Raw genomic sequence first — 57,671 nt, 5'->3', positions numbered from 1 at the left:
AACCGATTCTGGTTCTTCAATCGATGCATAATTCATAAAAAGAGCCAAATCCTTTTGTCTTGTATGCTTTGCCATAAACTCTTTTACTGGAGCACTAGCATTATCATAGGCTTCTTCCAGTGATATTTCTTCATTGAAAAGGGGCTGCAATGCTTGCTCATTAACCTCCTGAAAGGTTGGGGCCATAATAAAAAAAGTCATAAACAAGGCTAAACCAATCAAAATTTGATTTGGAGGCATTTGCTGAGTCGCCAATGATGTTCTCACAAAGGATAGTACGATAATGATTCTAGTAAAACAGGTCATTAAGATTAGAATGCTCGGTGCTAACGATAATACGGTAAGAAGCAAAAGCAATCTTACAGAAGTTGAAATATTTTGTGGATCCGTACCTGAGAAAACATCAATTAAACTAATTATCATGATGCTTCTTTATCTTTCTCATTTTTTGCAATATTTGCTTTCTTCCTTCTTTCATCGTAGTAAGCTCCTTCTTAAATAATTGACCAAATTCTTTACTAGCTTGACTCTCAACCCTGTTTTGCTTTACACTTTTGTCTTTTATCCATGGCATAAAATCCATCGATTTATTGCCTTCATTCTCATTCTTTTTTAATTGCTCCATTGTCTCCTCATCCGTAATTTCTAATAGTAACTCGATATTGTCGCCTACCCCTATGACATAATATCTATCTCCAATACGGATGGTTTGGAGGGATTTGTTTGCCCCGACAGAAATCCCACCATAGTTCTCTATAATACCTTGCTTTCCTAAATATTTATTTCTATTTTTTAAAAACTTTGAAATGAAGATTATTAAAGCAATGATGACACCAAGCGCTAATACTAGCCTTAATAAACTAATGATAAAATTTGGTGACTCTACTTCCGCTTGCTCGACTTCAGTAGACTCATTTGTCTTTGTTTCTTGTTTTTCCTTCTCTTGATTTTCCTTTTCTTGATTTTGATTAAAGTATTCCTCCACACTTTGTGAAGCATAGGTAGTGATGGAGGATGTTAAGAAAAGAGCACAGATCAAGATAGAGAGAATAACTCCTTTGCGGTTAATTGTCACCACCTCTTTAACCTATTACTTTCGAAATTGCCTCAATGACACGATCTGCTTGAAATGGCTTTACAATAAAATCTCGTGCACCAGCTTGAATAGCATCTATTACCATTGCTTGCTGTCCCATTGCTGAGCACATAATAATATTTGCCTCACTGTCTTTTCCCTTTATTTCCTTTAATGCCGCAATCCCATCCATCTCAGGCATCGTAATATCCATTGTCACTAAATCTGGTTTTAATTCATCATATTTTTCCACCGCTTCTACGCCATCTTGTGCTTCCCCAACAACTTCGTATCCGTTTTTCGTTAAAATATCTTTAACCATCATTCTCATGAAAGCAGCATCATCTACTATTAATACACGTTTTGACATCTCACTCAATCCTCTCTAAAATCAAATTATTTAAGTTGTTTAATTCGAGCTTCTTTACTCACAATATCTGTTACTCTAACTCCGAAATTCTCATCAATTACGACAACTTCCCCTTGAGCAATTAGTTTATGATTAACTAATATATCTACAGGTTCCCCTGCTAATTTATCTAATTCCAAAATAGACCCAGAGGTAAGTTCAAGTATTTCTTTGACGTTTCGCTTCGTTCTACCAAGCTCTACAGTGACCTGTAATGGTATATCCAGCAATAAATCTAAGTTTCTTCTCTCTTCCTTTGGTAACGGTAAATCTTCAAAATCTGAGAAGGAGGCTGATTGAACTTCTGCTTTACTATTACTATTTGTCCCCATTTTTCTTGGTTCAGTCGGTTGTTCTACTGTACCTACAGAACTATACGATTGACTATGATTCTCATTTTCTTTTACAGGTTCTTTTCCTTCATCTATCACTTGTTCCTCTTCGGATGCATTCAAAAGACTATCCACCAGCTCTTTACCGAACGAAATTGGCAATAACTGCATAATTTTCGAATCAATTAAATGACCAACCTTTAATTGGAAAGAGACTTTTATCACAACATCATTATCTTCTTTTAAATATTTGTTAGCTTCTTCCTCTGTGACATCCATAATTGATATGGTTGGAGGAGAAATATCTACTTTTTTATGGAAAATAGTGGACATACTCGTCGCCGATGTGCCCATCATTTGATTCATTGCTTCTTGGACTGCGCTTAAGTGTATATCATTTAACTCATTATCTGCGGCCTCTCCCGTACCTCCTAGCATCAAGTCAGCAATCACTGCTGCATCCTTTGATTCGAGCATAAATAAATTAGCTCCACTGAATCCCTCTGTATATCTTACCTCCACACCAACATAAGGCACAGGGAATTCTTCCTCTAATAATCCTTTTTCAATAACCGAAATGGTAGGTGTAGTAATTTCTACTTTCTGATTCAAAAGAGTAGATAATGCGGTAGCAGAGCTACCAAAGGATATATTCCCAATCTCACCTAAAGCATCCTTTTCTAATGAGGAAAGATATTCGTTAGAGGAAGGAGTATTAGTGTCATTAGTATGGTTTGTGTTCTCATCTTGATCATCACTACCATTTAATAGTGCATCGATTTCATCTTGTGATAACATTCCGTCATTCATCATTGAAATCCCCTCCCTTAATCTCTTCTAATATTTGAACAGCAAGTCTATTTTTCTTTTTCCCTGGCTGAACATAAAATTTAGGTACTTTATCTACTTGCAAGACCAGTGGCTGTTCAATGGATTGATTTAAAATGATGGTGTCCTTTGCACTTAAAAACATCAGCTCCTCTACAGATATTGAGCTTTTACCAAGTACGACAGATAGGTCCATTTTTGCCTTCTTAATATTTTTTGTAATTAATTCATATTCTTCTGGCTTTCTTTCCTTCGAACTCTCATTTTGCATCCAATAGTGTACGGATAGTTTAGGAATAATTGGCTCCAATACAACGTGTGGAATACAAATATTGATCATTCCACTACTATCACCAATGGTTGTATCTAATGAAACAACCACAACCGTTTCATTTGGTGATACTAATTGTAAAAATTGTGGATTCACCTCAAAATCCTCGAGGATCGGGTCAATTTCCGTAATTGAACTCCATGCTTCTTGTAAATTATCTAATGCTTTTACAAATAATTGAGACATTAAGGTTGTTTCAATTTCGGTTAAATTCTCTATGTTATTTACGCTTGTCCCTTTTCCACCTAGAATTCGATCAAGCATCGCATAGGCAATGTTTGGATTAAATTCAAAAATGATCCTTCCATCCAATGGGGCAACACTATAAACATTCAGAATCGTCATCGCTGGAATCGATCGAATAAATTCTTCATAAGGTATCTGATCAACTGAAGCAACCGATATATCTACATATGTACGTAATTGAGCTGAGAAATAAGTTGATAGTAATCTTGCAAAATTATCATGAATTCTTGAGATGTTTCGAATTTGATCCTTCGAAAACCGTAATGCTCTTTTAAAATCATATACCTTTACTTTTTTATCTTTTTCCTCTTCTTTTAATTGATTAGCATCCATTTCACCAGATGATAATGCAGACAAAAGTGCATCAATTTCACTCTGGGATAATACCTCATCTGCCATTCTTCCACCTCCATTCCGGAGCAATTATTACTGAATAACCTTGCTTGTTATTAAAACATCCGTTATTTTGCCTTCTGTCATCTTTTTACTCATTGCTGCTTGAATATTATCTTCTAATTGCGCAAGATTTTCTCTAAAGTCTTTTTCTGTTAGATCCACTGATTGTTTGATGAATTCATTCTTTACTTGAAATTCACGTTTTGCAATTTCTTCGGCACCAGCTTTACTATCAGTGATGAATTGAAACTGGATAAGAACAAAATTTCCGTCTTTTAAATCCGTTCGCATCTCCTCTGTGGTATAAGAGAACTCTACCATTTGATCAATGGTTAATTCACCACCGGTGTCTTTACTATTTAATAAGAAGTAAAGGGTAATACCACCACCAATAGTAATAAGAATTAATATGATAACTAATGATTTTACAAATTTAGGATTCATCTTCATCACCTATTTCTCTTTGAAGTTGATTCAAGCCAATTAATTGAAAATATTCGGTTACTAGTTTTTTTACTTCTTCCTCTGATTCCTTAACAAAGACTTTTTTTTGATTCACTAGAGTTATGGTGGTATCAGGGAATGATTCAATTCTCTCAATATATAGAGCATTCAATGTTAGTCGGTCATTATTTAATTTCGTTAATGTAATCATGCGTGTAAGAAGGTTAAGGGGTCATCACTTAACCTTCTTCCTCCCTTTTTATCGTTTTAAATTAACTAATTCTTGTAGAATCTCATCAGATGTTGTGATAATTCTAGTGTTTGCCTGGAAGCCACGCTGTGCTGTGATCATTTCCGTGAATTCTTCTGATAAATCAACGTTTGACATTTCCAGTGCTCCTGACACGATAGAGGCTGTTCCTTCACCCTCTGGAGCAAATAAATCCTCTAATCCATTAATATTACCTGTTCCATCATCAGTGAAGGCACCGTCATTGACCGTTGTACGATACATGTTGCCACCTACTTTTTCAAGACCACCAGGGTTAGAAAACTTGGCTAACATTATTTGACCTGCCTCCTGTGTTTGACCATTTTCGTCCACATAAGTCACCGTACCATCACTTTGAAAACTTAGACTTTCCGCATTTTTAGGTATTTGAATTTTAGAGGAAACCACATTTCCATTTTCGTCCGTTGATTGACCAACTAAATATTGACCATTTGCATTTACTAGATAATCGTTAGCATCAAAATACAAGTTACCCGCCCGAGAAAAATAAATATCCGAATCTCCTATATTAATAGTAGTAGCATCTTCCGCGACATCTTGTGCAAAGACAAACATTCCGTCACCTTCTAATTGTAAATCTAAAGGTCGACCTGTCGTTTGTCGGTAACCTTGCGTATGAACATTATCAATAGTTCCTAGTTGGACGCCTGTACCGACCTGAGATGGATTCATCCCCCCTCGAATATTTGTAGGTGCGCTCGCCCCGTTTATCGGTTGACTCATCATATCTTGGAAAACGGTACGTCCCTTTTTAAAACCGACAGTATTGACATTTGCAATGTTGTTCCCCACAACATCTAATTTTGTTTGAAAAGCCTTAAGTCCAGAAATTCCTGAATACATAGATCTTAACATCTCATTCAACTTCCTTTCAGATTAAAGTTTAGTAGCTACTTCATTCAGTCCATAGCTATAAGCCTCCCAGCAAGGGTCCAGCTTAATCAATAAGAATGGTTCCATTAATATTAGTGAAGATTTTATTTTTCATTTCTTCTGTTTCCATTGCAGTTATAACGGTTTGATTATCAGCATTCATGATAAAGGCTGTATTTTGTACTAGAACCAATGAGTCCTTGACTCCTTTTTGCTTTGCTTCTGCTAACTTAATGGTGATTTGATGCCATTGTTCTTCCGTAAGTTGTATTTTCCTTTCCTGCATTCTCTCCCTTGCATGCTTCGTTATCGTCAGTTCATTTGTTTGGTGTAAAAGGTCAGCAAACTTGACCGTTGACTTTTTTGATAAGGATGACTTTGTAGGGATAAGAGCATGATGTAGGGCATGAATTTTATTATCCATTGCTTTGCTCCCCTATTCAGAAGGATTAGTGTCTTCCGTCTTATCTGGTGCCGTATTAGAATGAACATCACTCGTAATACGAAGCACTTCATCTGTATAGATTTTTGTTCCATCTTCAAGTTCTAATACTGCGAAGCCTTGTTGCTCTGAAATGGCCTTAACCTTGCTACTAACAATTTCTTTTGGCTCTGCTATTTGTCCTGTTTCCTCATCAATTTTATAATAGTCAACTTCCTTACCGATTAGATGACTATATTGAATAACAGGAGAGATCGTTTGATTTGCGACTAGCTGTTCTATAGAATTTGACATATTCATCATTTGCTCGAGTGATGAAAATGTCGCCATTTGAGAAATAAATTCCTTATCGTCCATAGGGTTTAAAGGGTCTTGGTTTTGTAATTGTGTCATTAGGATTTTAAGAAATTCATCCTTCCCCAAGCTCGTATTGATCTCCCTCGTTTGTGACTGATTAGATAAATAGTAGCTAGGATCGATTGCACTCATTATATTCACCTACACTTTCGCGTCCATTAATAGTTGATGAAAATCTGTAGCTTCCTCATTTTCTCCACCATGTTCTTCAGAAAAACTGTTTTGCTCGTCCTGACTATTTTCCTCATCATATTGTTCGGCTAGATTCATTTCTTCCGAATGGGCTAATAGATTAGAGCTATCCTGCTTTTCAATCAAAACTTGGTGTGGTGAAAACATATGTCTAAGCTGTTGTAGATTCCCTTCAAGTAAATCCTTTGTTGCTTGTGATGATACGATCATTTTTACTGTCATTTCTCCATTAACTTGGGTTAGCTTTAATGTAATATCACCTAACTGCTCTGGCTGTAATCGTACCATTAGTTGGTTTATACCATTACCTCGTTGCAAAAAGTTACTTTTGACCATTATCTGCTGAAATTGATCTAATAACTGTTTCTGCACCATCTCATTATCGGTATTGGTTTGTTGCGTATAGATAATGTATTGCTGAATTTTTGAATGCACAGGACCTGTAGAGATAATAGGCGAAGTCTGTTTAAGTGAGTTACTTTCACTTTGTGATTCATAGCTTTGGATCGCATGCTTCATCCAGTTTACTAAATCCTGTTGGGTTACTTTTTTATTCCCTCCATAATGCTCCGTTAGAGAGGAACGACTCTGATAATTTTCTATAAGGGAACTCCATACCTTAGCTACTTTGCTCTCTTGTAAATCACTCATGATCGTCTGGATAGCTTGTGGGTTTTGCTTTTGAAAATTGCTCCACTGTTGCAAATAAAGAAACATCTGCTTTTGTTCACGCAAGGTAATAGAACCATTTTCCATTTTATTAAGGAGTTTCTGAATCCCTTCCCATGATGACTGAACTTCCTTTTTATCTAACGTTTGCGCCATAGGCACAAGTGCAGATGAACCTACCACTGTACTAGAATGGTTCGTTATCAGTAGATTTTGAAAAAACTTCTCAGGAGAACGAATATCTTCACTAGTTTCTAAGCTTTTTAAAAGACTTATTAGTTCTTCCAATGCTTCGATCTCTAATAATGGATTTGATGCTTGAATTTCATCAACGAGTTCTTTCACTCTTTTTTGCATTTCTTCATCCAATTCTAGTAGTTGGAATAGGTCTTCCATTAGGATATCTCCTGATTTAAGTACATTTACTAGGTCTTCACTCAATAATTTCTCTCTTATGGAATCCTCCTGGTTAACCACTATATCTGATGACATCTTATCTACACTCAAGTCAGATGTGCTATTCGCTAGTAGTATATTTTTAAATACCGATGCTTCCCCTTGATCTTGCTTCAGAGAAGGTTCCATTGACTTTGGTGCCATGATGGATACATTTGGTGTGATCATTGGTGTCACCTCCTTTCTAATGTGTGTTATTCAACTAGGAACGACTCTGTAAATGAAGCTGCTATTTCTGGATCCATTGCTGCAAGTATTTCACCGCGAACCTCTGCATCCACTTGTTTCAAGATAGAAATAACGATGCTTTTTTCCATTTTTTCTAAAATAGAGGCAGCATTTTTTGGTTTCATCTCACTATATGATGTAGCCACTTCTTTCCATTTCTCATCTGGCTCCTCTGTTGCTTCCTCTTCACTTTCTTTCATTTCTTTCGTTAGTCCTGCTACTTCTTCTTCTAATTCCGTAATCGTTTGTTCTTTTGATTCAACCTCTGCTTCTAATCCTTCCACCTGTTGTTGCAACATATTTAGTTCCTCATTCTTTTCGGAAAGCTGACGTTCGTGTAAGGCCTCAAGGTCTGTCGTTACCCTTTCTTCCAAGAAAGGGATTTTGTTTAAGGCTTCTTTTGTTTTTCCGACCACATCTACACCCATGATATTTAGAATGATTAGTGCAACAATTAGAGCAAATAATAATGGAACAATGATAACGATTAGCCACTGAAAAAACCCTGGTTTTTTTTCTTTTTTGTCACGATTGGGATTGGTAGCCATTTCTTCACCTACCCTTATTGATCAAATACTTTCTCATAGATATTTCATCCATTTGAATAGCTTCCTGTCTTTTCTCGCTTTCGACCCTTGTGATTTCTTTTTTATGGATCAATTTCTCAATCTTTTTCAGTTCTTGAAATTGGTTCGATAAATTCTGCTGAAAATATTGCATTTTATCCCTCGCGTTTGCAACTTGCTTTTGTAACTCAAGGATGGAAGGTGTTAAATAATTTAAATAATCATTATAGGACTGAAGCATTTCTGCACTTGTCCCTGTCGTTAGGGATTGTGTGTACTTGTCTTCAATGGTTTCTTTTCTTTTTAATAAATCAAAAAGTTTTTGAGCTTTTATTTCAAAGTCATTGACTGCTTGCTCATAAATCATTTGTGCTTGATTTTTTTCGTTGTCTCTTATTTTTCTTATTTTTTCAAGTCCAACTGTATTTCTCAAAAGCTATTCCCTCCTGAAGCTAAAGCCTTCAATTGCTTAAGGGCATCTTCCCTGTCAATATTTTCTTCCATCCGTTGTTTAAGAAACTCTACTATTTTGGGCTGTAATTGAATTGCTTCATCTACTAGTTGATTGGAGCCTTTTTTATAAGCACCGATCTGAATTAATTCTTCATTGTCCTCATAGGTAGCAAGCACTGATCGGATTTTTTGTACATGTTTTAACACATCAGGATCAATGATCTCATTCATCACACGACTTACAGACTGTAAAATGTTAATGGCCGGAAATTGTCCTTTTCCTGCTAGCTTCCGATCTAGGATAAAATGCCCATCCAAAATCCCTCTTGTCGTATCAGCAATTGGCTCATTGAAATCATCTCCGTCTACCAAAACTGTATAAAATGCTGTGATGGTACCTTTATCACTCGTGCCTGTTCGCTCTAGCAAAGAAGGAAGTAATGCAAAGACTGATGGTGTATATCCTTTCGTTGTCGGAGGCTCTCCAATAGCAAGCCCAATCTCTCTTTGGGCCATTGCTACCCTTGTCACAGAATCCATCATTAAGTTTACTTGATATCCTAAATCTCGGAAATACTCACTTATCGAAGTTGCTGTGTAAGCACCTTTTATTCGCATTAATGCAGATTGATCGGAAGTTGCCACAACAACAATGGATTTTTTCAATCCTTCCTCACCTAGATCCTTCTCAATAAATTCATTAACCTCTCGACCACGTTCACCAATTAATGCAATCACATTCAGATCGGCCTCACTATTACGTGCAATCATTCCCATTAAGGTACTTTTACCTACTCCACTTCCAGCAAAAATACCAATTCTCTGACCTTTACCAACCGTAAGCATTGTATCAATTGCCTTGACCCCTACTTCAATAGGCTCACTAATCCGGGGTCTACTCAAAGGGTTAGGTGGTGCTTGTTCTGTTGGATAATCGATGAGGCCTTTTGGTAATTTTGTCCCATCTAATTGATTTCCAGTCGAGTCAATTACCTTCCCAATTAAAGATCTTCCCACTTTAATGGAGAGAGATTGCTTTGTTGCTTCTACTAAGCAACCTGAAGAAATATTACTAACTGCCGAATATGGCATTAAAAGCACCTTTTCTTCATCAAATCCAATTACCTCTGCCGTAATTTTTTCTGAGCTTTTATCTGTATGAATGTAACAGACTTCGCCGATTCTTGCTTTAGGCCCGCGTGACTCAATTAGTAGTCCTACAACCCGTTCTACCTTTCCAAAACGTTTATAGGAATCAATTTGTTCAATTTCATCAAGGATTGCTTGGATGTTCACGGCTAATCTCCTCCACTACATTAAAAAGCCTATTTCTTATTTCATTTAATTGAGTCGTGATAGATGCATCAATCCTACCATAAGGTGTCTCTATGATTACTTGTCCTTTTTGAAGCTCTGGATCTGTGAAAATAATTAACTCTGCTTGTTGATTCGTAATCGCAACTAATTCATCCTTACTATCCAGAAGGAGTGAATAATCCTTATCGTGAACATAAACCTTTATAACCGGCTGTTCTTTCACCATCTCGATGACTTTATGTACAATATTCAGGAAAGAATGACTATTTTCTGTTAAGGTCTGATTCATTATTTTCTCTGCAACAGTCATCGAAATTTGTAATATTTTCTCATCACTTTGAGACAGTATATTATCGGCATCGATTTGTGCCTGCATAATGATTTGGTTCGCATGATCTATCAGATTACGATATTGTTGAATGCTATCTGTTTCCCCTTTTTCGAAGCCTTTTTTATAACCTTCCTGCTGTGCTTCTTCTATATAACGAGTTCTTAATTCCTTCCACTCTTCTTTTTGTCTAGCTATCTCTCGTTCAGTACTATCAAATTTATCGTTTATCTCTCTTTCTTTTTTTTCTATTTCTTCCATGCGGGATTGTAAATCTTTCTCTAATGTATCTGTGTTTGAAGTATCCTTCTTAACAGAAGTTTGGATTTTCTTAATATTAATTTTTTTTGTAGGGAGAGCTAGTTCGTCTTGATTAGACAATAATATCATCCCCTCCACCTCTTGCAATGACAATTTCTCCAACTTCTTCTAATCTTCTAACAACAGAAACAATACGGGATTGAGCTTCCTCCACATCACGTAGTCTAACTGGACCCATGAATTCCATCTCTTCTTTAAATGTTTCTGCCATCCTTGTAGACATATTGTGGAACATGATTTCTTTAACTTCATCACTAGATACTTTAAGTGAAAGACGCAAGTCATCATTGTCGACCTCACGAATAACACGTTGAATTGCTCGATTGTCCAAGGTAACAATGTCCTCAAATACAAACATACGTTTCTTGATTTCTTCTGCGAGTTCTGGATCGTCTATTTCTAAAGCATCGAGAATTGTTCGTTCCGTGCTCCTATCTACTCCATTTAGAACCTCCACAACAGCTTGAATCCCACCTGTTTGTGTATAATCTTGTGTCACAGTAGTAGACAATTTTCGTTCCAATATTTGTTCAACCTCGGAAATGATTTCAGGTGAAGTAGAATCCATAAGTGCAATCCTCTTCGCGATACTTGCCTGTAACTCTGTAGGCAAATCTGACAAAATTTGTGCTGCCTGCTCCGAATCTAAGTAAGATAGAACTAGGGCTATTGTTTGTGGGTGTTCATTTTGAATAAAATTGATGATTTGCGATGGTTCTGCCTTTCTCGCAAAATCAAATGGCTTCACCTGTAACGAGGAGGTTAGTCGATTTAGAATATCGGTTGCCTTCTCTTCACCTAATGCTTTTTCTAATACAGTTTTGGCATAGCCAATCCCACCCTGTGAAATATAATCTTGAGCCATAGCTATTTCTTGAAATTCTGCTAATATATCATCTTTTTGTGCTGTGTCTACCTTCTTGACGGAAGAAATCTCAAGAGTTAGTCTTTCAATTTCTTCAGGTGTTAAATATTTATATACTTGAGCTGAGACATCAGGTCCTAGAGAGATTAACAAAATAGCAGCTTTTTGTTTACCAGTAAGTGCTTGTTTTCGTTTCGCCATTTACATTAACCCCCTTCTTAATCCTCTGAAATCCAACTGCGAAGTAATTTAGCAAATTCCTCTGGTTTATCCTGAGCATATTTTTCTAATTGTTTTCTTCTTTTCGAGCTATCAGAATTATCCTCTTGCATAAGTGGAGGTAGCTCTTCATGGAACACTTCTTCTGTTTCGATTTCTTCAATTTCTTCTTCTGGTGTTGGTTTTCTTCTTAACAACCAAATTAGCAGGATAATCACCGCCAATAGTACACCACCAACGATATAGACCCAAATCGGAATAGATGGTACCGTAGTTTGTTCTAATGATTGATCTGTTCCACTAAATGGTTGGAATACGATAGAAACGGCTTCTTCTGGTGTTACTTCTTCATATGTTTGGTCTACCGTCGTGGAAATCATTGAGTTTAATATAGAAGCAACACTATCTTCTACTGCCTGTTGTTCGGTTGCACTTAACTGTTCTACTTCTCCATTTTCTCCGATCCTGGTGTTATCTATCGCTACTTGTATTCCTAAATCTCGAATTTTATAGGGACTTTCTACTATATCTCGTTGAATTCTATTAAACTCATTGTTAACAGATTCCTTTACCATTTCATAATCCCCAACTTGTCCTTCTGTACCCGCGGGGTAGTTGGCAATCTCCCCCTCTTCTACCCCAACTGCACCTTCCTCAGGCTGAGCACCAGTAAATGATTCTGTAATGGTCTCAATACTAACTGGAAGTGTATCGTTCTCCTCATCGACCGGTTCAACTAATTGCTCCACTCTTTTTTCTTGGGTAAAATCGATATCTGTTGTCACTGAAATGGCGACCTTATTCATACCGATCATCATCCCAAGCATTTTTTGTACCCTTTTTTCGATGTCTCGTTCGATATCATTTTTCATTTCCAGTTGATTAGTAAATGAGCTTCCTTCCGTTGCATAATTTTGACTATTTAGATCGTAATATTCAAAATTTTGATCCATGATGACAATATTCTCAGTTGGTAGATTTGGTACAGATTTAGAAACAAGGTGATACAGGGTATTAATTTGACTTGGTTCAAATTGATACCCCGGCTCTGACTGAATGACAATAGATGCGGATGCCTCTTGTTGCTGATCACTGACAAAAACAGGATCCTTCGGGACATTGATCATTACTTCTGCACTTTTAATTCCATTAACTTGTGAAATTAAATTCGCTATCTCTGTTTGCATGGCATCTAGTTTCATTACATCGAATTCATTATCTGTCACTCCCCATGAGCTGTTTTCAGCAAAAAAGGAATAATCGATACTACCACTATCAGGAATTCCCTGTGCGGCAAGATCAACGAGTAAAGATTCTGCCTGTTCCTCAGGTACTTCAATCGTTGTACCAGCTTCCGTTAGTTCGTAAGGAATAGATCTTGCATCTAACTCTTCCTTAATTTGACCTACTTCTTGAAGAGACAATTCATTATATAAAGGTACAAGCTTATCGGAAGTTGATAGAAAACTGATTACCAAAAGTAATATGATAATAAAACCGAGTCCACCAAAAAGCACACCTTTCTGCCACTTTGCCATGGACTTATAATATTCTTTGAATTTTAAACTATATTGCTTCAATTTCTCGTTCATTTTTTGCCCCCAGAAACTAGTTACTTACATCATTTATGTAGATTAAACCTGCATTCTCATTACTTCATTGTAGGCATCGATAACTTTCCTTTGGACTTCAACTCCTGTTTGCAGTACGATACTAGCTTTTTGAGCAGTAATCATAACATCATGCAAATCGTCAATTTGGCCTTTGGCTAATGCTTCTGTTTTTACATCTGATTCATTTTGAGCTTTATTGATTTGTTCAATGGCATTTTTTAAACTATTAGAAAATTGCTGCTGTGCTTCACCTACAGAAATGGAACTGCTCTGATTGGATTGATTAGTTTGATTCATATTTGAGACATGATTAATATTTAAAAAAGTGTTAGTTACCAAAACTTATCCCTCCCCTGCTATTACCTACCTATTTCCAATGCTTTCATCAGCATGGTTTTGGATGCATTTAATGCTGTGACATTAGCCTCATAAGATCTTGTGGCACTCATCATATCGACCATTTCTTTAAGTGGATCGACATTAGGCATTTCTACATAACCCTCTTCATTCGCATCAGGGTGATTCGGATTATAAACTAATTTAAAAGGCTCTGTTTCATCCTCCGTAATTTCCGTCACTCTAACACCACTTCCCCGGGTTGATTGACTGTTTCTAGCGGATTGGAGAAGTGTAGAGAATCCTTCCCCTCTTTGCTGAAATACGGTCATTTTTCTCTGGTATGGTTCATATTCACCATTTTCATTGACTGTTGCACGAGTAGTATCCATATTTGCAATATTTGAAGAAATGACATCCATTCTTAGTCTCTGTGCTGTCAAGCCACTCCCACTTGTATTAATAGAATGAAAGATCGACATAATTACCTTCCTCCCCTTATAACTGTTTGTAAACTATTAAACTTCCCATTCATACGGTCTACCAATGCCTGATAATAGATTTGATTTTTAGCTAATTCCGTCATTTCTTTATCTATATCAACATTATTGCCATTATGGTTATAAGTTGTGGAACGATTAGTTGTAATTGTATAAGGTTGTGCTTCTTCTGATCCAAAAGAAATATGTCGCTCGTTTGTTTGAGTGGGTGAAAAATCACCTTCTAAAGTCTTATTTAGGACATTTTTAAAATTCACATTTTTTGCTTTGTAGTTAGGTGTATCTGCATTAGAAATATTATTAGCTATTGTACTATTTTTCATAGAGGCATAATCTAAAGAATTTTCTAGGGAATTTATCGTATTTCCGAAAAAAGACATGCTAATTTCCTCCTTATTTCTCTAAAAACCGACATAAAAATAATGCGCCTATCGAATATTGTAAGATAAATATTACCTATTGTCTATGACAAATTGTAATATTTTTGTTAAAGTTTGATTTATTTTTACATTTTAGTCTTTAAGGCTTAATTTATATAGGTATATAATACCATTATTGTAGGCTTTTAATCAGGAATTTGTCAAAAAAAAAAGAAAACTGCCTAGGAGCAGATTTCTTTTTCTGTATGAAAGCGTGAAATTTTAACTAGAATATATTGAATCCTTAGATTTTTCTTATAATTTGAGTTCCTTTAGGAAATAATCATTTAGTACCTTAATGTAGGTCCCTTTCATCCCAAGAGACCTAGATTCGATGACACCAGCACTTTCAAGCTTTCTTAATGCATTTACGATAACAGATCTTGTAATGCCAACCCGATCTGCAATCTTGCTAGCTACTAACAATCCTTCCTTACCATCAAGCTCTCGAAATATATGTGAAATAGCTTCTGATTCACTATAGGAGAGCGAATTAATCGCCATTTGCACAATAGCAGTCCTTCTGGCTTCTAATTCTATTTGCTCTGTTTTCTCATGGAGAATCTCCATCCCAACTACTGTCGCGCCGTTTTCCGCTAAAATTAGATCATCCTCATTAAAGCTATCAGATAAACGACTAAGAATTAAAGTTCCTAGTCTTTCTCCACCACCTATAATTGGTACTATAGTCGTTAGCCCAGTTCTAAAAAGCTCTTTATTCTCAACAGGAAAAGCTGTATATTCACTGTTAATATCTAAATTAGTCGTGGTTGAAGTAATATGAAATAAATTTTCCGTATATTCTACTGGAAATTGTCTCTCCTCTAGCATTTTCTTCATACGTTCATTTTCGATTTGTTGATTAATGGAAAATCCTAAAAGCTTACCTTTACGACTAACGATAAATATGTTTGCATCAATTACGTCTCGTAATGTATTTGACATTTCTGTAAAATCAACTGATTTTCCCCTCGTCTTCTGAAGCATCGCATTTATTTCCCTTGTTTTATCTAATAATTTCATTTATTGCACCTTCCATCTATAAAATAAATTCGCTTAAGTCTTTATTTTTCGCAATAGATTTAAGTTTCTCATTGACATAATTTTCAGTAATTTGTATATTGCCAATCCCAATCTCTGAAGCTTCAAAAGATAGTTCTTCCAGTAATTTCTCTAGGATAGTATGCAACCTTCTTGCACCAATATTATCTGTCTCTTGATTCACCTCATATGCGATTTCTGCTATTCGAGTAATCGCCTTTTGGTCAAATTCTATGGTGATTCCTTCCGTTTCTAACAGTGCCTTATATTGCTTTAATAACGCATTAGAAGGTTCTATCAATATTCGTTCGAAATCTTCTACTGCCAATTTCTCAAATTCTACACGAATGGGAAACCTTCCTTGAAGTTCTGGAATTAAATCCGATGGCTTTGCCATATGAAACGCCCCTGCTGCAATAAACAACATATGATCCGTTTTTACTGGTCCATATTTCGTTACAATGGAGGATCCCTCGACAATTGGTAAGATATCTCGTTGGACACCTTCTCTAGAAACGGTGGCGGATTGCTCTTGCTTGACAGCAATTTTATCCACTTCATCGATAAATATAATACCTGTCTGTTCCGCTCGCTCGATTGCTTTTTGTGTCACTTCATCCATATCGATTAACTTTTGTGCTTCTTGCTGTGTTAATATTTTTCTTGCTTCCTTTACTTTCAATTTTCGTTTCTTCTTTTTCTTTGGCATGAATTGACCTAGTGCATCTTGCATATTCATTCCCATTTGTTCCATTCCCGATCCTTGTAGCATATCAAACATAGATGGCGTTTGTTCCTCTACCTCTATTGAAACGATATTATCTTCAAGTTCTCCTAGATCCAATAGGCTTTTCATTTGTTGTTTTTTTTGTTTCATCGTTTCCGCTTGTTCACTTGATTCCTCTTCTGTATCATTAGATTTTTGTTGATTGGGGTTTAAGAACATTTCAAATGGATTTTTCGAATGATTTGCCTTTCTTTTATCTGGTACTAATAATTTTACAAGTTGCTTATTCGCCTCCTCCTCTGCTTTTCCCTTTACGAGCTCCATTTCTTCTTCTTTAACCATTCGTACAGATGTTTCAACTAGATCCCTAATCATCGATTCGACATCCCGTCCAACATAACCAACTTCCGTATATTTTGTTGCTTCCACTTTAACAAAAGGGGCTCCAACTAATTTAGCTAATCTTCTAGCTACTTCCGTTTTTCCTACCCCGGTTGGACCGATCATTAAAATATTCTTTGGAACGATTTCATTTCTTAGCTCTTCTGTTAATTGCATTCTTCGATATCGATTTCTTAAGGCAACAGCAACAGCCTTTTTTGCACTTTCTTGGCCAATGATATAGGCATTTAATTTTTCCACGATTTGTTTAGGTGTTAAATTTATTGACATGATTCTCCTCCTTGAAGCTCTTCTAAAACTAATTGATCATTGGTAAATACACATATTTCTCCAGCAGTCTCTAAGGAAGCCTTTGCGATTTCTTTTGCACTGAGGTGGGAAGCATGCTTCTTCAATGCTCTTCCTGCACTTAGTGCATAATTACCACCTGAGCCTATCGCTAGTATTCCATCATCTGGTTCAATCACTTCACCTGTACCTGAAACGAGTAAAAGCTCCTTCTCATTCATTACGATTAACATGGCTTCTAATTTCCGTAAATATTTATCATTACGCCAATCTTTGGCTAATTCAACAGCAGCTCTTGATAAGTTACCATCATAACTCTCTAATTTTGCTTCAAAGCTTTCAAATAAAGTAAACGCATCTGCAACAGATCCAGCAAATCCTGCTAAAACTCTTCCTTTAAATATTCTTCTCACCTTTTTAGCCGTGTGTTTCATTACAACTTGATTCCCAAGTGTTACCTGGCCGTCTCCACACATTGCTGCTTTACCATTGTGCTGTATAGCAAAGATAGTTGTTGCATGTAATTGATTCAGTTCATTCATCACGATACCTCCTATTTATTACTATTTTTTGCTCTCGGATGTGCCGATTGATAGATACTTGTTAATCTATCCTTTGTAACATGCGTATATATCTGTGTTGAAGATAAATTTGAATGGCCTAATAATTCTTGAACTGCCCTAAGATCTGCCCCATTGTTTAGCATGTGTGTAGCAAATGTATGACGTAATTTATGGGGGTGTAAGTGGATGGTAAGCCCAGCCTTTTTTACCATTTTACTTAGAATTAATCGCATTCCTCTTACAGTAAGTGGGCTTCCTTTTGCATTTAAAAACACAAAATTACTTGGAATGCTTTTACTTCCCATTAGCTGGTTACGTCCATCATTTATGTATGTTTTTAAAGCATCTTCTGCAAACTCACCAAAAGGGATATATCTTTCTTTATCCCCTTTTCCTAATACTAAAATCGTCTTTAAGCTAAAATCAATATTTTCTATTTTTAAACTGGCGCATTCACTTACACGAATTCCGGTCGCATATAACAATTCTAATAACGCGGCATCTCTTTGTCCTAATGCTGTCGTACGATCAATAGTAGAAAATATGGTGTCGAGCTCTTCTTGGAATAAGAAACCAGGAATTGGCTTAGAGTTTTTAGGTAGGGTTATATGCTGAAAAGGGTTTGAATCGACAACCGCTTCCCTTACAAGAAGCTTATAAAAACTTCTAAGTGTCGATATATGTCTAGTGACGGAGCGCTTGGAAAGACCACTTTCGTATAACTGAGACAAATAATTTCTCACGATGTTGTGATCCACCTCTTGTAGTCTAGTCATGTTCTCTTTGTACATAAATTGAAAAAAATGTTCTACATCCTTTTGATATGTTTGAATCGTGGTCTTCGCAGCATTCTTTTCTATTTGTAAGTAATCTAAATAAAGTAACCATTCCTTCGTAAAGGGTTCCATTTTTCACCTCTAATAAGCGATAAAATCTTATCATAATCCTAAGTGTATCGCAAGTTCGTTAACCAATTTGTCAAATCTTTAACCTTTATACTATTCTATTCCCATCAAGTTAAATCATAAAACGATAATTATATTATTACCGTGTCCATTCCATTGTATCACCTATTTCTTGTCTAGACCAATCAAAAAGGTACCTCCCTAAAATATAAAGGCGAAGAACAAAAGCGCTAGGCGCCTGTTTAAAACGTAGCGACTGGTGCAAACCAACTGAGATAAAGGAATCATGCCCCCTTCATAGGGGTATGCCGACGCCTTAACGCATAGTCCGTATTTAGTCAGCTTTCATTCAGCTTTAAAACTGGCCCATTGCGCTTTTCCTTATCTATTGAGTCATATTTTTATGCTTACTTACCTTAAAAAAACAAAAACTTGCTATCAGTATTAGATAGCAAGTTCAAACTGTTTAGCTCTGTGCCTCTTCTTTATAATCACAATGAGGACATTGTACTTGTGCCGTTTTTTTACTTTTCTTCTCGACGAGCATCGTATGACATTTTGGACAATTTCGTCCAATAGGTTTATCCCATGAGATGAAATCACATTCCGGATAATTATCGCATCCATAAAAGGCTCTTTTCCGTTTTGTTTTTCGTTCTACAATATTTCCATCCTTACATTTAGGACACTTTACTCCGATCTCTTTTAATATCGGTTTTGTATTTCGACAGTCAGGAAAATTAGAGCAGGCAAGAAATTTGCCATATCTCCCCATTTTGTAGACCATTTCATGTCCGCATTTTTCACAATTAATTCCTGCAGGTTCGTCTTTAATTTCAACCTTTTCCATTTCTTCTTCAGCTTTGGAAAGGCGTTGACTAAACCCTTGGTAAAACTGATCAATAATTCTTATCCATTCCGTTTTCCCTTCTTCAATCGCATCCAAGTCATCTTCCATTTTGACTGTAAAAGCGACATCGATAATCTCAGGGAAAAACTCTTCCATTAAAGAACTTACGATTTCTCCCAACTCAGTTGGAACAAATCGACGATTGTCTAACGCTACATAGCCTCGTCTCTGAATGGTGTCCAGTGTAGGGGCATAGGTTGAAGGTCGTCCAATTCCCTTTTCCTCCATTGTCTTAACAAGTCTCGCCTCTGTATATCTCGGAGGAGGTTGAGTAAAATGCTGACTAGGTTCCATTTTTTCCGATTTTACTTTAATTCCTTCTTCTATTTCTGGTAGCCACTTCTCTTGTTTATTTTCCTGATCATCACTACCCTCAATATAAACCTTCATAAAGCCTTTAAATTTAACTTTCGATCCTGTAGCACGAAATTCTATTCCTTCATTTAGCAAATGAACAGTCATTGTATCCATAACAGCAGGGGCCATTTGACTAGCAATAAATCGTTCCCAAATTAGTTTGTACAGTTTAAGCTGATCTCCTGATAGTACATTTTTTAATGACTGTGGATCACGAAAGCTATTTGTCGGTCGAATTGCCTCGTGCGCATCCTGTACGCCTTCACTTTTCTTAGCTTGTTTGTTAGAGCCTATATAGGATTTCCCATACTTTTGATCAACAAAATCTCTCGCTTGGTTTTGTGCAGTGGTTGAGATTCTCGTAGAATCGGTACGCATATAGGTAATAAGTCCGGTGATTCCACCTTCTTTTTTACCCAAATCTATTCCTTCATACAATTGCTGTGCAATCATCATTGTTTTTCGAGCTCTGAAATTCAATTTTCTAGCTGCTTCCTGTTGAAGGGAGGATGTAGTAAATGCTGGTGAAGGATTTCGTCTTCTTTCTTTTTTATTAACTTTATCTACTAAAAAGTAGTCACCCTTCAATTTTGCTAAAATTTTATCTACATCTTCTTTTGTTTTTAATTCTACTTTTTTCCCATTAGAACCATAGAAATTGCCTTCAAATTGTTGGCCATCCTTAGAAAAGAGAGACTGGATACTCCAATATTCCTCCGGCTTGAAATTCTTTATTTCATTTTCTCGGTCGATAATCATCTTAACAGCAACTGATTGCACTCTTCCTGCACTAAGCCCTTTTTTGACCTTTTGCCATAATAGCGGGCTGATATTGTAACCAACTAAACGATCTAATATTCTTCTGGCTTGTTGTGCATCGACTAGATCCATATTAATTTTTCTCGGATGCTTAAAGGAATCTTTAACTGCATCCTTAGTAATTTCATTAAACACCACTCGGCAATCTGAATGTATATCAATGTCTAAGCTATGAGCTAAATGCCATGCAATAGCTTCTCCCTCGCGGTCGGGGTCGGCTGCTAGAAAAACTTTATCTGCTTTTTTGGCAGCTGTTTTTAGTTCTTTTAAAACCGGACCTTTTCCTCTAATTGTAATATACTTTGGTTCAAAATTGTTTTCGACATCTACCCCTGTTTGACTTTTAGGTAAATCTCGAATGTGCCCCATCGATGCTTTTACTTTATATCTTTTACCTAAATATCTTTCAATTGTTTTAGCTTTAGCAGGTGATTCGACGATTACTAGATATTGTGCCATAAATTCTAACCCTCCCAAGAGGTTACTTCCTATTAAATAGTACATTATCGAAATTTCAAATTTTATTCAACTATTTCTCTTTTAATGAATAAGATAAATCTTCCCTATTATTAAATACTTTTGTATGATTTGTCAAATAATGAATAAAAAATATCCTTCAGTAATTAAATGTAAAAAAACTCCTTTTATTTAGTCATTTACCCATTTAGCTACCGCTTAGATACTAGTTAAGATTGTGGTGAATGGTTTAATATTTCGATCCATTTAACTTTTTGATCATGCCATTCCTCGATTATTTCTTGTCCTGTAAGCACTGATTTTGCACCGTCCTTGATTAATTGATTACACCCTCTGCTAGTTGGGCATAAAACAGAACCAGGTACTGCAAAAACTTCTCTCCCTTGTTCTAATGCTTGGTCAACAGTTATCAATGAACCACTCTTTTCTTTTGCTTCTATCACTAAAGTACCAAACGTTAATCCACTTATGATGCGATTTCTTTCGGGAAAATGGTATTTTTGAGGTGTTTTATATGGAGGATATTCAGAAATGACGAGATTATGCCTGGATAGGTTTTGATACATTTCCACATGCTGTTTAGGATAGACATGACGGAAACCACTACCAAGCACCGCAATTGTAGGAGAATCGTATTTCATGGCTAATTCATGCACATAACCATCAATACCAAGGGCCATTCCGCTTACCAATAGCCATTTTTCATTAATTAAAGGCTTCAATAATGTTTGCATAATGGTTTTTGCAGCATCAGAGGGATAGCGTGTACCTACAATACTGATATTCGGTTGATGTGTCAATATATCTATATTTCCTTTTAAGTATAAGCTAAGAGGAGGATCTGGGATAAAGCGGAGCTGTGGTGGATAATTCTTATCAAAAATGGTAATAGCTTGATATTGTTGTAGGTCTTGTAGAATTTCTTTTTGTAACGAGGTCTGATGTAATCCTTGATAAAGTGCTTCTGCTCTTTGCGGATCTACACGAAGGATATCTCGCAAATCTTTCAAATTGTAATCATATATGTTTTGAAGTTGAGGGTCTGACTTTAACAGTTTCCAAATAATTGGTCTCGTAACCCCTCTAATTTGTTTTAAATGTAGGAGTCTTAAGCTTTTTTTATCCATCTATTCACGTCCTTTGATTTAAATAAGGAAGAGATAAGGGAAGCTATCTCTTCCTAGTAAACATTAATGTGTCTTACATTTGTCATAGAGTCCTTTTTCTTTGAGGACTTTAATGAGTGTTTCACCCATCACAGATGGTGTTTCTGCCACTTGGATACCACAGCTGTTCATTACTTTAATTTTCTCTTCAGCGGTTCCTTTACCTCCAGAAATGATCGCACCTGCATGCCCCATTCGCTTACCTGGAGGTGCCGTACGTCCACCAATAAAGCCAACAACAGGTTTGGTCATATTAGCTTTTACCCATTCTGCTGCTTCTTCCTCCGCTGTTCCTCCAATTTCCCCAATCATCATAACCGCTTCTGTTTCGGGATCATCATTAAACGCCTTTAAAACATCAATAAAATCTGTTCCGTTTACAGGGTCCCCACCAATACCAACAGCTGTTGATTGGCCAAATCCTTCTTCTGATAATTGATGAACTGCTTCATACGTCAATGTTCCTGAACGGGAAACAACTCCGATATGACCTTTTTTGTGAATATACCCAGGCATAATACCTATTTTACATTCTTCTGGAGTAATAACACCAGGACAATTCGGACCTACTAATCTCGTTTTCTTTCCTTCCATATAGCGCTTAACTTTGACCATATCCATAACAGGAATATGCTCCGTAATACAAATAACCAAATCAAGCTCTGCATCTACTGCTTCCATGATAGCATCTGCTGCAAATGGCGCAGGCACGTAAATAACTGATGCATTCGCTCCTGTCTCTTTAACCGCATCTTCTACTGTATTGAATACAGGTACACCTTCTACTTCTTGCCCACCTTTTTTTGGTGTTACACCAGCGACAATTTTCGTTCCATATTCTAGCATTTGTTTAGTATGGAAAAGTGCAGTTGATCCAGTAATACCTTGAACAAGCACTTTTGTATCTTTGTTAATAAAAACACTCATGTAATGGTTCCTCCTTATTCACTTTCTAGGAATTTATAAAATTCTGGACTGTGATAACCTATAGAGCTATGAAGATCAGCACGCTCCTCTGCGCTTCTTCCTTAAAACAACTCTATTAAGCTTGGTTTACTAATGAGACAATTTTTTCGGCACCATCAGCCATTGACTCTGCTGGTGTAATGTTTAAACCAGATTCAGCCAGAATTTTCTTTCCAGCATCGACATTAGTACCCTCAAGACGGACAACGAGTGGAATCTTCAAGCCCACTTCTTTCGTAGCTTGGACTACCCCTTCTGCAATGACATCACATTTCATAATACCACCGAAAATATTAACAAAAATGCCCTTTACATTTTTATCCGATAAGATAATCTTAAAGGCTTCTGTTACCTTTTCTGCTGTCGCACCGCCCCCAACATCTAAGAAGTTGGCTGGATCACCATTGTAGTGTTTGATAATATCCATTGTGGCCATGGCAAGTCCTGCTCCATTTACCATACAACCAATATTTCCATCTAAAGCAATATAACTTAAGTCATATTTGGATGCTTCTATTTCTTTCTCATCCTCTTCTTCTAAATCGCGATATTCGACAATATCCTTTTGACGGAATAATGCATTATCATCAAAGTTTAATTTCGCATCTAGTGCTAATACTTCTCCATCACCAGTTGTCACTAATGGATTGATTTCTGCGATAGAACAATCCTTCTCGATAAATACCTTGTATAATCCGAGCATAAATTTAACCGCTTTCGATAAATATTCTTCTGGAATATTGATATTAAAAGCAAGGCGTCTCGCTTGATATGGCATTAATCCAGTAACAGGATCGATCTCTTCTTTAAAAATTTTCTCAGGTGTTTCGGCAGCCACCTCTTCGATTTCTGTACCGCCTTCTTCTGAAGCCATCATCGTAACTCTTGAAGTAGCACGGTCTAATACTAAACCGATGTAATATTCTTTTCTAATATCACAGCCCTCTTCGATAAGTAAACGTTTTACTTCTTTACCTTCAGGACCTGTTTGATGTGTGACAAGTGTCTTGCCTAAAATTTCATCTGCATATGTACGAACTTCATCGATATTTTTCGCAACCTTCACACCACCTGCTTTTCCTCTTCCCCCAGCATGAATTTGCGCTTTAACTACCGATACCTCTGTACCTAATTCTTTGGCAGCATCGACAGCTTCCTCTACTGTGAATGCTACTTTCCCATTCGGAACAGCCACTCCGTATTTACGCAGAATTTCTTTGCCTTGATACTCGTGAATATTCATCTTCCATCCTCCCATCAATTAATCACTGCATTCTCATTGTATAAAAAAAGGACAGCAATTGTCTACAAAATACTCTAAATAATATGAAACTTCATTTTATTTCAATCTTCCTTCTTTCCATCTCATTTTTATAGTAAAGATTGGCCTGTGTAACTATTTTGATTGTTGATCTATTTGATAAATATAGGCAAACACTTCTGCTACTGCTTGATATAACTCTTCTGGTATTGTCTCATTAATGTTCAATTCAGAAAGTAATTCGACTAAGGTAGGATCTGATTGAATTGGAATCTGATGCTTTAGGGCCTTTTCAAGTATATTTTCAGCAACATACCCTTTTCCAACAGCTGTAACCTTAGGTGCATTGTCTACATCACGATCAAATCGGAGTGCTGCTGCCTTAGCCTTTTGTTGCTTCTCCTTACTCATATGCGAAAGTCAATCCCTTCTGTACGTGTAGATTCTTTTATATAAGGTTGACGGGGTAATTTACCAATTTGTTGATCACTCATCTTTTTCCAAACAACAGAGGTAAGTTGATAGTTAAGTTCCTCCAACCTTTCTTCTAGCTGGGGTTTATACATAGATAAAAGAGGTGGAGCTAACTCTTTATCATTGTAGACCGTAATATGGACGATTCTTTTTTGGATGGACATGGCAATCATCGTTTCCCCTAGTTGATTCAAATCAAGGTGAAATAGAATTCGGCAATATTCTGGATCAATCTCATCACTCTCATTTTTTCGTTTTCCTGCGAATTGTAGCACTATGTCATTTGCAAGACCTAATTTCTCTGCGGGTATTTGTAGATTAAGCTCATACATTTGATGATCATTTACCATCTGTAATTGTAATCCTGTTAATGTTTGTAATAATCTAGTCATTTTATCCCCGATACTGTCAGTGGAATGCTGCGAGAGTAGCAGAAGTGTTTGCTTCAAGGAAAGCGGTTCTATCTGTTGTCCTTTTTGTTTAAGTAGCTGTGCTTCATCCTGTATTCCACTTGTTTCTATAAAATGCTTTATTAATGTAATAAAATGGTTTTTAACAGATTGTGGATCATTCGGATTCATCTGATCGAGTCTCTGCAAAATCTCTCTTGCTACAAACATTTCATCTTGCGTCAATTGTTGCCCCATTACCTTTGTAAGTATTTGTATTGCACGTTGATCACTATTATTCAATGGCTGATTTTGATCCATCCATGACCGGATAAATTGGGCATCATCTGCTGATAATCCTTTCAATAATACAGAAAAAATAGAATGACTTGCTATTAATGATTTGATTGATCCAATCGGTAGATTATTCTCTAGAGCATTCTCCAATCTACCTACTAATTGCCCGAAGCTCTGTTGTTGTTCTTGATGAATAAAAGGCTGGTTTGTCATTAATTGTTTGGCTGCCTCTTTTAATAATAAATAGAAGGATGATTGGGATAGCTGTTGTAGTAAGCCTTTATCCTTTGTCGATAAATGCTGCATTGCTTGAAAATCGTGTTGCAGTAAGACTTCTAAAGCTTGGCGTTCTATTGGAAAATGAGAAGTTGTCATTATCCATTTTTGTAAGACTACCAAATCATCTGACGATAAATGATTCGTCAATTTTGCAAGCATTCCGCTATTTGATAACGACTTTTGGATTTGATCAGCAGATAGTAATGGATGCTGTAAATTCGATTGTTCGATTATTTGTAAAAATCGAGAAATTGGAATCTCCTTGGATAATCCTGCTTTTTTTAATAATGCATTAATCGTTTGGATGTTCATAGTCAAATAGTTTTTCGTATTACCTTCATTAGTCAACAGATTGTTACCGAGTATTACTTGCAATTTATCGTATAATAAAGAAAAGTGCTTCTCATTCATGACAAGTGACTTCTGTTTCAACATTACTTCCAACATGTCATTCAATTCACTCATTTGACTTCCTAATGATTGTGTTAGTATTTGCTGCAAACTTTTAAAAACTTCTTCTGTTAGTGGTAAGTCCTTCGCTAGCATAGTTAAAAGGATTTGTTGATTTTGATTATTCCCACCTATTAACTCAATTAATTGAGCTAATTCCTTACCTGCTTTATTAGAGAAAGGTATCTGTTGTGCGACAATTTGTGCAAATAAGGAACGACTGTTTTTCGTTGAGGGTATTCCTAATTGCTGTAGTAAGCGATCTATACTACCGTCATTTTTTTGAGGTGTTTCGGTTATTTTTTTAATTCTTGTAACATCTCCAGCGGATATAACCTGAAAGAGATAACTTTTCTTCGCTGTCAAGGCTGTTTCTAATTGTGCTACTATTTCTTTTCCGTTCACTTGAATGGTAGCTTTTTGATTAGGGAAAAGCTCTAATACTTTTGCAGAAATCATTTGACCAGGCTTTAATGATGGTAATTGCTTTAAGGTGCTTGGTTTTGTTAATGAAAAAGGATTTGCAATATTTTGCAAACTCATAAATAACCCTCCTAAGTCAAAGATTTTAAAAAGCTTCTTCGATGGTGTTTAGTCAACCCATATTTCTTAATTGCTTCTATATGAGCCCTTGTACCATACCCACTATTTTTATGAAAATCATAGTGTGGATGAGATAGATGAAGTTCTTCCATCAGGCGGTCACGCGTAACCTTTGCAACAATACTTGCTGCTGCAATAGAAATACTCTTTTGATCACCTTTTATAATGGAGTCACTCGGATAAGCTAGTCCTTCTAGTTGCATTGCATCAATTAAGATATGTTCAATATCTTTGGATAATCCATTTAAAGCTAGTCTCATAGCTTTTTTGGTTGCTTGAAAGATATTTATTTGGTCAATCTCACTCGGTTCAATGATACCGATATTATAATCTAATGATTGTTCGATGATATGCTCGTAAAATTCCTCGCGTTTTTCTTTACTTAATTTTTTGGAATCATCAATTCCAATCAGTTGAAATTCTTTTGGTAAGATAACCGCTGCCGCCACAACTGGTCCAGCTAGAGGTCCCCTTCCTACTTCGTCTATTCCCACAATATGTAACTTGCCCTTTTCCCAGTGCTTTTTTTCGTAACTACTCATATGCTCAAAATGCCGTATAGCTTTAGCTATTTGGGCTTGCTTCCGATCATATTGTACAAGTAGCTTTTGTACACCCTTGCGATGATCCTGTCTAAATTCTTCTATAATTTCAGCACTACATTCACTGTTGAATAGATAGTCTTTGACTTTTTGGACTGTCCATTTTGTATCCAAATCCTCCACCTCATTTTCTTTTATCACTGTATTAAACCGTAAGGCAAGGTTATCACTCAAGATTATTTAAAAAGTAACGAATGTTACACATCTTGATAAGTCACCCTTTATATCGGCACTTTTTCATAAAAAATAAAGACATTCTTCTATAATGGAATGCCTTTAGTCATCTATATTTGGCTCTTCTAGTGTTAAATTTCCTAGCTTTCCGTTTCTTAAATCCTGGATGATAACTTCTGCCGTTTTTTCGTAATTGACGAACCCTCCCGCTTCAAGGCATCCTCGTCTTGTTCCTATCTGTTCGAATATTTCCGACATTTCTAATTGGTCTGATAATTGGTAGCGCTCCTCTATATTGGTTGGGTAATATTCCTTCATATATCGAATGATAAATGCAGCAATTTCCTGCATTGGCAGTAGCTGATCCTTAATGGTACCTATCGCCGCTAATCGGAGTCCAACAGATTCCTCTTCAAATTTCGGCCATAGTATTCCAGGTGTATCTAATAGTTCAAAGTCATTTTTCACTTTAATCCATTGTTGACTTTTCGTCACTCCTGGTCGGTCACCGGTTTTTGCTATCTTTTTGTTGGCAAGACGATTAATCAATGTCGATTTTCCTACATTTGGAATTCCTATAATCATTGCCCTTGCTGCCCTTGGTCTTACACCCTTTTTTTTCAAACGTTCCAACTTAGCCTGTCCTAATTTTTTTGCCGTTTCGACTATTGTTTGAATATCCTTACGATTATTCACATTAGCTGTCACCGCTGTTATAGTATGTGCTTGAAAATACTGTAGCCATTGTTCCGTGATTTCTTGATCTGCTAAGTCTTTTTTCATTAACACTAACATTTTTGATTTATTGTTAAGAAGTTGTTGGAGCATAGGATTCTGTGACGAGTATGGTGCTCTAGCATCCACTAGCTCGATGACAAAATCCACAAGCTTTAATTTTTCCTGCACTTCTCTACGTGCTTTTGCCATATGGCCAGGAAACCATTGAATGGTCATATCATCACCTTATTTCTATATTGTCTCATATCATTATTCTAATAAGCTAATCTTGTCAATAGGCCAATACGTTAATTTAGCAACTCCAACGATATCATCCATCGGAATATAACCTAATTGCCTACTATCTGTCGAGTTCGTACGATTGTCCCCAAGTACGAAAACATGTCCTTCAGGTACTACTTCTTTATTTCCCTTTATGTCTTCCTCCAGTGAAAAATCAGTTGTATAAGTTGTATTTTCTTCTAATTGAGATTTTACCTCAGCTAGAAATGGTTCATCCACTGGTTGGTCATTTACGTACAATTGATCATTTCTGTACTCAATTTTGTCACCAGGTAACCCAATGACTCGTTTAATATAATCCTTCTTCATGGTTGCATGGAAGACCACGACATCAAATCGCTCAATCTGATTAAAGGTAACACTTAGTTTTTCTACAATTAATCGATCTCCATTTTCTAAAGTTGGTAACATCGATGGCCCTTCTACAACGATTGGTACTGCTATAAACATTCGTACAAAAACAATGATGACTACAGCTACCAACAAAATCTTTATCCATTCGACCCAATCATTCTTTTTGGATGCCATATAGGAAGTTCCTTTCTTAACAACTAAGTAGATTTAGTCTTTGATTGCATAATTACTTTATAAGGAAATAATTGTATATAGAAGAAAAAGGAGCCTGACAATGCAAGCTCCTTTCACATTTTGTTACATTAGCGAATTTCTTTAATACGAGCAGCTTTACCACGTAGGTTACGTAAATAATAAAGCTTCGCACGACGAACTTTACCACGACGAGATACTTCGATTTTTGCGATACGTGGTGAATGCACTGGGAATGTACGTTCCACTCCTACACCGTAAGAAATTTTACGAACAGTAAATGTTTCACTGATGCCACCATTTTGACGTTTAATTACTACACCTTCAAATACCTGAATACGTTCACGGTTACCTTCGACAACCTTCACGTGAACTTTTACCGTATCACCAGCACGAAATTCAGGTAAATCAGTACGTAATTGGTCTTTTGTAATTTCTTCGATCAATTTTTGCATTCTATTACACTCCTTCCAAACCAATGCTCTTTACGAATGATCATAAGCGGAACACCGTTTTTTAACCTTAAGTCTCTACTTAAGCACAACTATCAATATAGCATAATGTCAATGTAATTTCAACTACTTCCTTTGGATTCCTTCCATTGTTTTAGCCATTCTTTTTCTTCAACAGAAAATGATTGATTTTCTAATAGATCTGGCCTTCGCAAAAAGGTTCTCTTTAAAGCCTGTTTTCTACGCCAAGTGTCAATGTGCGCATGATTTCCCGATAATAATACATCAGGTACCTTCATCCCACGAAACTCAGCTGGTCTTGTATAATGTGGATGCTCTAATAATCCAGTTGAAAAGGAGTCCTCCACTGCCGAGGTATCATTCCCGAGCACACCAGGAATTAGTCTTACTACACTATCGATCACTACCATTGCTCCAAGCTCTCCACCTGTCAGTACATAGTCTCCTATAGATATTTCATCTGTTGCAAGACCAGTTCGAATTCTTTCATCATAACCTTCATAATGTCCACATATAAAGATAAGGTGGTCCTCCTTAGCTAGTTCCTCTGCCTTTCTTTGGGTATAGGGCTCCCCTTGTGGGCACATGAGGATGATTCTCGGCTTTACCGTCTCTTCTTTTTCAATGGAGGCAATGGCATCAAAAATAGGTTGAGGCTTTAGCACCATTCCTGCACCTCCACCATATGGATAATCATCTACTTTGTTGTGTTTATTATCTGTATAATCTCTAAAGTTAATATAGTGATATTGTAAAAAGTTTTGGTCGATTGCTTTTTTTAAGATAGAGGATTGAAAAACTCCTTCAAACATTTCAGGAAATAGTGTCAGTATGTCTACCTTCATAATTCAATTAGTCCTTCCATAGGTTCAATGATGATTTCTTTCTTGTCAATGTCTACATGTTTGACAACAGACGCAATATAAGGAATGAGAATGTCCTTACCTTTATTTGATTTTACTACCCAAACATCATTTGCGCCAGGGGATAGTATTTCTTTTACTTGTCCAATTGGCTCCTTTTCCATTGTGAAGACCATACAATTTATTATTTCATGGTAATAAAATTCATTTTCCTCTAGGTCATCATCTAGTTGATCCTTTTTAATGACTAATAAGGAACCTTTATATTTCTCTACATCATTAATATTATTCATTTCTTCAAAATGTAATAAATCGAATTGTTTATGGGTCCGGTGGGCATCGACGACAACTTTTAACAAGTCTCCCTGTTCATTTGGTTGTATCCATAATGTAGATCCAGGCTCAAATCGTTGTTCAAAATCTGTAATTCTAACGACTTTGACTTCACCCTTTATTCCATGAGTATTAACAATCTTTCCAACTTTTAAAAAATTATTTTCCATATTCATTATCACCTAATTATGTAATTTTTGTAATGATTCCATCCTTGATCACAATGGATCTTTGCTCCATAATATGATCCCAATTCATACCTTCTTCTATATCGATCATAGCTTCTACTTCTCCATCACTGATTTCATTTCCGATTGGGAGTATATCCAATTGTTCGATTTTATATTTATACCATTTAATATGATCTTTTCGATTGGCAATTTCTTTCTGAAATTTCGCTGAAATATCTGCCTTTTTCTTCGCAGTACGTTGCTCAAGCTTTTTCTGTTCAAATAATAATTGTTGACATTCTTGCTCTAGCTTAAATATTTTCAAATCATATTCTTGTCTTAGCTTCGCTTTACTTTGATCTGTAACAATTTGTTTTACAGCGACCTTCCGAATAATTTTCATCCATTTCAGCCTTTCTATACTAAATTATTCAAGACCTTTTCAATAAAAGAATAGCAAAACTTCTTCGAAAGATAAAGAAGGAAACGATAATTATATAAGACTTTGACTAATAAGAAGCAGAAAAAAATTCCATAGAAAAAGAGAAGGTTCTATGCGCCTTCTCTTCTATTACATGATATCCAAATAAACTTTCTTATTGCTTTTCGTTCCAGCTGCATAAACAACTGTCCGAATGGCTTTTGCGATCCGTCCATTTTTACCAATTACCTTCCCAACATCATTCTCATGTACTTGAAGATGATAAACTATTTTATTCTCTTCTTCTTTTTCTGTCACAACAATAGATTCGGGATGATCAACCAATGGTTCGATAATTGTTTCAATTAAGGATTTCATGGAATCACACTACTTTATTGATTTTTTGAATCATGGAATTTTTTTAAGATGCCTTCTTTAGAAAACAAGTTGCGAACAGTATCACTTGGTTTTGCACCTTTTGTCATCCAATCAAGGGCTTTTTCTTCATCTAATTTTACTTCAACCGGATTCGCTACCGGATTATATGTTCCAATTTGCTCGATAATACGTCCATCACGTGGTGAACGAGAATCAGCAACTACAACACGATAAAATGGATTTCTTTTTGAACCCATACGTTTAAGACGAATTTTTACTGCCATTTCTTACACCTCCAAATAAATGTTTCACACAAGATAGAATTGTAACAGATTTTAAGTTGCCTGTAAAGTGTTTTTGCCTTACATACTAAAAATAAAATTGCTCCTCTATTTTAGAGGAAAGGGAACTGAAAACCTTTTGATTTTTTTCCCTTTTTGCCTTTCTTTCCTTGTTGCATATTGGTCATTTGCTTCATCATTTTCTTCATTTCGTCAAATTGTTTTATGAGACGGTTAACCTCCGAAACAGATCGACCAGATCCTCGTGCAATCCGCTTTCTTCTGCTTGCATTAAGGAGACTGGGATCCTGACGTTCTTGTGCTGTCATAGATTGAATAATAGCTTCTACATGCGCAATTTGTTTTTCGTCAAATTCAACATTTTTTAAGCCTTTCATCTTATTAGCACCAGGGATCATGTCTAGAAGATCCTCTAATGGTCCCATGTTACGAACCTGACCCATCTGTTCCAGAAAATCATCAAACGTAAAGGAGGCAGATCGCATTTTTTCCTCAAGTTCTTTCGCACGCTTTTCGTCTACATTATCTTGAGCCTTCTCAATTAAGGAAAGAACATCCCCCATGCCTAGAATTCTTGATGCCATTCTCTCTGGATGGAAGACCTCTAATTGATCTAGTTTCTCGCCCATCCCTGCAAATTTTATCGGTTTGTCTGTAACTGCTTTTATCGATAATGCGGCCCCACCACGTGTATCTCCATCTAGTTTTGTTAAGACGACTCCGGATACATCTAATTGTTCGTTAAAGCTCTCAGCAACGTTCACCGCATCCTGGCCAGTCATGGCATCCACCACAAGAAAGATTTCGTCTGGGCTCACATTATTCTTAATCTGAATTAATTCATCCATTAAATCTCCATCAATATGCAAGCGACCTGCTGTATCGATTAAAACATAATCTAAATGTTCTTCCTTGGCTTTTTCCAGCGCCTCATTCGCAATATCGACAGGGTTTGCATCCGTTCCAGCAGAATAAACAGGCATATCTAATTGCTTTCCAAGTGTTTCTAGTTGGTCGATCGCAGCAGGTCTGTAAACATCTGCTGCCACAAGCAATGGTTTCCGATTATATTTTTTTCGTAATAGATTAGCTAGCTTACCAGTTGTCGTTGTTTTACCAGCACCTTGCAAACCAACCATCATAATAACCGTTGGCGGACGATCTGCCGCTGCTATTCTACTTTCTTCTCCACCCATTAATGCTGTTAACTCTTCTTTTACAATCTTAATGACTTGTTGCCCTGGTGTAAGGCTCTCCATTACCTCTTGTCCTACTGCTCGTTCTTTAATATTTTTGATGAAGTCCTTGACCACTTTAAAGTTTACGTCTGCTTCCAATAGGGCAAGACGAACTTCTCGTGTCATTTCCTTAACATCCTGTTCTGTAACTTTACCTTTACCTTTAATTTTTTGAATGGTATTCTGTAGGCGGTCGGCTAAACCTTCAAATGCCATAATGTACGCCTCCTATTCAATTTCTAACATTTGATCAAAAACTTTCTCTAGCTGATCAAATTGTTTGGCTTGTAATAATTGTTTCGCTTCCTCTAATAATGATTGTCGATTTTGAAATTTTTCGTATAAGCCTAATTTTCGCTCATACTGTTCAAGCATTTGCTCCGTTCTACGAATATTATCATAGATCGCTTGTCTAGAGACATCAAAGGTTTCTGAAATCTCGCCAAGCGACAAGTCTTCCAAATAATACATTTCCATATAGCTTTGTTGTTTGGGAGTTAATAACTCCTGATAAAAATCGTATAAAGCATTAATCCTGGTCGTTTTATCTAGCATGAAAGGACACCTCGTTAAGTGAATTTCCTTTACAATTTAGTCTAAGCTTGATCGAATACACCTGTCAAATGTTATTCCTCATCATCCACCATATCAGCAAACAATCCATATACAAACGCTTGAGGGTCAAATGTCTGAAGATCTGTTACCTTTTCACCTAATCCAACAAGTTTTACTGGTGTGCCAAGTTCATTCCGTATCGCTAACACAATACCTCCTTTTGCCGTACCGTCTAGTTTCGTTAAGACAATACCAGATACATCCGTTGCTTCAGAGAAAGTTTTTGCTTGACTTAGGGCATTCTGACCAGTAGTTGCATCAAGAACAAGTAACACTTCATGAGGTGCATTTGGTACTTCACGTTCGATGACTCGTTTCACTTTAGACAATTCATTCATTAGGTTCACTTTGTTTTGTAGCCTACCTGCCGTATCACACAATAAAACATCTGCATTACGAGATTTGGCTGCTTGGATGCCATCATAGATTACAGCAGCAGGGTCACTACCTTCACTATGTTTGATTACCTCTACATCGACTCTTTTACCCCATTCACTCAATTGTTCAATGGCGCCTGCACGGAAGGTATCTCCTGCCGTCAATAGAACTTGTTTACCTTCAGATTTAAGCTGATGCGCAAGTTTACCAATCGTCGTTGTTTTACCAACACCATTTACTCCAACAAATAAGATAACCGTTAATGCATCATCTTGAAGATTTAACCCAACAGATTCTTCATTATCATCACCATAATAAATTTCTACTAGCTTTTCTGAAATAACATTTTTCACTTCATGAGAATCACTGATGTTTCTTCTTTTCACTTCCATTTTCAGATCATCAATTAGATCCATAACAGTGGAGACGCCAACATCAGCAGCGATTAACACTTCTTCTAAATCCTCAAAAAAATCTTCATCTACTTTACGATATTTCGCTACTAAATCATTAATTTTCTCGGAAAAGGACTTTCTAGTTTTACTTAATCCTTCTTTATATTTATCCGATACTTCTTCCTTCGATTGATTGGATTGAAATTTATCTTTTAATTTTTTTAGAAAACTCACAACCAAACCTCCTAAATTATGCTTCTAACAGCTCCGGTGCTTCTTCTAATTTTACGGAAACTAGTCTAGAAACACCAGATTCTTGCATGGTAACTCCATATAATACATCTGCTTCTTCCATCGTTCCTTTTCGGTGTGTTATGACGATAAATTGAGTATCCTCACTAAAATATTTTAAATATTGGGCAAAACGCGTGACATTTGCTTCATCCAATGCTGCTTCTACTTCATCAAGAATACAGAATGGTACAGGACGTACGCGCAATATGGCAAATAAAAGGGCAATAGCAGTTAAAGCACGTTCGCCTCCAGATAACAAGCCTAGATGCTGTAATTTCTTTCCTGGTGGTTGGGCAATAATATCTACACCTGTTGATAAAAGCTCTGTGGGGTCAGTGAGCTTCAATTCAGCTTCTCCTCCACCAAATAATTTTTTAAACACAATCTGAAATTCTTCCTTTATTTGAGAAAAAGTCTCTTCGAAGCGTCTTGTCATTTCCTCATCCATTTCTGCGATCACTTCATACAATGTTCGCTTGGCTTCAATTAAGTCATCTTGTTGTTGGGTTAGAAATTCATGTCTCTCCTTAATTCGATCATACTCATCGATGGCTCCAAGATTTATCGTACCTAATTCTTCGATTGATCGCTTGATAAGCTTAACCTGTTGCTTCGCTTCCTCAAGGTTATCTGGTTTGGAATAGGTTGCTCTTGCCTTCTCAAAAGTGATGCTATACTCGTTTTCAAGAAAATGTAATCGATGATCCAGGTCGGCATCAAGTCGTGTTATGTTCATTTCATGTGCTTGGATCTCGGTTGCTAGCTTATGCTCTTCCTCCCTCAATTTATTCACTTCAAGCTCTAATGATTGAATGTCTTGATTAATCGTAGCACGTTCTTCTCTCATTTGTGCAATTTCTTGTTGTTTGTCCTCTTTCATCTGTTTCTTTAATACAATTTGTTCATCCATTTCTTCTTCTGTTTGCTGGTTATTTCGGAGCTCGTATAATTGATTTAATTGTTGCTTTCGTTCATTACACTCCTCCGTTAATTCAGAAACCTCTAATTGATTAAGAGTCACTTTTTCTTGCTGGTTAGTAATTTGTGTTTTTAGTTCAGCCTCTCTTACTCGAAGCTTTTGGAGCTTTTCTTTTAATGAGTCCTCTTTTTCTGCATAGCTTTCACGTTGTTCTTGTAACTTATTAATCTCCTCATCTATTTCAGATAACTCTTTTTTGAGTTTTTCAAGGTTCTGATCGATTTCATTTGCTCGTTTGGTCAGTTCTTTTTGATCCTCTTCTTGTTGTAATTTATCCTGATCGTAGATGGAGAGTCGCTGATTCAGGTGATCAAGAGAAAGCTTGCTTTCTTGAAGTTTCGCCACATGCTTTTGGTAGTCTTCCTCTATTCCTTCTAATTCCTGTTTTGTTTGCTCGAGCTTTTGTTCGAGACCTTGGACCTTTTCCTTTTGTTCTTTTAACTTCGATTCAAAATCTTGTACTCGAAATTGGTAGGAACTGAATTTCTTGACAATGTTTTTAAGTTCTCGATCTCTCGTGAAGAGCGATTGGTTCGTTTTTTTCTTCGCACCGCCTGACATCGAACCACCTGGGTTTACGACATCCCCTTCTAGTGTGACAATCCGATATCTTCTGTTCGTTTTTCTTGCGAAGTCGTTGGCGTCCTTAAGTGTTTTTGCAATAATCACATTACCTAGTAATGCACGTAAGATATTCTCATATTGCTTATCATAGTCTATCAATTCACTTGCAATACCGACAAATCCTTGTTCCTCTTTAATAGCTTGAAGTAAATTCATCGGTATTGACTTTGGCTGCATCGAGCTTATCGGTAAAAAAGTAGCTCGACCAGCATTTGATTTCTTTAACCATTCGATTACTTTCCGGGCAACCTTTTCATCATCTACTACAATGTGCTGTGCTTGTGCTCCAAGTGCTGTCTCCATTGCATCAATTAAATATTCCTCAAACTCGATCAGCTCTGGAATTGCCCCATGAACACCGTGAAACAGTTTGTTTTCCCTTGCTTTTAGTACTTCCTTCACACCTGCATAGAAACCTTGGAAATCCTCCTTCAGATCCTCAAGCAATTCTTTTTTCGATTTTAAGTTTTCCAGCATTTGATAACCTTTATAAAGTTTTTGCTGCATATCTGCTAACAAATTGTTCTCGACTTTTAAGTCATGATTATATTTCTCTATGTTTGTTCTGTAATGCTCTATTTTTTGCTGCTTGTCTTGACAGATTGGTTCAAGCTGTAGGACCTCTTTAGAAAGCTCTTCTCTTTCTTCTAGCAAGTCATTCCATTTATCAGATTGTAAAGACCTTTTTCCTTCCATTCTATCTAATTGCTGCTTAATTGAGTTCTTTTCATTTCGTTTTGCTGCTTGTTGATTTAATAGTTCAATATAATCACTTTTAAGGGATTCAATTTTATCCTCTAAATCGGTTTTCCCGAGTGTTAGTTGTTCGTTCGTTACAGCTAATTCCTGTGAATTCTCGTTCTTCTGATCCTTGTATTCTTTTAGCTTTTCTCGATCTTGGGCAAGTAATTTTTCTGTCTCTATTATTTTTTCTGTATATTTTTGAATTTCCGTTTCTAGCTTTTGTTTATTCTCATGAAAGTGTTGAAGCCTTTCCTTATATATTTTTTTGTTTCCTTCAAGACTTTCTACTGCTTGTGTTACTTCCAATAGGACTTCCTGCAATGATTGAATTTTATCATCGATCTGTTGCACGGTATCTTTTTTCTCAGCTAGCATCGTTGTTTTTTCATTGACTACTTGTTTTTTTTCATCCTGAAAACCTGTTGTATTAGCTAAATCTTTTTTGGTAGCTTCAAACTGCTCATGAAGGGTTTCAATTTCTTTCACTAAAACGCCTACTTCATGCTCTGTTAGTCTTTTCTTATGCTCTAGATATTCTTTCGCAATAGAGGCTTGTTCTTCAAGAGGCTCTAGTTGACCGCTTATTTCATAGACAATGTCCTCTACACGATTCAAATTTTCTTGAGTTTCAGCAAGCTTATATTCTGCTTGTTTTTTCCGATTCTTATATTTTAATACACCAGCAGCCTCTTCAAAAATCACTCGACGTTCTTCGGACTTCGAACTGAGAATCTCTTCGACCTTTCCTTGACTTATAATGGAAAAGGCCTCTCTACCTAGTCCAGAATCCATAAAAAGCTCGGTAATATCCTTTAATCGACAAGCTTGTTTGTTCATTAAAAATTCACTTTCCCCTGAACGATAAACTCGCCTTGTTACACTAACCTCTTCATAATCAACCGGTAAGCGTTTGTCAGAATTATCCAGTACCAAAGTGACCTCAGCAACATTTAATGGCTTTCGCGTATCACTTCCTTGGAAAATAATATCTTCCATCTTCGATCCTCTTAATGATTTAGCAGATTGCTCTCCTAATACCCATCTAATCGCATCTGTAATATTACTTTTGCCACTTCCGTTCGGCCCTACAACTGCCGTCACACCAGGAACAAAGTCAACTCGTACTCTTTCAGCAAAAGATTTAAAACCCATTGTATCCAATTGTTTTAAAAACATATTAAAAACTCCTATAGGTTAATCCTAATTATCATGATGTATCTTACAATTTTTATGATAACTATTTGCATTTCAACTAATTTATTTTATCATAAAGAGAGAAACGTGAGAAGAAAGAATAAGTAGGAGTTGATAAAGATTGAGTTTAGAAAACAAAACGGAAGCAAATTTTGAAGCAATGATAGTTGAAATGAGTGAAAAGCTTCAAGTCGTCAATCGTTCGATAATGGATCCAAAGGACTATGATATCGCCTATTATGAGGAGCTTAAATCATTGTATGATTATCTGATGCAAAAAGGAAAACTGTCCGTTGCCGAAACACATGCATTTATCGATGAATTAAGCCAATATCGCAAATAGTTAGGTAAGGGAAAAGGTGCAGCCACGTAGTTTTATTTCTGGCTGCACCTTTGTCTTATGGTTTTGTTTTATCAAGTGCTTGTTTCGCTGCTCGTTGTTCTGCTTCTTTTTTCGTTCTTCCTAGTCCTTTTCCGGCTATACGTCCATTGATGGTTACGACGGCATAAAACTCACGATCATGAGCAGGACCTTTCTCATCGACAATCTCATATTCCACTTGTTTGTTTTTGTGTTGTTGCACGGTTTCTTGTAACTGACTTTTATAATCCATCGTATGCGAAAAAGCACCGGTCGTAATTTTCGGATAAACATGCTTTTTTAAAAATGTAATAACTGTTTCATAACCTTGATCTAGATAGAGAGCACCTATAAAAGCTTCGAATACATCCGCTAAAAGAGCAGGTCTGTTTCTGCCTCCAGTCATTTCCTCTCCCTTACCTAATAATACAAAATCGTTAAAATGTAAGGATTCAGCAAATTTTACGAGTGCAGGCTCACAAACGATCGAAGCTCTTAATTTCGTAAGATCTCCCTCTTCCATTTCCTGGTATTGTTTAAATAAATATTGTGAGACTCCTAGCTCTAATACTGCATCCCCTAAGAATTCAAGTCGTTCATTATCCGAAAGTTTTTTCTTCCTATGCTCATTCACATATGATGAATGGGTAAATGCTTGTTGTAGCAATTTTTCATCATGAAAAGAGATGCCTAATTGCTGTTGGAGTGTTGCAAAATCATTCAATATACTCACCTACCGATATAAAATAAACTGAAGCTTATGGTGGAAGGACTAATGTACTTCCCATTATAAAAACGTTTACAGAATTAATTACGTGTTTAAATTGATTTTAGACTAATTGTACTGTGATTGATACTAATGTAAGGTGTGAGAAAAGCCTTACTTGAAATGTAAGGCTCTTTCTCCTTATTGATTGCTGTTTATGTAATTTACAGCATCACCTACTGTAGCGATTTTTTCAGCATCTTCATCAGCAATTTCCATATCAAATTCATCTTCTAATTCCATTACAAGCTCTACCACATCTAAGGAATCAGCCTCTAAATCATCTTTGAATGAAGCTTCTAGTGTCACTTTATCTTCATCCACATCTAAATGATCGACAACAATTTGTTTTACTTTTTCAAACGTATCTGCCATTTTACCAGTCACCTCCTTTCAAAGAATTAAGCCATAACAAGCGGAAGTTTCCACTTTAACAACAACCTCGCTATATTACATTACCATACCACCATCGACTTGAATAGTCTGTCCTGTAATGTACTTCGACTGTTCGGATGCTAAAAATAAAGCGACATTTGCAATATCTTCTGCCTTCCCAAGTTTTTGAAGTGGTATTAAAGCAAGAGTATTTTCTTTTTGTTCTTCTGTTAACTGATCTGTCATGTCTGTTTCAATAAAACCTGGTGCAATCGCATTAACGAGAATATTCCTTGCAGCGAGCTCTTTGGCTGAAGTTTTGGTTAGGCCAATTACTCCAGCTTTTGCTGACACATAATTAGCTTGTCCTGGGTTACCGCTAATTGCAACAACAGAAGAAACATTAATAATACGTCCACTTTTTTGTTTCATCATTTGCCTTGTTACAGCTTTTGTGCAAAGGAAGACTCCTTTTAAATTGGTATCAATTACATCGTCAAAATCGGTCTCACTCATTCTCATCAATAAATTGTCACGGGTTATCCCTGCATTATTGACAAGAATATCTAAGCTACCAAAAGTTTGCACAACTTCTTTAATCATTGCTTTTACTTCGTCTTCACGGCTTACATTTGCTTTAATTTTAATCGCTTCTCCACCTAATGACTGAATTTCGTCGACAACGGATTGCGCTTTTTCTTCATTTCCGGCAAAATTTATGGCAACCTTCGCACCGTTTTTTGCGTAGCTTAATGCAATTGCACGTCCAATGCCTCGAGAAGCTCCTGTAATCAATGCCACCTTATTTGCTAACATTACCCTTCCTCCTTTACCCAATCGATCAATTCCTGTAGTGACGGAACATCTTGAACTGTAAATACTTTTGCTCTACGATTGACCTTTTTCACAAGGCCAGTAAGTACTTTTCCATTGCCTATCTCCACAATCGCGTCTACTTCCTCTTGTAAAAGCTGCTCAATAATTTCCTCAAATCGAACAGGAGAATATAATTGTTCCACTAATAATTGTTGAATTTCTTGATGATCTGTCACTTTGTCTGCTGTTACATTGGCAAATACCGGTATTGTCGTATTTTTCCACGCAATTTTCTCTACTTCATTATGGAAATCTGCGGCAGCAGGCTTCATTAAACTAGAATGGAATGGGCCACTTACCGATAATGGTAAAACTCTTTTTGCCCCTGCTTCTTTCAATGCATGTACGGAGAGATCCACCGCTGCTTTCGTGCCCGAAATAACAATTTGTCCTGGACAATTTAAATTAGCAATTTCGATCACCTCATTATGCTCGGATCGAATGGTTTCTAAAGTATTTTCTAGTTCTTCTTTTTCAAGGCCTAACACTGCAGCCATCGCCCCTTGACCAGCAGGAAAAGCACTCTCCATTAGCCTTCCACGTATATGGACAAGCTCAAGTGCATCTTTGTAATCTATTGCTTCAGCAGCAACTAGTGCACTATATTCACCAAGACTATGGCCTGTTGTTAGTACAGGTCTAATATCTTGTTTTTTTAGAAGTTCTGTAATGGCAGTACTTACTAATAATAGTGCAGGCTGTGCATTTTCAGTCTGTGTTAATTTCTCTTCAGGTCCTTGAAACATAATCGATGATAGCTCATAACCTAAACGGTTATTTGCTTGTTCAAATATAGTTTTTACTTCATCAAACTTCTCATACAACTCTTGACCCATGCCTACAGATTGTGAACCTTGGCCTGGATAGATAAACGCTAGTTTTTTCATTTATGATTCCTCCCCGTGGCTACTACTAGGTAGCATGTTGACCTCTGTCTGAATCTTTTTCACTACATCGGTTTCCACTATAGTTATGGCTTGTTGAATGGCTGAAAAGATAGCTTGTTGATTGGAAGAACCATGTGCCTTAATGACAGGTGCTTTTAAACCAAACAATCCTGCACCGCCATATTCGGAATAATCGAGTTGATTTTTCAATCCCTTTAATTCATTTTTTGCTAACAATGCTGCTATTTTTGTTTTAGGATTGGTCATAAACTTTTCTTTTAGCATTTTGAAAAGAGTTAGTGCGGTTCCTTCGATTGTTTTTAATGCTACATTGCCACTAAAACCATCTGTAACCACTACATCTGCTACACCATCCAAGAGATCACGCGCTTCAACATTTCCAATAAAGTGAATAGGAGAGTTCTCTAATAATTCAAACGCCTTTTTGGTTAGATCACTACCTTTTCCATTTTCGGTACCTACATTTAGTAGTCCAACACGAGGTTGCTTAATTTTGCGTACCTTTTCCATGTAAATAGAACCGATAATACCATATTGCCTTAGGTGCTGTGGTTTTGCATCCACATTCGCACCAACATCAAGCATTAAAAAGCCATTACCATTGATTGTTGGAAGTGTTGGACTAAGGGCAGGTCGATCAATTCCTTTAATTCGTCCAATAACAAATAAACCTGCACTCATTAAGGCGCCCGTATTTCCTGCAGAGATACAAGCATCTGCTCGACCTTCCTTTACCTCATTTGCCATTAGTACAAGGGAAGCATTTTTTTTCCGTCTTACTGCTTTTACAGGCTCATCGTCATTCGTAATTCTTTCCTCTGTATGAATAATTTGAATAGAAGGGTGATTAGAAACATATTGGCGGATTTTATTCTCATCACCAATTAAGGTTATGTTAAGCTCTTTAAAGTGATCAACAGCTTTTTTTACTCCTAAAACAATCTCTTTTGGTGCATGATCTCCACCCATTGCATCAATTGCGATTCTCATGTTTATTCCCTTCCTTTTCCTGATTGGATCTGAACATCTCGAAAACACCTGAAAAAACTATTTCATTATCTACAAAGCTTTCCACTTTTACAATCGTTCTTTTCATTTTTTCTTTATCCTTGATCGTTGCTTTCGCGATGACTCGTTCCCCTTGGATAACCTGTCTCGTAAATTTAATATCAGCATTTGTGGTAAGTGCTAATTCATCATTTATGACGGCAACTGCTAGCGAGTTAGCTTGTGCGAACAAATGATGACCCCGGGCAATCTTATTTCTAGAAAATACGTGCTCCTCTGTGATATCTAAAATCGAAATAGCTCTTTGATCTAATTCTAAATCAATGATTTCACCAATAACCTCATCAATTGGTAATGCCTTTACTGTCTCATTCCAATTAGAGGTTGCAACGGATTTTATTCTAGCTCGAAGTTCAGGGATTCCCAGCTCCATCCTATCTAAACGAATGGTCTGAATACTAACTTGAAATAGTTGCGCAAGTGCTTCATCCGTTATAAATGGCCTTCCCTCAATCGTCTCCTGCAAGAGTTCTTGCCGCTCTTTTTTTGATCGCCTCATTTTCTTATCCACCGTCCATCTATATGTCATAAAATCTATTTTTATGACTAGGTACTAATAGTAATATATAATACCATATGGAATTATGCAAGCAAATGTCATTACTAATTTAACAAATCTGACTCCAACGTAAAATGAGATTGAACATAGCTTTTTAATGGTTGAAAATCTGGTTCATTCCATCGTTTATTTTGTACTATATCTGTTGCATCATTTCTTGCTGTTTCTAGTGCACGATAATCATGAACCAAATCTGCTAAACGAAATTCAGGAACCCCACTTTGTTTCACTCCAAATATATCCCCAGGTCCTCGCAATTCTAAATCCTTTTCTGCTAACTCAAATCCATCAGTGGTTTCCGTCATAATTCGCATTCTCTCTTTACCTGTATCTCCTTTAGGATCTGCTACTAGGATACAATAGCTTTGTTTATGCCCACGGCCAACACGCCCTCTTAACTGGTGTAATTGCGATAGTCCAAATCGGTCTGCATCATGAATCATCATAACGGTCGCATTGGGTACATTTACCCCTACTTCTACCACTGTTGTGGATACGAGAATCTGAATGCGATTATGAGTAAAATCATTCATTACCTGCTCTTTTTCTTCATTGCTTAACCGTCCATGCATTAACCCAACAGATGCCTTCTGATCCAATATTTCTTTTAATTGGACATATAGATCAAGCGCATTTTGTATATCGAGCTTATCGGATTCTTCAATTAATGGACAGACCACATATGCCTGTGCACCTTTTTTTACCTCATTATAAATAAAGGAAAGTACCCGGTTTAGCATATTGTGTTTGACCCAGTATGTTTCTACTGGTAGTCTTCCTTTTGGCATCTCATCAATTTTAGAAACGTCCATATCTCCAAAAGCCGTGATGGATAGGGTTCTCGGAATTGGGGTTGCTGTCATAAACAGAATATCTGTTAGTAGCCCTTTATCTTTGAGTGCATTTCGTTGATTAACACCAAAGCGGTGTTGCTCGTCAATAATGACATAACCTAGATCATGAAATTGAATATCATCTTGTATTAAAGCATGTGTACCAATGATGACATCACAAGCTCCATTTGAAAGTTTTGCTTGTATTTCCTTTCTTTTTTTGCCTTTAATGGAGCCTGTAAGTCGTTCTATGTTTACATCCTTTGGTAAAAAATCTATTAATGATTGTTCATGTTGCTCTGCTAAAATTTCTGTCGGAACCATAAATGCCACCTGCTTTCCAGCAGTGATTGTAGCATAGAGACTAATAATAGCGATCGCAGTTTTTCCAGAACCAACATCTCCCTGTAACAGTCGATTCATACGATATGGGGATTTCAAATCATGAAGAATTTCCTTTAAACTGCGGGTTTGTGCATTGGTTAACGGAAAAGGTAATGTATGAATAAATTGCTCCACCTTGTCTCGATCAATTGTTTTGGCATTACCTAATGTCGACTCTTTATGCTTCTTCCTTAGCAATTGCATTTTTAGCTGAAATATTAATAATTCTTCATAAATAAATCTTCTCTTGGCATGCTTCAATAATTTGAAGTTTTCTGGAAAATGAATCGTTCTTAATGCGGTTTGCCGATCAGGTAAACGATAATTTGCTAAAAATTCTTCCGGTAATAGTTCATCTATTTCTTGAATGGATTGCTCTAATGCGTTGCTCATCACTTTTACAATTTGAGCATTTTTCAAGTTTCCCTTTAGTGGATATATGGGCGAAATGGGGCTTTGTTCGTCCATTGTTCCCTTTTTATATTGGTCAATTGTAATTTGTAACCGATGCTGATCCCATTTTCCGCTAACTGTTACGGTTTCCCCTACGACAAAATGCTTTTTAGCGAATGCCCGGTTAAACAAAACACCTTTGACAACTGCACCATCTACTTTTATCGATACTACAAGCCTTGATTTTTTTTTCTGATAAAACTGTAATACCGGCTCTAGGATAACTTGTCCAACAATGGTTACCTTTTCTTCATGCTGTAATTCATGCAATGGCTTCATTTCGTAATGGTCATAGCGGTTTGGGAAATAATAAAATAAATCCTCAATAGATGAGATCCTTAATTCTAGGAATTGCTCTAACATTTTAGGTCCTATTCCTTTTATATCTTGTAATGATGGATTAGCCAATTCTCTCACACTTTCTTTTGTTCACATCTGCCAACAATTAGTTACCTTATGTAATTGAATGGTTATGGTATTTTATTTAAGTTCACATTAGTGAATAAAGCCCTATCCATAAAGATAGAGCATTAGTTGTAGCTATTTTTTCACATTGCTTAGTCTTGAGTAATAGAAGCCTCTCTTATTCGATCGAAAAAATATAAGAATAAATCGGTTGATTTCCTTTGTGCACTTCTATTTCAATATCTTCATATTTCTCTTCTAAGAAACGAACCATTTCCTCTTCTTCATCACTTGAGGCATCTTCACCACTTAATATAGTAATGATTTCATCTTCCTCTTCATCGACGATTTCACTTAATAATTGCTTTATAACTTCCATTTGATTTGGATTGGTTGCAACGATTTTACCATCTGCAAGCCCCATAAAATGGCCGTTCTCAATTGTCATCCCATCAATCTGAGTATCTCGCACTGCATAAGTAATTTGTCCTGTTTTGACATCTTTACTTGCAGCTACCATTTGTTGTTTGTTTTCTTCTAATGTTGTGTCTGGATTAAACACAAGTAATGCAGACATTCCCTGTGGTATTGTTTTGGTTGGAACTACCTCAACTTCAGCATCCACAATTTCTGCTGCTTGCTCGGCTGCCATCACAATATTTTTATTGTTTGGTAATATAATCACCTTTTCCGCATTCGCTTTTTCTACTGCGTTGGCAATATCTTTGGTGCTTGGATTCATGGTTTGTCCACCTTGGATAACAATCGTTGCACCAAGACTTTTGAGTAATTCATTAAGCCCATCGCCCATTGCGACGGTGACAATTGCAAAATCCTGCTTTTGTTTTGGCTTAAGGTTATTTTTTTCGGTGATTTTTGAATGTTGTTCCCTCATGTTTTCAACCTTTAAGTTGATAAAGCTTCCGAAGCGTTGACCAAGATTGAAGACATCCCCTGGATACTCTGCATGAATATGAACCTTAACAATCTCATCGTCAGACACTACTAATAATGAGTCACCATGTTGGCTTAGTTCTTCTCTGAATTTTGTTTCATCGTATGGATGCTCTTTCAGTTTATCTTCTTCAAAACGAACCATAAACTCTGTACAATAGCCATACTGAATGTCGTCGGTTTCCATGAAATCCTGAGCTTGTTTATGGTGTTCAGCATGAACTAAATCTTCTAGATCCATTGTGTCGTCAATATTATGTTCAGGTAATTCTTCTCCTTTTAGTGCAGCAAGAAAGCCTTCATAGATTACTACTAAACCTTGTCCACCACTATCCACCACCCCTACTTCCTTTAAGACTGGCAATAAATCTGGTGTTCGTTTTAAGGATGCTTTTGCCGCTGCTACAACCTTCTCTGTAAATAAGATAATATCAGACTCGGAATCTGCGAGCTTCTTTGCTTCATTTGCCGTATCTTTAGCCACCGTAAGAATTGTACCTTCTACAGGCTTCATCACTGCTTTATAAGCGGTATTAACACCACTTTCTAAGCCTGAAACAAAACCTGCTATATCTAGCTCTTTTTTTCCTTCAATTCCTTTTGCAAATCCTCTAAACAATTGTGATAAAATGACTCCAGAATTACCTCTTGCACCCATTAAGAGCCCTTTTGCAAATGCATTCGCAATATCTGATACATTTTGCTCATTTGCTTGCTTTACTTCATTCGCACCAGACGTGATCGAAAGATTCATATTTGTCCCCGTATCGCCATCCGGAACAGGGAATACATTTAGTGCGTCAATTTTATCAGCATTATTAGATAAATGATGAGCTCCTGTTAGTACCATCCTTGCAAAGGTAGCTCCATTAATTGTAGTATTCGTCACTTCCTAGTTCCTCCCTCAAACCATATCAAAAAATATTGATATTTTGATATCCCTCTAATTCTTGTTTTCATCTATTTTAATCTTGGCTTACCCGTACGCCTTGAATATAAATATTGATCGAATCTATATTCAAGCCAAGAGTCTTTTCTAATTTATATTTCACTTGTGATTGCACATTATGAGCCACCTCTGAAATTTTGGTGCCATAACTTACTATGATATACATATCAATATGAATATCATTCACTTGTTGTCTTACTACGACTCCTTTTGCAAAGTTCTCTTTCCGTAAAATTTCCGCAATACCATCTCTTAATTGGTTTTTAGATGCCATGCCTACAATGCCATAGCATTCTACTGCCGCTCCACCTGCTACTGTCGCAATTACTTCGTTTGTAATGGTTACATGACCATCCTTCGTTTTTATTTCAATAGACATAACTCAACCTCCTAGTATTCAAATATAGACCTTTTCGCCAAGTAACCACTGTAGTTACTGACATCCAAACTTCTAGGAACCTTCTCTTGTGGATCCGTTAAATTTCTACGAACAATAGAAGGAATGATTCTCGATTAGACACTTTTATCATCTAAGTTTATTATATAACAAATGGATAGAATGTAAAAAAGTTTATCACAGCTATTACCATATGAAAGCTTATCCATTATAGAATGGCGGAAAAATGAAATTCTGTCAAGCCTCTACGCCTTAATCCACTGCGTGAAAATATACTTACTAAAACTTTTCCAATTGAGAAAAACTTAGAAGAATAATTGCAAATATGAACGATCTATGATAAATTATATAAGTATGTACAGAGTTAGTGTAAGCTAGGAGGGAACAATGATGGGACGTAAATGTGTAGTAACTGGTCGCAAAACGACTTCAGGAAATCAACGTTCACATGCGATGAACGCAAATAAGCGTAAATGGAAAGCAAACGTACAAAAAGTTAGAATAATGGTTGACGGAAAACCAAAACGCGTATATGTTTCTGCTAGAGCTCTTAAATCTGGCAAAGTAGAGCGTGTCTAATAATATGTTTGTTAAAGAAAAGGCCCCTTCATGTAAGGAGCCTTTTCTTTTTTACTTTTTATTGCCCGAACCAAGTATTGCTCTTAGGAAACCACCTAAAAACTTAGGTAGTTTAATTGTATAAAATTTCATTCTACCCCTCCCCGCCTTTTGAAAAGCACATTTCTATACTCTTTTTATAGCTTATGATGGTTGACGGAAAGAATTGCATCCTAGTACAATTTTCCATCATGTTTCTTTAGCTTTTCAATGGATCCACACTCTTTATCATTATTAATATGCCATCAGTAAAAGAAAAAGTACCTTGCTCGTCAATTATTTGATTAGAAATACATAATGTCGAGCCCCATTCAATTGTTATCTTATCAAGCGGGTAATAAAATCCTTTTAAGGTTAGGTTTTTTACCATTTGGGAAAATGGAATAAATGAAATATATTGTCCTGGATGAACATTTTTAATATGGTATTTGCCAGATTTATAAAGTGATAATTGATTCTGATGATCTACGATTTCGCCAAAGACATTTCGTTTCATTAACCGATAAAGTAAATGAATATTAGCTAATTCGTGATCCAATCTTCCACCTGTAACACCAAATAACTGAATAGAGTCAGGCTCTTGCTCTAGAGCTAACCGAATAGCAAGCTCTAGGTCGGTCTCGTCCTTTTCTGTAGGGTATAGAACGAATCTAGGAGTAGCAGCTTTAATTAATTCTTTGTCGTGAACCGAAACCGAATCAAAGTCTCCTACAGCCATATGGATGTCAATCCCTGCGTCTAACAAATATTTTGCACCTAAATCAGCTCCAATCCAAAAATCAATTTGGTGTTGGAAAGCTAGAAGATTCGCAAGTAATTCCTTTGGTCCGCCAGCCACTATACCTATTCTCATTTTGACAACCTTCCAATTTGTGTTCTATTTATCCCCATCAGTGGGAAAATACTACTGATGGTAGTCTCACTTTAAGCATTTCTTAATATATTCATTGCTTTTTGACGGTCTTCTTTGTTAAATATGGCACTGCCAGCCACTAGTACATCAACACCTGCTTCTTTACATTGTTTCACTGTGTTCTCATTAACCCCGCCATCGACTTCAATCTCAAATGATAAATCGAAATCTTCTCGCCAACTAACGGCTTGCTTCACTTTATCTAATACTTCTGGAATAAACAATTGACCGCCAAACCCTGGATTCACTGTCATAAATAATACTAAATCCACATATTTCAAAATTGGTTTAATGCTTTCAACAGGAGTGGCTGGGTTAATCACAACACCCGCTTTTTTCCCCGTCTCCTTGATTAGGTGAATTGTGCGATGAAGATGTCTACATGCTTCCACGTGCACGGTAATTATATCTGCTCCCGCCCCAGCAAATTGCGGGATATACCTATCCGGATTTTCAATCATTAAATGAACATCTAGTACGGTAGAGGTTATTGGTCTTATAGATGAAACAACTAAAGGACCAATTGTAATATTTGGAACAAAATGACCATCCATTACATCTATGTGAATATAATCCGCTCCGCCATTAACTACATCCTCAATCTCTTCTCTTAATATGGAAAAATCAGCTGATAGGATTGATGGTGCAAGTTTTACTGTCATATTAATACCTCGGCTTTCTCTGCTTTATTTCTTCAATAAAATGTAAATAATTTTCATATCGTTCTGCTAGTATTTCTTTATGTTCAACTGCTGTCTTTACTGCACAACCTGGTTCTTTTATATGCATACAGCCCCGAAATTTACATGTGTCTCGTCGTTCGACAAACTCTGGAAAACAATTCGGTAAGCTTTCTAATTCTAATTCGGCAAAATCTAATGCGCTAAAACCTGGTGTATCGGCAATTAGGCCATTTTGAAATGGTATTAATTCTACATGTCTTGTCGTATGTTTTCCTCTACCTAGGCTTTCTGATATTTCATTTGTTTCTAGTTCAAGCCCAGGAATCAGTGCATTAAGTAAGGAGGTCTTTCCCACTCCAGACTGCCCAGCAAAGACAGAAATTCTTTGCTCAAGAAAGCTAGAGACTTGTTCCACTAGATCTTGATCTTCTTTCGATAAAAAGCGAATGGTATAGCCAATATCCTGGTAATATTGCAATTTAGATTGCAAGGATTGAGCTTCACTTTTTTCAAGCAAATCCATTTTTGTGAAGAATAGTATTGGCTGAATATGTTTTGATTCAACCATTACTAAAAACTTATCTAACAAGTTCAAGCTTAGATTAGGCTCTTTAGCCGAGGACAATACGATCGCTTGATCAACATTCGCAATTGGTGGACGAACTAATTCATTTTTTCGGTCATCAATTGCTGTAATATATCCTTCTTGTTCTCCACTCTCTTCAAATTCTACGGAGTCTCCTACTAATGGTGTGATTTTCCTTTTACGAAAAACCCCTCTGCCTCTACAACGAAACACTTTGCCATTATAATCAACATAATAGAAACCACTCAATGCCTTTATTATTCTGCCTTTTGCCATTTACTCACCCTTTACATCTTCATAGCTTATTGTCTTTTCAATTAATAGTTCATCATCTCGCAATACTTTGTAGGAAGCTTCTTCAGCTTCGGCTATGGTTAAATCAATCTTAAAAGTAGTATCCTCTGTAATCATTTCCACTTCCTGATATAACTCTTGAATGGAATGATTAACATCGCCTACATAAATGCTAACAGATTGGGCTTCATTTTTATCAGGATCCTTCGTATATGGGACAGTAAAGGATTCGGTATGGGTAACTTGTTTTGGCTGTTCTGGCCCCTTAGAAACAGTAATTGTAATTTCTTGGCCTTTAACAACTTCCTCATTAGCAGCTGGATTTTGATCAATTACTTGCCCTTCTTCTACTTCATCGTGATATTCTTCAACAATTTTCGGCTTCAAATCATTACTAGTTAAATACTCCTCTGCTTCACTGACAGTCATTCCTGCTAATCTATTTAAACGAAATGTTTCCTGACCTTTACTTACTTCAAAAATAACCTTTGTATTACTTGGGACAACCTTATCACCTGGTGATGGTTGATGCTGAGATATGATCTTCCCTACAGGCTGATCAGAAAAAACCTCGTATGAAATCACATCTTGATAGCCAGCATCCAACAAACTTTTCTCTACACTCTCGTACTCTTCCCCAATATAATCTTCAAATTCCACTGTATCAGGACCTGTACTCACGTATACTGTAATATCTTTTCCTTCCTTCACCGTAGAATTGGCAGCAGGATATGTTTCGATAACATGATTCTCTTCTATTTCTTCGTGTGCCTCTGTTTCTTTGTTTACTTTTAACTGTAAGCTTTCTAATTCTTCCAATGCTTCTTGATAGCTTTGACCAGATACGTCTGGGATTTTCACATCCTTCGGTTCAAATAAACTTGGAAGTACAAATAGAGCTAATAGAATCGCGCCACATAATATCACTAAAAGACTTGTTACCCAAATTATAGACTTTTTTCTTTTCTTCTTTTTCTTTTCTTTTTTGGGCTTTTCCTTCTTACTAGTTTTAGAATCTGCTTTAACAATCGTTTCATCATCGGCGGCACTTAGTTCTGTGTATGTGTCCTCTTTTAAAATGGGAATGGCCTTTGTAGTCCCATCTTCCTCATTATTAGGAGGTTCAAACCTCGGTTCATGAAGCTTTTCGGGATCTAATGCATGGATAACAGCATTTTCCATATCCATTGCCGATTGATAGCGATATAGCGGATCCTTCGTGGTCGCTTTCAGCATAATATTTTCAACAGATTGTGGAATATTTGCCTTCCATTCACGTATAGAGGGCAAATCCTTCTGCAAATGCTTTAATGCGATGGAGACAGCAGATTGCCCTGAAAACGGAAGCGTTCCAGTAATCATTTCAAACATTACAATACCAAGGGAGTAAATATCTGACTTAACATTAGCCTTTCCTCCACGAGCTTGTTCAGGAGATAAGTAATGGATCGACCCGAGAACAGAATTGGTTTGAGTTAATGCTGTGGCGCTAAGTGCAACAGCTATTCCAAAGTCCGTCACTTTAACTTGACCATATTGATCGATCAACATATTTTGGGGTTTTATATCTCTATGTATAATACCATTATCATGGGCATGTCCAATAGCGGATGAAATTTGAGCCATAATATCCAGTACTTCTTCTAGCTCAATTGGTGCGTGTAATTGAATATATTGTTTTAATGTCATCCCATCAATATATTCCATTACCATATAATAGATTTGATCTTCTTCCCCAATGTCATAGATACTCACAATATTTGGATGAGATAAGCTTGTTGCAGCTTGTGCCTCCCGATGAAACCTTTTAATAAATTCATCATCATTTGCATATTCTAATCTTAATACTTTAATAGCCACTTCACGATCCAAAATTAAGTCGTTTCCTAGATAAACATTGGCCATACCACCACCGCCTACCAGTTTTTTTACTTGGTAGCGGTCGTTTAAAGTTCTCCCCTCTAACATTCAGAATCACCAACTTCTTCTTGCTGCTCGATAAGCGCGAGGGTAATATTATCCTCTCCACCACGTTGATTGGCCAATTGAATTAATTCATCAATTAATTGTTGTGAGCCTTTCTGTAACAATTTTTGATAAAGCTCATTATCGTCTATTTTATTTGTGAGCCCATCTGTACACAGTAATAGCTTGGACCCTTCTTCCCATGTTGTAGAATAAACATCTGGTTCTACATCTTTTTCCGTGCCAAGGGCCTTTAAAATAACATTTTTACGAGGATGAACCTGTGCATCTTCCTCTGAGAGTTGGCCAGTTCTCACTAGTTCACCCACTAAGGAATGGTCTGCTGTAATCTGCTTGTAGTCTTCCTTGTCTAGTAAGTAAGCTCTACTATCCCCGATATGAGCAACACTAATAAATGTTTGATGGCATATAGCTGCTACAATCGTTGTTCCCATCCCTTTGTATTTATCTTCCTGCTGTGATTGTTCATATACGGTATTATTTGCTTTAGATACAGCGGATTGTAACCACACCTCAGCGCTTTCCTTGTTGCTTACACGCGGTTCCTTATTTTCCCACATTCGTACTACACTTTCAATCGCTAATTGACTCGCTACATCTCCAGCCTGATGGCCTCCCATCCCGTCTGCCACTAGTGCCAATATGTGATCCGTATCTTCCAGAACAGATACTGCATCCTCATTAATTTCTCTAATCTTTCCTTTATCTGATCGAAAATAATATTTCATCCATTTACACCTCTTTACAAGGATTTCATCATTTCACACTATCTTTCTTTGTAAGTCTTGTAATAAAAAAACCATCACTATTTAAATCTTGAGGAAATAGTTGAATACCAAACTCAGTAAGACCTTGGCTATTTCTAAGGCCAATAGGTAACTCTTCAAAAAATAAGGGGTCTACTATAAACCGTTGGTTCTCATTCAAGAATCGCTTAATCACTAACTCATTTTCTTCTTTATTCACTGTACATGTACTATAGATTAATTTCCCATCCTTTTTCAATAATAGGGCTACGCTTTCTAATATCTCTTGTTGAATGGATACCAATTTTTTAATATCTGCCTCTTCTTTATTATATTTGATATCAGGTTTACTACGTAATACACCTAAACCAGAGCATGGGGCATCAATTAGAATTCGATCAAATGTAGCTTTTTCGTGCACCTGATCAAGTTTTCGTGCATCCGCCTGGCCTGTTTGGATACAAGTAAGTCCCAATTGTTCCGCTTTTTTCTTTACAAGCTTTGCCTTCTTTTCATGCAAATCATAAGCGAAAACAGTCCCTTTGTCACGTATTTTCTCTGCAATATGGGTTGCTTTTCCACCAGGGGCACTACAGGCATCTAATATCGTCATGCCTTCCGAAAGGTCCATCATTTCCGCAACTAGCATGGAGCTTTCATCTTGAACGGTGAACAGGTGTTCATCAAAAGCAGGATGTTTTAAAACATTTCCCTGATCGATTAAAATGCCTTGTTCTGATATTTCTGAGGCTCTTACTTTCAAACCGTCCTCGTGCAATTGTTTGATAAGGTCTGTTCTTTTGACTTTTAATGGCTGTGTACGAATACTTATTTGTTTATGGGTTATATTTGTTTCACACATTGCTTTTGTTATGTCTATCCCATATTGCTTTATCCATCTATTTACTAACCAATTTGGATGACTTGTAGTGATGCTGATTCTTTTATCTTCCTTCTTAACTTCATTTAAATCTGGTAATCCATTTCGTTGAACAGAACGTAACACACCATTGACAAAATTAGCAATTCCTTTGTGGCCACGTTTTTTAGCGATTTCTACAGACTCGTGAATGATAGCATGATCAGGTATTTTCGTCAGATAATGCATTTGATAAATAGATAAATAGAGCAGCCATTTCACCCAATTATCCAGCTTTTTTTTCTTATTAACAAAGGAATTAAGGTAGTATTCAAGTGTCAATTTGTGTTGTAGGGTGCCATAAACAATTTCTGTTAATAGCGCACCATCTCGTGTATCCAAATCATATTTTTTCATGGCCTGATCAATGGTTAAATGACTATAACCGCCTTTTTCCCCTATTTTCAGTAATAAATCTAATGCTATTTTTCTTACCTGATCATTTTTCTTCATTCGCCTAATTTCTCCCCTACTTCAAGGTTATTCCCAACACCTCTTATAAAATCTGCTGCTGACATCTTTTTTTTGCCAGCTGGTTGAAGTGTCTTAATGATTATCCCTTTACTATCACCTGTTGCAACAACAATACCGTCCTCCGTTATATCGACAATCTCACCAGGATGTTGATTCGTTTGCTTTTCCGATTTTGTGGCATGGTAAATTTTTAGATTGTTTCCTCTCCATTTAGTGGAAGCTACGGGCCATGGGTGCAAGCCACGTATTTGATCAAAAATTTGCTGCATCGAATTTTCCCATTTAATTTTTTCTTGCTCTCTTGTAATGTTCGGAGCAAATGTCGCTAAAGCTTCCTCTTGCTTTATAGGTTCAATTTGTTCATTAAAAATTTTTGGAATCGTATCGGAAAGTAAGTCTGCTCCGATCACTGATAGTTTATCATGTAAACTTCCGACATCATCTTGTTCGGTGATCTTTACCTCTGATTGACTGATAATATCACCAGCATCTAATTTTTCTGCCATGTACATAATAGTAATACCTGTTTTTTGATGGCCATTTAATATGGCATAATGAATGGGAGCTCCACCTCTTAATTCTGGCAATAGTGAAGCATGAACATTGATACAGCCATATCTTGGTATGTCTAACAGCTCTTTAGGTAAGATTTGGCCAAATGCAGCGGTCACAATTAGATCTGGTTCTATTGCTTGTATTGGTTCGAAATTATCTTTTATTTTTTCTGGTTGAAATACAGGAATATTGTTTTTTTCTGCAGCAACCTTCACAGATGGTGGTGTCATCGTTTTTTTTCTACCTTTTGGTCGATCTGGTTGGGTGACAACTAATTCTACCAAATAACCATCTTCTAATATTCGCTCTAATACGGGAACTGCGAAATCTGGTGTTCCCATAAAGATAACCTTTTTCATTCTTACCAACCCCATTTTCCTTTACATTAATTGATATGGTTCAAAATCCACCGTTATAGTAAGATCATTTTTTTGAATATCTTCATAATAATAGTCGAGTATTTTACGAATAATCTTGTGTTGCATTGGTTCATTTTTATATTTTATCATGCACTGATAGCGATATCTATTGTTAATCCTTATAATCGGTGACGGTGTAGGTCCTAAAATCGTTGCATCATTTGTTAGATGTTTATACAATAGCTTGCTAATCATTTTCGTGACCTCCATTACCTTCAATTGGTTAGGATGAGACACATTAATTAGTGTTAGAAAATAATATGGAGGATAATGAAAATTCTTTCGCATATTCATTTCCTGTAAAAAGAATTGAGAATAATTATATTGGCTTGCTAATTCAATACTATAGTGCTCTTTTGAATATGTTTGAATAATTACTTCACCAGGAAGCTGATGACGCCCTGCTCTACCACTAACTTGTGTTAATAATTGAAAGGTTTTCTCTGAGGCTCGAAAATCTGGTAAATTTAACATAGCATCCACTGCAAGCACACCTACTAAAGTGACATTTTCAAAATCTAATCCTTTCGCGATCATTTGAGTTCCTAACAATATATTCGCTTCTTTGCTTTGGAACTTCTGCAGTAACCGTTCATGTGCACCTTTTCTCCTCGTTGTATCAACATCCATTCGTACAATTTTTGCATCAGGGATGACCTGCATCAAGGCTTCCTCCACTTTTTGGGTACCTGTTCCAAAATAACGAATCTGATCACTTTGACAATTTTCACATTCTTGCATCATTGGTATTTGATAATCACAATAATGACATTTTAATAAATGATTACTTTTATGATAGGTTAAAGCTATATCACAATGTGGACATTTCACTACATCCCCACATTCTCGACACATAACAAAAGTAGAATATCCCCGTCTGTTTAAGAATAAAACTACTTGCTCTTTTTTGGCTAATCTTTCTTCGATCGCACCTAGCAATCTCTTGGAAAACATCGTCCGATTACCAGCATGTAATTCTTCGCGCATATCGACAATTTCTACCGGGGGCATTACTTGGTTATTCATTCTGTCAGGCATTTCTAATAAATGGTATACATTTTTTTTTGCACGGGCATATGATTCAAGTAATGGGGTGGCACTTCCTAATACCACTGGACATTGATGATAAATCCCACGTTGCTTCGCTACTTCTCTTGCATGGTATCGCGGCTGTTCCTCCTGCTTATAGCTTGTTTCATGTTCCTCATCAATAATAATAATACCTATATTCTCAAATGGAGCAAAAATAGCTGATCTTGCGCCTACAACTACTTTTACTTCTCTTTTGTGAATCTTTGTCCACTCATCAAATTTTTCTCCAGGCGATAAGGCACTATGTAATACCGCTACTTCCCCACCGAATCTCTCTTTAAAACGTTGAACCATTTGTGGAGTTAGTGCTATTTCTGGAACTAAAACAATCGCTTCTTGTCCTTTTTGTAATACTTTTTCTATAGATTGTAAGTATACTTCTGTTTTCCCGCTACCCGTTACTCCATGGAGAAGAAATACCTCAGACTGTTCCTTCTCGATTGCCTTCCATATTGGTTCAATAGCAACTTGCTG

The 57,671-nt window shown here is 36.6% G+C and carries 63 protein-coding genes (2 of these 63 running past the window's edge); 2 read left to right on the top strand and 61 right to left on the bottom strand.

What is annotated here, in order from left to right; genetic code table 11:
• From fliP to smc, 43 genes are all read right to left on the bottom strand, one after another.
• A protein-coding gene (fliP, locus tag ACZ5R4_RS01545) for a flagellar type III secretion system pore protein FliP (protein WP_181397502.1) crosses the window boundary here: on the bottom strand, nt 1–423 show its 5' portion. Its footprint begins 255 nt before the window's first position; the window shows 423 of its 678 coding nt (coding positions 1–423); the start codon lies at nt 421–423; the stop codon falls past the left edge of the window.
• On the bottom strand, nt 413–1,078 hold the full coding sequence (locus ACZ5R4_RS01540; protein ID WP_464367988.1) for a flagellar biosynthetic protein FliO: 666 nt from the start codon (nt 1,076–1,078) through the stop codon (nt 413–415). Before ACZ5R4_RS01540 ends, fliP begins: the two co-directional genes overlap by 11 nt.
• A gap of 4 nt (nt 1,079–1,082) precedes the next feature.
• Nucleotides 1,083–1,445 (bottom strand): response regulator, encoded by a 363-nt coding sequence (locus ACZ5R4_RS01535; RefSeq protein ID WP_054787556.1) that lies wholly within the window; start codon nt 1,443–1,445, stop codon nt 1,083–1,085.
• 26 nt (nt 1,446–1,471) lie between these two features.
• Nucleotides 1,472–2,629 (bottom strand): flagellar motor switch phosphatase FliY, encoded by a 1,158-nt coding sequence (gene fliY, locus ACZ5R4_RS01530; RefSeq protein WP_054859493.1) that lies wholly within the window; start codon nt 2,627–2,629, stop codon nt 1,472–1,474.
• On the bottom strand, nt 2,619–3,620 hold the full coding sequence (gene fliM / locus ACZ5R4_RS01525) for a flagellar motor switch protein FliM (protein WP_109984433.1): 1,002 nt from the start codon (nt 3,618–3,620) through the stop codon (nt 2,619–2,621). Before fliM ends, fliY begins: the two co-directional genes overlap by 11 nt.
• A gap of 27 nt (nt 3,621–3,647) precedes the next feature.
• Nucleotides 3,648–4,061, bottom strand: coding sequence for a flagellar basal body-associated FliL family protein (locus ACZ5R4_RS01520; protein ID WP_054787621.1), 414 nt, complete (start codon nt 4,059–4,061; stop codon nt 3,648–3,650).
• Nucleotides 4,051–4,272 carry a flagellar FlbD family protein gene (locus ACZ5R4_RS01515; protein ID WP_054859496.1) on the bottom strand — a complete coding sequence of 74 codons (222 nt, stop codon included), beginning with the start codon at nt 4,270–4,272 and terminating at the stop codon, nt 4,051–4,053. The genes ACZ5R4_RS01520 and ACZ5R4_RS01515 overlap by 11 nt, the downstream gene beginning before the upstream one ends.
• 48 nt (nt 4,273–4,320) lie before the next feature.
• Nucleotides 4,321–5,208: a flagellar basal body rod protein FlgG gene (gene flgG / locus ACZ5R4_RS01510; protein WP_054787557.1), complete on the bottom strand. Its 888-nt coding sequence runs from the start codon at nt 5,206–5,208 to the stop codon at nt 4,321–4,323.
• A gap of 82 nt (nt 5,209–5,290) precedes the next feature.
• Nucleotides 5,291–5,650 (bottom strand): TIGR02530 family flagellar biosynthesis protein, encoded by a 360-nt coding sequence (locus tag ACZ5R4_RS01505; RefSeq protein WP_054859497.1) that lies wholly within the window; start codon nt 5,648–5,650, stop codon nt 5,291–5,293.
• Nucleotides 5,651–5,662: 12 nt separating this feature from the next.
• Complete coding sequence (gene flgD / locus ACZ5R4_RS01500) at nt 5,663–6,157, bottom strand: flagellar hook assembly protein FlgD (protein ID WP_054859498.1); 495 nt, start codon at nt 6,155–6,157, stop codon at nt 5,663–5,665.
• 9 nt (nt 6,158–6,166) lie between these two features.
• Nucleotides 6,167–7,510: a flagellar hook-length control protein FliK gene (locus ACZ5R4_RS01495; RefSeq protein ID WP_109984435.1), complete on the bottom strand. Its 1,344-nt coding sequence runs from the start codon at nt 7,508–7,510 to the stop codon at nt 6,167–6,169.
• A 26-nt stretch (nt 7,511–7,536) separates the two neighbouring features.
• Nucleotides 7,537–8,118 carry a MotE family protein gene (locus ACZ5R4_RS01490; RefSeq protein ID WP_109984436.1) on the bottom strand — a complete coding sequence of 194 codons (582 nt, stop codon included), beginning with the start codon at nt 8,116–8,118 and terminating at the stop codon, nt 7,537–7,539.
• 4 nt (nt 8,119–8,122) lie between these two features.
• On the bottom strand, nt 8,123–8,569 hold the full coding sequence (fliJ, locus tag ACZ5R4_RS01485; protein ID WP_054859501.1) for a flagellar export protein FliJ: 447 nt from the start codon (nt 8,567–8,569) through the stop codon (nt 8,123–8,125).
• Nucleotides 8,566–9,885, bottom strand: a complete 1,320-nt coding sequence (gene fliI / locus ACZ5R4_RS01480) for a flagellar protein export ATPase FliI (protein ID WP_109984437.1) — start codon at nt 9,883–9,885, stop codon at nt 8,566–8,568. Before fliI ends, fliJ begins: the two co-directional genes overlap by 4 nt.
• Nucleotides 9,863–10,615, bottom strand: coding sequence for a flagellar assembly protein FliH (gene fliH / locus ACZ5R4_RS01475; protein WP_464367987.1), 753 nt, complete (start codon nt 10,613–10,615; stop codon nt 9,863–9,865). The genes fliI and fliH overlap by 23 nt, the downstream gene beginning before the upstream one ends.
• Entirely contained in the window at nt 10,608–11,621 is a 1,014-nt protein-coding gene (gene fliG, locus ACZ5R4_RS01470; RefSeq protein ID WP_054787564.1) for a flagellar motor switch protein FliG, read from the bottom strand. The genes fliH and fliG overlap by 8 nt, the downstream gene beginning before the upstream one ends.
• A 17-nt stretch (nt 11,622–11,638) precedes the next feature.
• A complete protein-coding gene (fliF, locus tag ACZ5R4_RS01465) occupies nt 11,639–13,231 on the bottom strand; it encodes a flagellar basal-body MS-ring/collar protein FliF (RefSeq protein ID WP_109984439.1) in 1,593 nt (530 codons plus the stop codon).
• Between the two features lie 42 nt (nt 13,232–13,273).
• A complete protein-coding gene (gene fliE / locus ACZ5R4_RS01460) occupies nt 13,274–13,567 on the bottom strand; it encodes a flagellar hook-basal body complex protein FliE (protein WP_277677884.1) in 294 nt (97 codons plus the stop codon).
• Nucleotides 13,568–13,611: 44 nt separating this feature from the next.
• Nucleotides 13,612–14,070 (bottom strand): flagellar basal body rod protein FlgC, encoded by a 459-nt coding sequence (flgC, locus tag ACZ5R4_RS01455; protein ID WP_109984440.1) that lies wholly within the window; start codon nt 14,068–14,070, stop codon nt 13,612–13,614.
• Nucleotides 14,071–14,072: 2 nt separating this feature from the next.
• Complete coding sequence (flgB, locus tag ACZ5R4_RS01450; RefSeq protein WP_054859504.1) at nt 14,073–14,468, bottom strand: flagellar basal body rod protein FlgB; 396 nt, start codon at nt 14,466–14,468, stop codon at nt 14,073–14,075.
• A 294-nt stretch (nt 14,469–14,762) separates the two neighbouring features.
• On the bottom strand, nt 14,763–15,530 hold the full coding sequence (gene codY, locus ACZ5R4_RS01445) for a GTP-sensing pleiotropic transcriptional regulator CodY (RefSeq protein ID WP_054787566.1): 768 nt from the start codon (nt 15,528–15,530) through the stop codon (nt 14,763–14,765).
• 16 nt (nt 15,531–15,546) lie between these two features.
• Entirely contained in the window at nt 15,547–16,947 is a 1,401-nt protein-coding gene (gene hslU / locus ACZ5R4_RS01440; protein ID WP_109984441.1) for an ATP-dependent protease ATPase subunit HslU, read from the bottom strand.
• Complete coding sequence (gene hslV, locus ACZ5R4_RS01435) at nt 16,938–17,498, bottom strand: ATP-dependent protease subunit HslV (protein ID WP_054859696.1); 561 nt, start codon at nt 17,496–17,498, stop codon at nt 16,938–16,940. Before hslV ends, hslU begins: the two co-directional genes overlap by 10 nt.
• A gap of 20 nt (nt 17,499–17,518) precedes the next feature.
• Nucleotides 17,519–18,436, bottom strand: coding sequence for a tyrosine recombinase XerC (gene xerC, locus ACZ5R4_RS01430; protein WP_109984442.1), 918 nt, complete (start codon nt 18,434–18,436; stop codon nt 17,519–17,521).
• 463 nt (nt 18,437–18,899) lie between these two features.
• Nucleotides 18,900–20,978, bottom strand: a complete 2,079-nt coding sequence (gene topA / locus ACZ5R4_RS01425) for a type I DNA topoisomerase (RefSeq protein WP_109984615.1) — start codon at nt 20,976–20,978, stop codon at nt 18,900–18,902.
• A gap of 227 nt (nt 20,979–21,205) precedes the next feature.
• Entirely contained in the window at nt 21,206–22,123 is a 918-nt protein-coding gene (gene dprA / locus ACZ5R4_RS01420; RefSeq protein WP_054859507.1) for a DNA-processing protein DprA, read from the bottom strand.
• 63 nt (nt 22,124–22,186) lie between these two features.
• The gene (gene sucD / locus ACZ5R4_RS01415; RefSeq protein WP_109984443.1) at nt 22,187–23,089 is read right to left on the bottom strand and encodes a succinate--CoA ligase subunit alpha; all 903 of its coding nucleotides are present in this window, start codon (nt 23,087–23,089) and stop codon (nt 22,187–22,189) included.
• Between the two features lie 115 nt (nt 23,090–23,204).
• The gene (sucC, locus tag ACZ5R4_RS01410) at nt 23,205–24,371 is read right to left on the bottom strand and encodes an ADP-forming succinate--CoA ligase subunit beta (protein ID WP_109984444.1); all 1,167 of its coding nucleotides are present in this window, start codon (nt 24,369–24,371) and stop codon (nt 23,205–23,207) included.
• A gap of 153 nt (nt 24,372–24,524) precedes the next feature.
• Nucleotides 24,525–24,800, bottom strand: a complete 276-nt coding sequence (locus tag ACZ5R4_RS01405; protein ID WP_054787568.1) for an EscU/YscU/HrcU family type III secretion system export apparatus switch protein — start codon at nt 24,798–24,800, stop codon at nt 24,525–24,527.
• A complete protein-coding gene (locus ACZ5R4_RS01400) occupies nt 24,797–26,821 on the bottom strand; it encodes a hypothetical protein (protein ID WP_109984445.1) in 2,025 nt (674 codons plus the stop codon). Before ACZ5R4_RS01400 ends, ACZ5R4_RS01405 begins: the two co-directional genes overlap by 4 nt.
• A gap of 11 nt (nt 26,822–26,832) precedes the next feature.
• The gene (locus tag ACZ5R4_RS01395; RefSeq protein ID WP_277677839.1) at nt 26,833–27,657 is read right to left on the bottom strand and encodes a ribonuclease HII; all 825 of its coding nucleotides are present in this window, start codon (nt 27,655–27,657) and stop codon (nt 26,833–26,835) included.
• Between the two features lie 102 nt (nt 27,658–27,759).
• Nucleotides 27,760–28,611 carry a ribosome biogenesis GTPase YlqF gene (ylqF, locus tag ACZ5R4_RS01390; protein ID WP_054859511.1) on the bottom strand — a complete coding sequence of 284 codons (852 nt, stop codon included), beginning with the start codon at nt 28,609–28,611 and terminating at the stop codon, nt 27,760–27,762.
• Between the two features lie 33 nt (nt 28,612–28,644).
• On the bottom strand, nt 28,645–29,205 hold the full coding sequence (lepB, locus tag ACZ5R4_RS01385; RefSeq protein ID WP_054787574.1) for a signal peptidase I: 561 nt from the start codon (nt 29,203–29,205) through the stop codon (nt 28,645–28,647).
• 128 nt (nt 29,206–29,333) lie between these two features.
• Nucleotides 29,334–29,678 carry a 50S ribosomal protein L19 gene (gene rplS, locus ACZ5R4_RS01380; protein ID WP_054787575.1) on the bottom strand — a complete coding sequence of 115 codons (345 nt, stop codon included), beginning with the start codon at nt 29,676–29,678 and terminating at the stop codon, nt 29,334–29,336.
• Nucleotides 29,679–29,797: 119 nt separating this feature from the next.
• Nucleotides 29,798–30,541, bottom strand: a complete 744-nt coding sequence (trmD, locus tag ACZ5R4_RS01375) for a tRNA (guanosine(37)-N1)-methyltransferase TrmD (protein WP_109984447.1) — start codon at nt 30,539–30,541, stop codon at nt 29,798–29,800.
• The gene (rimM, locus tag ACZ5R4_RS01370) at nt 30,538–31,062 is read right to left on the bottom strand and encodes a ribosome maturation factor RimM (RefSeq protein WP_109984448.1); all 525 of its coding nucleotides are present in this window, start codon (nt 31,060–31,062) and stop codon (nt 30,538–30,540) included. The genes trmD and rimM overlap by 4 nt, the downstream gene beginning before the upstream one ends.
• A 16-nt stretch (nt 31,063–31,078) precedes the next feature.
• On the bottom strand, nt 31,079–31,465 hold the full coding sequence (locus ACZ5R4_RS01365; protein ID WP_054859513.1) for a YlqD family protein: 387 nt from the start codon (nt 31,463–31,465) through the stop codon (nt 31,079–31,081).
• Nucleotides 31,466–31,633: 168 nt separating this feature from the next.
• A complete protein-coding gene (locus ACZ5R4_RS01360; protein ID WP_054787578.1) occupies nt 31,634–31,861 on the bottom strand; it encodes a KH domain-containing protein in 228 nt (75 codons plus the stop codon).
• A 14-nt stretch (nt 31,862–31,875) separates the two neighbouring features.
• Nucleotides 31,876–32,145 carry a 30S ribosomal protein S16 gene (gene rpsP / locus ACZ5R4_RS01355; protein WP_054859514.1) on the bottom strand — a complete coding sequence of 90 codons (270 nt, stop codon included), beginning with the start codon at nt 32,143–32,145 and terminating at the stop codon, nt 31,876–31,878.
• A 110-nt stretch (nt 32,146–32,255) separates the two neighbouring features.
• The gene (ffh, locus tag ACZ5R4_RS01350) at nt 32,256–33,617 is read right to left on the bottom strand and encodes a signal recognition particle protein (protein ID WP_109984449.1); all 1,362 of its coding nucleotides are present in this window, start codon (nt 33,615–33,617) and stop codon (nt 32,256–32,258) included.
• A gap of 12 nt (nt 33,618–33,629) precedes the next feature.
• The gene (locus ACZ5R4_RS01345) at nt 33,630–33,956 is read right to left on the bottom strand and encodes a putative DNA-binding protein (RefSeq protein ID WP_054787580.1); all 327 of its coding nucleotides are present in this window, start codon (nt 33,954–33,956) and stop codon (nt 33,630–33,632) included.
• 71 nt (nt 33,957–34,027) lie between these two features.
• Nucleotides 34,028–35,023, bottom strand: a complete 996-nt coding sequence (ftsY, locus tag ACZ5R4_RS01340; protein WP_054859515.1) for a signal recognition particle-docking protein FtsY — start codon at nt 35,021–35,023, stop codon at nt 34,028–34,030.
• Nucleotides 35,024–35,039: 16 nt separating this feature from the next.
• Nucleotides 35,040–38,606 carry a chromosome segregation protein SMC gene (gene smc / locus ACZ5R4_RS01335; RefSeq protein WP_109984450.1) on the bottom strand — a complete coding sequence of 1,189 codons (3,567 nt, stop codon included), beginning with the start codon at nt 38,604–38,606 and terminating at the stop codon, nt 35,040–35,042.
• A gap of 139 nt (nt 38,607–38,745) precedes the next feature.
• Here smc and ACZ5R4_RS01330 point away from each other — a divergent pair, with 139 nt between their 5' ends.
• Nucleotides 38,746–38,967, top strand: a complete 222-nt coding sequence (locus tag ACZ5R4_RS01330) for a DUF1128 family protein (RefSeq protein WP_054787581.1) — start codon at nt 38,746–38,748, stop codon at nt 38,965–38,967.
• A 55-nt stretch (nt 38,968–39,022) separates the two neighbouring features.
• On the opposite strand, the gene rnc is transcribed toward ACZ5R4_RS01330, so the two are convergent.
• The 9 genes from rnc to ACZ5R4_RS01285 all read right to left on the bottom strand — a co-directional run bounded on the left by rnc (nt 39,023) and on the right by ACZ5R4_RS01285 (nt 47,894).
• A complete protein-coding gene (gene rnc / locus ACZ5R4_RS01325; protein WP_109984451.1) occupies nt 39,023–39,709 on the bottom strand; it encodes a ribonuclease III in 687 nt (228 codons plus the stop codon).
• 183 nt (nt 39,710–39,892) lie between these two features.
• Nucleotides 39,893–40,126 carry an acyl carrier protein gene (acpP, locus tag ACZ5R4_RS01320; RefSeq protein ID WP_054787582.1) on the bottom strand — a complete coding sequence of 78 codons (234 nt, stop codon included), beginning with the start codon at nt 40,124–40,126 and terminating at the stop codon, nt 39,893–39,895.
• Between the two features lie 75 nt (nt 40,127–40,201).
• Nucleotides 40,202–40,942 carry a 3-oxoacyl-[acyl-carrier-protein] reductase gene (gene fabG / locus ACZ5R4_RS01315; RefSeq protein ID WP_054859517.1) on the bottom strand — a complete coding sequence of 247 codons (741 nt, stop codon included), beginning with the start codon at nt 40,940–40,942 and terminating at the stop codon, nt 40,202–40,204.
• The gene (gene fabD, locus ACZ5R4_RS01310; RefSeq protein WP_109984452.1) at nt 40,942–41,889 is read right to left on the bottom strand and encodes an ACP S-malonyltransferase; all 948 of its coding nucleotides are present in this window, start codon (nt 41,887–41,889) and stop codon (nt 40,942–40,944) included. The genes fabG and fabD overlap by 1 nt, the downstream gene beginning before the upstream one ends.
• The gene (gene plsX, locus ACZ5R4_RS01305; protein WP_109984453.1) at nt 41,890–42,900 is read right to left on the bottom strand and encodes a phosphate acyltransferase PlsX; all 1,011 of its coding nucleotides are present in this window, start codon (nt 42,898–42,900) and stop codon (nt 41,890–41,892) included.
• Nucleotides 42,884–43,477, bottom strand: coding sequence for a transcription factor FapR (fapR, locus tag ACZ5R4_RS01300; RefSeq protein ID WP_109984454.1), 594 nt, complete (start codon nt 43,475–43,477; stop codon nt 42,884–42,886). The genes plsX and fapR overlap by 17 nt, the downstream gene beginning before the upstream one ends.
• A gap of 104 nt (nt 43,478–43,581) precedes the next feature.
• A complete protein-coding gene (gene recG / locus ACZ5R4_RS01295) occupies nt 43,582–45,624 on the bottom strand; it encodes an ATP-dependent DNA helicase RecG (protein ID WP_464367986.1) in 2,043 nt (680 codons plus the stop codon).
• 166 nt (nt 45,625–45,790) lie between these two features.
• Complete coding sequence (locus ACZ5R4_RS01290) at nt 45,791–47,455, bottom strand: DAK2 domain-containing protein (RefSeq protein ID WP_181397508.1); 1,665 nt, start codon at nt 47,453–47,455, stop codon at nt 45,791–45,793.
• Between the two features lie 76 nt (nt 47,456–47,531).
• Nucleotides 47,532–47,894, bottom strand: coding sequence for an Asp23/Gls24 family envelope stress response protein (locus tag ACZ5R4_RS01285; protein WP_054859520.1), 363 nt, complete (start codon nt 47,892–47,894; stop codon nt 47,532–47,534).
• 408 nt (nt 47,895–48,302) lie between these two features.
• Between ACZ5R4_RS01285 and rpmB the strand changes: the two genes are divergently transcribed.
• On the top strand, nt 48,303–48,491 hold the full coding sequence (gene rpmB / locus ACZ5R4_RS01280) for a 50S ribosomal protein L28 (RefSeq protein WP_054859521.1): 189 nt from the start codon (nt 48,303–48,305) through the stop codon (nt 48,489–48,491).
• Nucleotides 48,492–48,542: 51 nt separating this feature from the next.
• Here rpmB and spoVM read toward each other — a convergent pair whose 3' ends face one another.
• The 9 genes from spoVM to priA form a co-directional block, all read right to left on the bottom strand.
• On the bottom strand, nt 48,543–48,623 hold the full coding sequence (gene spoVM / locus ACZ5R4_RS01275) for a stage V sporulation protein SpoVM (RefSeq protein WP_054859522.1): 81 nt from the start codon (nt 48,621–48,623) through the stop codon (nt 48,543–48,545).
• A 106-nt stretch (nt 48,624–48,729) separates the two neighbouring features.
• Entirely contained in the window at nt 48,730–49,383 is a 654-nt protein-coding gene (locus ACZ5R4_RS01270) for a thiamine diphosphokinase (protein ID WP_109984456.1), read from the bottom strand.
• 71 nt (nt 49,384–49,454) lie between these two features.
• Complete coding sequence (gene rpe / locus ACZ5R4_RS01265) at nt 49,455–50,105, bottom strand: ribulose-phosphate 3-epimerase (RefSeq protein ID WP_464367985.1); 651 nt, start codon at nt 50,103–50,105, stop codon at nt 49,455–49,457.
• 1 nt (nt 50,106) lies between these two features.
• The gene (gene rsgA, locus ACZ5R4_RS01260; RefSeq protein ID WP_109984458.1) at nt 50,107–50,988 is read right to left on the bottom strand and encodes a ribosome small subunit-dependent GTPase A; all 882 of its coding nucleotides are present in this window, start codon (nt 50,986–50,988) and stop codon (nt 50,107–50,109) included.
• Nucleotides 50,989–52,974, bottom strand: a complete 1,986-nt coding sequence (pknB, locus tag ACZ5R4_RS01255; RefSeq protein WP_464367984.1) for a Stk1 family PASTA domain-containing Ser/Thr kinase — start codon at nt 52,972–52,974, stop codon at nt 50,989–50,991. It abuts the gene before it with no gap.
• Nucleotides 52,968–53,720 carry a Stp1/IreP family PP2C-type Ser/Thr phosphatase gene (locus ACZ5R4_RS01250; RefSeq protein ID WP_054787586.1) on the bottom strand — a complete coding sequence of 251 codons (753 nt, stop codon included), beginning with the start codon at nt 53,718–53,720 and terminating at the stop codon, nt 52,968–52,970. The genes pknB and ACZ5R4_RS01250 overlap by 7 nt, the downstream gene beginning before the upstream one ends.
• A 28-nt stretch (nt 53,721–53,748) precedes the next feature.
• Complete coding sequence (gene rsmB, locus ACZ5R4_RS01245) at nt 53,749–55,110, bottom strand: 16S rRNA (cytosine(967)-C(5))-methyltransferase RsmB (RefSeq protein WP_109984460.1); 1,362 nt, start codon at nt 55,108–55,110, stop codon at nt 53,749–53,751.
• Nucleotides 55,107–56,045, bottom strand: a complete 939-nt coding sequence (gene fmt / locus ACZ5R4_RS01240) for a methionyl-tRNA formyltransferase (RefSeq protein ID WP_464367983.1) — start codon at nt 56,043–56,045, stop codon at nt 55,107–55,109. The genes rsmB and fmt overlap by 4 nt, the downstream gene beginning before the upstream one ends.
• A gap of 21 nt (nt 56,046–56,066) precedes the next feature.
• Nucleotides 56,067–57,671: the 3' portion of a primosomal protein N' gene (gene priA, locus ACZ5R4_RS01235; protein ID WP_464367982.1), read on the bottom strand. Its footprint extends 804 nt past the window's final position; the window shows 1,605 of its 2,409 coding nt (coding positions 805–2,409); its start codon lies beyond the right edge, outside the window; the stop codon is at nt 56,067–56,069.

This window comes from Gracilibacillus sp. JCM 18860 (assembly GCF_055395245.1).
Note: the sequence above shows the minus strand (reverse complement) of the source record. Positions and strands in the feature narration are given on the sequence as shown.

Excerpts from the sequence above, each read along its gene's own strand:
- ACZ5R4_RS01490 (WP_109984436.1), bottom strand. The coding sequence starts at position 8,118 with ATGGCTACCAATCCCAATCGTGACAAAAAAGAAAAAAAACCAGGGTTT.
- flgB (WP_054859504.1), bottom strand. The coding sequence starts at position 14,468 with ATGTCTTTTTTCGGAAATACGATAAATTCCCTAGAAAATTCTTTAGAT.
- spoVM (WP_054859522.1), bottom strand. The coding sequence starts at position 48,623 with ATGAAATTTTATACAATTAAACTACCTAAGTTTTTAGGTGGTTTCCTA.
- ACZ5R4_RS01400 (WP_109984445.1), bottom strand. The coding sequence starts at position 26,821 with ATGAGTTTGCAAAATATTGCAAATCCTTTTTCATTAACAAAACCAAGC.
- ACZ5R4_RS01270 (WP_109984456.1), bottom strand. The coding sequence starts at position 49,383 with ATGAGAATAGGTATAGTGGCTGGCGGACCAAAGGAATTACTTGCGAAT.
- pknB (WP_464367984.1), bottom strand. The coding sequence starts at position 52,974 with ATGTTAGAGGGGAGAACTTTAAACGACCGCTACCAAGTAAAAAAACTG.
- dprA (WP_054859507.1), bottom strand. The coding sequence starts at position 22,123 with ATGGATAAAAAAAGCTTAAGACTCCTACATTTAAAACAAATTAGAGGG.
- lepB (WP_054787574.1), bottom strand. The coding sequence starts at position 29,205 with ATGGCATCCAAAAAGAATGATTGGGTCGAATGGATAAAGATTTTGTTG.
- flgC (WP_109984440.1), bottom strand. The coding sequence starts at position 14,070 with ATGTCGATCTTTCATTCTATTAATACAAGTGGGAGTGGCTTGACAGCA.
- ACZ5R4_RS01495 (WP_109984435.1), bottom strand. The coding sequence starts at position 7,510 with ATGATCACACCAAATGTATCCATCATGGCACCAAAGTCAATGGAACCT.
- fliY (WP_054859493.1), bottom strand. The coding sequence starts at position 2,629 with ATGATGAATGACGGAATGTTATCACAAGATGAAATCGATGCACTATTA.
- sucD (WP_109984443.1), bottom strand. The coding sequence starts at position 23,089 with ATGAGTGTTTTTATTAACAAAGATACAAAAGTGCTTGTTCAAGGTATT.
- flgD (WP_054859498.1), bottom strand. The coding sequence starts at position 6,157 with ATGAGTGCAATCGATCCTAGCTACTATTTATCTAATCAGTCACAAACG.
- acpP (WP_054787582.1), bottom strand. The coding sequence starts at position 40,126 with ATGGCAGATACGTTTGAAAAAGTAAAACAAATTGTTGTCGATCATTTA.
- fabD (WP_109984452.1), bottom strand. The coding sequence starts at position 41,889 with ATGAAAAAACTAGCGTTTATCTATCCAGGCCAAGGTTCACAATCTGTA.
- ACZ5R4_RS01360 (WP_054787578.1), bottom strand. The coding sequence starts at position 31,861 with ATGAAATCCTTAATTGAAACAATTATCGAACCATTGGTTGATCATCCC.
- sucC (WP_109984444.1), bottom strand. The coding sequence starts at position 24,371 with ATGAATATTCACGAGTATCAAGGCAAAGAAATTCTGCGTAAATACGGA.
- ACZ5R4_RS01250 (WP_054787586.1), bottom strand. The coding sequence starts at position 53,720 with ATGAAATATTATTTTCGATCAGATAAAGGAAAGATTAGAGAAATTAAT.
- fmt (WP_464367983.1), bottom strand. The coding sequence starts at position 56,045 with ATGAAAAAGGTTATCTTTATGGGAACACCAGATTTCGCAGTTCCCGTA.
- rplS (WP_054787575.1), bottom strand. The coding sequence starts at position 29,678 with ATGCAAAAATTGATCGAAGAAATTACAAAAGACCAATTACGTACTGAT.
- rpe (WP_464367985.1), bottom strand. The coding sequence starts at position 50,105 with ATGACAGTAAAACTTGCACCATCAATCCTATCAGCTGATTTTTCCATA.
- ACZ5R4_RS01505 (WP_054859497.1), bottom strand. The coding sequence starts at position 5,650 with ATGGATAATAAAATTCATGCCCTACATCATGCTCTTATCCCTACAAAG.
- fliG (WP_054787564.1), bottom strand. The coding sequence starts at position 11,621 with ATGGCGAAACGAAAACAAGCACTTACTGGTAAACAAAAAGCTGCTATT.
- ylqF (WP_054859511.1), bottom strand. The coding sequence starts at position 28,611 with ATGACCATTCAATGGTTTCCTGGCCATATGGCAAAAGCACGTAGAGAA.
- rsgA (WP_109984458.1), bottom strand. The coding sequence starts at position 50,988 with ATGGCAAAAGGCAGAATAATAAAGGCATTGAGTGGTTTCTATTATGTT.
- smc (WP_109984450.1), bottom strand. The coding sequence starts at position 38,606 with ATGTTTTTAAAACAATTGGATACAATGGGTTTTAAATCTTTTGCTGAA.
- fapR (WP_109984454.1), bottom strand. The coding sequence starts at position 43,477 with ATGAGGCGATCAAAAAAAGAGCGGCAAGAACTCTTGCAGGAGACGATT.
- ACZ5R4_RS01535 (WP_054787556.1), bottom strand. The coding sequence starts at position 1,445 with ATGTCAAAACGTGTATTAATAGTAGATGATGCTGCTTTCATGAGAATG.
- fliM (WP_109984433.1), bottom strand. The coding sequence starts at position 3,620 with ATGGCAGATGAGGTATTATCCCAGAGTGAAATTGATGCACTTTTGTCT.
- ACZ5R4_RS01345 (WP_054787580.1), bottom strand. The coding sequence starts at position 33,956 with ATGCTAGATAAAACGACCAGGATTAATGCTTTATACGATTTTTATCAG.
- ACZ5R4_RS01285 (WP_054859520.1), bottom strand. The coding sequence starts at position 47,894 with ATGTCTATTGAAATAAAAACGAAGGATGGTCATGTAACCATTACAAAC.
- ACZ5R4_RS01365 (WP_054859513.1), bottom strand. The coding sequence starts at position 31,465 with ATGAAAATTATTCGGAAGGTCGCTGTAAAACAAATTGTTACAGATCAA.
- rsmB (WP_109984460.1), bottom strand. The coding sequence starts at position 55,110 with ATGAAGAAAAATGATCAGGTAAGAAAAATAGCATTAGATTTATTACTG.
- ACZ5R4_RS01515 (WP_054859496.1), bottom strand. The coding sequence starts at position 4,272 with ATGATTACATTAACGAAATTAAATAATGACCGACTAACATTGAATGCT.
- rpsP (WP_054859514.1), bottom strand. The coding sequence starts at position 32,145 with ATGGCAGTAAAAATTCGTCTTAAACGTATGGGTTCAAAAAGAAATCCA.
- flgG (WP_054787557.1), bottom strand. The coding sequence starts at position 5,208 with ATGTTAAGATCTATGTATTCAGGAATTTCTGGACTTAAGGCTTTTCAA.
- plsX (WP_109984453.1), bottom strand. The coding sequence starts at position 42,900 with ATGAGAATCGCAATTGATGCAATGGGTGGAGATCATGCACCAAAAGAG.
- ACZ5R4_RS01520 (WP_054787621.1), bottom strand. The coding sequence starts at position 4,061 with ATGAATCCTAAATTTGTAAAATCATTAGTTATCATATTAATTCTTATT.
- ACZ5R4_RS01405 (WP_054787568.1), bottom strand. The coding sequence starts at position 24,800 with ATGAGTAAGGAGAAGCAACAAAAGGCTAAGGCAGCAGCACTCCGATTT.
- fabG (WP_054859517.1), bottom strand. The coding sequence starts at position 40,942 with ATGTTAGCAAATAAGGTGGCATTGATTACAGGAGCTTCTCGAGGCATT.
- rpmB (WP_054859521.1), top strand. The coding sequence starts at position 48,303 with ATGGGACGTAAATGTGTAGTAACTGGTCGCAAAACGACTTCAGGAAAT.
- trmD (WP_109984447.1), bottom strand. The coding sequence starts at position 30,541 with ATGAAGGTAGACATACTGACACTATTTCCTGAAATGTTTGAAGGAGTT.
- fliF (WP_109984439.1), bottom strand. The coding sequence starts at position 13,231 with ATGAACGAGAAATTGAAGCAATATAGTTTAAAATTCAAAGAATATTAT.
- ffh (WP_109984449.1), bottom strand. The coding sequence starts at position 33,617 with ATGGCATTTGAAGGTTTAGCCGACCGCCTACAGAATACCATTCAAAAA.
- rimM (WP_109984448.1), bottom strand. The coding sequence starts at position 31,062 with ATGGAAAATAATTTTTTAAAAGTTGGAAAGATTGTTAATACTCATGGA.
- xerC (WP_109984442.1), bottom strand. The coding sequence starts at position 18,436 with ATGGAACCCTTTACGAAGGAATGGTTACTTTATTTAGATTACTTACAA.
- codY (WP_054787566.1), bottom strand. The coding sequence starts at position 15,530 with ATGAAATTATTAGATAAAACAAGGGAAATAAATGCGATGCTTCAGAAG.
- topA (WP_109984615.1), bottom strand. The coding sequence starts at position 20,978 with ATGGCACAATATCTAGTAATCGTCGAATCACCTGCTAAAGCTAAAACA.
- hslU (WP_109984441.1), bottom strand. The coding sequence starts at position 16,947 with ATGTCAATAAATTTAACACCTAAACAAATCGTGGAAAAATTAAATGCC.